Raw genomic sequence first — 54,442 nt, 5'->3', positions numbered from 1 at the left:
AAGCCTTCGGCATGGCGAAGGCGCCGCGCCGCGTCGAGGTCTACGACAACTCGCACATCATGGGTACCAACGCCGTCGGCGGCATGGTCGTTGCCGGGCGGGACGGCTTCATGAAGAGCCATTACCGCACCTTCAACATCTCGTCCGACACCATCGCCGGCGACGATTTCGGCATGATGCGCGAGGTGCTGAAGCGCAGGTTCGCGCGACTCGCGAAGGAGAGTGGAACCACCGCTGAAGCGGCCGAGCTTACCCAGGCGGACACAACTGGGCAGCCTGACGCAGTTGTCGACGAAGTCGGGGGCTCGAGTCCCTCTCCCGCTACCATTCCTCCCGAAGAGTTGGCGGGGCCGGCTCCTGAGTTGCCCGACGGCGACGCCTTCCCCTCCCGCCCCGACCTCGTCATCGTCGACGGCGGCAAGGGTCAGTTCGAGGCGGCGCGCAAGATCATGGCCGAATGCGGCGTGACCGACATCGCGCTCGTCGCCATCGCCAAGGGCGAGGACCGCAATGCCATGCGCGAGACCTTCTTCATGGTGGGCAAGGAGCCGTTCAAGCTGCCGCCGCGCGATCCCGCCCTGTTCTTCATCCAGCGCCTGCGCGACGAGGCCCACCGCTTCGCCATCGGCACGCACCGCGCCAAACGCAAGCGCGACATCAAGACCAACCCGCTCGACGAGATCCCAGGCATCGGCCCCTCGCGCAAGCGCGCGCTGCTGCTGCATTTCGGCACGGTGAAGGCGATCCAGCGCGCCAAGCTCGACGACCTGATGCGCACCCCAGGCGTCAACGCCGCCACCGCCAAGGCGGTTCATGCCCATTTCCATGAGCATTAGCGCGCGTTCCATCCGCTCGGCATCAGCCGGGAAAAGAAAACGCGCCAGCTCAGGAATTTGAGCATGTTCTCGCCGCGAAGCTGCTGTCCTTGGTGCGGGGCGTGGTTGGCGAATGGCCGGGTCACACTCTTGCGTGTTGACGCTGTCATGAAGGGGCTGCTTTGGTGAGCGTCGTGACGAGTCTGAACGAAGCCATCCGCCGGCGCGGCCCCTGGTCGCTGCCCAACCTTCTCACCTACGGCCGGATCCTTGCGATTCCGGCGCTGGTCGCGCTGCTGTTCTGGCCCTGGGATGCCTGGGCGCGCTGGACGGCGCTCGGGATTTATGTCGCGGCCGCCGTCACAGACTATCTCGACGGCTGGATCGCCCGTGCCTGGAGCCAGCAATCGGCCATCGGCCGCATGCTCGATCCGATCGCCGACAAACTCCTCGTCTGCGCCCTGCTGCTAATGCTCGTCCACACCGAGACGATCAAGGGCTGGGCGATCTGGGCGGCGATCGTCATCCTCTGCCGCGAGATCCTGGTCTCGGGCCTGCGCGAATTCCTGGCCGAGCTCAAGGTCAGCGTCCCCGTCAGCAAGGTCGCGAAATACAAGACCACCGCGCAATTGTTCGCCCTCGGCTTCCTCGTTGCCGGCCCTGCTGGCGACAAGGTCCTGCCTCACAACACCCAGATCGGGATCGTGATGCTGTGGATCGCGGCGCTGCTGACGATCTACACCGGCTGGGATTACCTGAATTCCGGCATCCGCCACCTCGTCCAGGAGGACGAGCGCACGTCATGAACACAGCCACCACCGAGCCCGCCGGCTTGCGCCTGGTCTATTTCGCCTGGGTACGCGAGCGCATCGGCCTCACCGACGAGACCGTCACACCGCCCGCCGGCACCACGACCATCGCCGACCTCGTGCGCTGGCTGAAGACGCGTGGCGAAGGCTATGAGCTCGCCTTCGAGAACGAGGCGATCGTGCGCGCGGCGATCGACCAGACCCATGCCAAGCCCGCCACCGTGATTACCGGCGCGCGCGAGATCGCCTTCTTCCCGCCGATGACCGGCGGCTGAGCCGGCGCCATGACGCCGCTCGTCCGCATCCAGCGCGAAGATTTCGACATCGGCGCCGAAATCGCGGCGCTGACCACCGGCAACCCCAATATCGGCGCCGTCGTCAGCTTCTCCGGATTGTGTCGAGATGAGAGTGGCCGCCTCGCCGCGCTCGAACTCGAGCACTATCCTGGCATGGCTGAAGCCGAAATTGAGCGCGTCGCGGCAGAGGCAGCCGCGCGCTGGCCGCTTTCTGGCCTCGTCGCCATCCACCGCTTCGGCTTGATCAAGCCGGGCGAGCAGATCGTGCTGGTGATCGCAACCTCGAGCCATCGCCGCGAGGCCTTCGAGGCCGCCGACTTCCTGATGGACTATCTCAAGACCCGCGCCCCGTTCTGGAAGCGCGAGCATCTCGCCGACGGCACGCTCGGCGGCTGGGTCGAGGCCAAGGCGGATGACGACGATTCGGCGAGGCGCTGGGAGACGAACCGATGACATCGCCTCGCAGTCTCGCCGGCCTTTGCCTCGCACTCACTGCGAGCCTCGTTGCGGGTCAAGCGGGCGCGGGCGAGAGCAAGGTCTTTCGGGATTGGGTCGCCGGCTGCGACAATCTCCGCAAATGCACCGCCTTGTCTCTGCCCGGCGAAGCGGCCGACACAATCTCCTATGTCAGGGTGGAGCGCGGTGGTGGTCCCGGCGACGCCGCGACGCTGTCCCTGCAGATCCGCGACATCAAGCTGAAAAAGTCCTTCGAGGCCCGGCTGACGATCGACGGAGCCGCGTTCCCAACAGCGGGGCGGACATTCGGCGGCACCTCGAGTGATGGCGAGGTCGGCGAAATCGATCTGCCGCAGCAGGATGGCGAGGCGCTGATCGCAGCCGCGCGCAAGGGCACGAAACTCGAAATCGCCTTCGACGACAAAGCTTTCTCTCTCTCGCTCGCTGGCGCGGTTGCCGCATTGCTCTGGGTCGATGAGCAACAAGGCCGCCTCGGCATGGTGACGGCGCTGATCCGAAAAGGCGATAAGCCGGCGGCATCGCTGCCGGCTGCACCTTCCCTGCCCGTCGTGACGTCACAGGCGACGGCCGGCCTGCCCAAGCTGAGCGAGAAGGACGCCAAGGCGCTGCCCCGCGCGCTGCGCGCCCACCTCAAGCGCGCCGCACCGGAAAGTTGCGACGATGCGGAGGAGGGTTCCGAAAGCTATGACAGCGTCTGGACGATGGGCCCGCGCAGCCACCTCGTCGGTCTCGTCTGCTATCGTGGCGCCTACAATGTCGGAACCGGCTACTGGCTGGTCGAGCAGGGCAAGGTGGCGAGCTCGCGCCGCATCGCCTTCCCGACACCGTCAGGCAAGCCGCAGGACGATCTGGTCAACAGCAGCTATGATCCCGCCTCGGGCCTGTTGGATTTCTTCAGCAAGGGCCGCGGTCCCGCCGATTGCGGTTCTTCCGGCATCTATGCCTGGACCGGCCGCACCTTCGTCCTGGCGAGCTGGAACGAGATGAGCGTCTGCCGCGGCCTGCCGCCTGACGAATGGCTCAACCTGTTCCGCAGCGAGCACAAAGCGGTGAAATGAAAAATCCCGGGCGGCCAGGGCCGCCCGGGACAGGTTTGGTCAGGACGACGCTGAGGTTCAGGCCGCGACCTTGGACTTCTGCCGGACTTCGTCCGAATAGTCCTCCATGATCACCTTGCCCATATTGCCGGTGATGAACTTGTAGGGTCCGATCTCGGAGACCAGCGTCACCTCGGCGGCCGAGCCGGTGATGAAGCATTCGCTGAAGCCTTCAAGCTCTTCCGGCCGGATGCGGCGCTCGACGACCTCGAAGCCGCGCTTCCGGCAGAGGTCGACCACCGACTGACGGGTGATGCCGTTGAGGAAGCGGTCGGCCTGCGGGGTGTGGACCACGCCGTCCTTGATGAAGAAGATGTTGGCGCCGGTACACTCGGCGACGTTGCCTTCCCAGTCGAGCATCATCGCGTCGGCATAGCCGCCGCGCTCGGCCTTGTGCTTGGACAGCGAGCAGATCATGTAGAGCCCCGCCGCCTTGGCATGGACCGGCGCGCAGGCCGGGTCAGGCCGGCGATATTCCGCGAGGTCGAGGCGCACGCCCTTCAGCTTCTGCGCCATGTCGAACATGCTCGGCCACTCCCACACCGCGATCGCCGTGTGGATGGTGTTGTTCATGCCGGAGACCGCCATCATCTCCGAGCCGCGCCAGGCGACCGGACGCAGATAAGCGTCCTTGAGGCCGTTCTCCTTCAGGCAGAGATACTTGGCGGCATCGAGCTCGGCGACCGAATACGGGATCGTGAAATCCATGATCTCGGCCGACTTGTGGAAGCGCTGCGAATGCTCGGTGCACTTGTAGATCACGCCGTCATAGGAACGCTCGCCCTCGAAGACGCAGGAACCATAGTGCAGACCGTGGGTAAGTACGTGCACCTTAGCCTCCTTCCACGGCACGAGCTTGCCGTCGAACCAGATGACGCCGTCGCGCTGGTCGAAAGGAATGACAGACATGATACAGTCCTCCAGGTGCTTTTCTTGCAGGCACTCCGCCACAGGCCGGAAGGGCGTGCAAGCGCGGTATCTATGCTGCGCCGGAACCGGCACTTGCGACATAATCGGTCGCCCCGCGTGCTTGACCGGTAATCTTACGTCTGAGATATGTCAACAAGGCTGACATAAAAATGAGCGTGACGTTGAGCACACCCGTATTGCATCCAGCTCCTGCCGCGCCTCCGGAGGCGCCGCACACCGCCGTGCCCTACGACCTGATCGAGCTCTTCTTCTTCGCCTATCGCGACTTCGTCGGCGATCCAGACCGTATCCTCGCCGATTACGGCTTCGGCCGCGCCCATCACCGTGTATTGCATTTCGTCCAGCGCCGGCCGGGACTGACCATCGCCGAGTTGCTCGACATCTTGCAGATCACCAAGCAGAGCCTGAACCGGGTGCTGAAGGAGCTGGTCGAAACCGGCTTCGTTGAGTCGCGCACGGGGACGCAGGACAAGCGACAGCGCAATCTCCACGCCACCACCGCCGGCCACGAGCTCGCCGTCAGGCTGGCGCAGCTGCAGGCCAAGCGCATCAACGGCGCGCTCACTCTCGTCGGGCCCGAGGCGAGTGAGATCATTGCGCGTTATCTGGCGGCCTTGATCGACCCCGCCGAACGCACGAAGGTGCAGGATCTGCTTGCCGGCCCGCGCTGAGAACATTGCGCCCAGCAGCAGGCGTTGCAGAACGTTAGACAATGTTATCCCGGAGGCAGCGAGGCGCCGGCCTGCGCCTGGGCCGCCTGTGCTATCCTGAAGGAAAGGAACGGTGCACACAGCCGGCGCCGGAGACGAAAAAGGAGTCCAGATGGCGGCCAGCGTGCTCAAGCCAGTGCCTGACGATGCCCCGCATGTTCTGGTGGTCGACGATGACCGCCGCCTGCGCGATCTTCTGGCGCGCTTTCTCGGCGATCACGGCTACCGCGTCACCACCGCCGCCAGCGCAGCCGACGCCGATTCCCGGCTGGGCCGTCTCGTCTTCGACGCCATGGTGCTCGATGTCATGATGCCGGGCGAGAACGGTTTCGACTTCGCTCGCCGCCTGCGCCAGAGTTCGCAGGTGCCTATCCTGATGCTGACCGCCCGTGCCGACTCCAACGACCGGATCAACGGCCTGGAAATCGGCGTCGACGACTACCTCGCCAAGCCCTTCGAGCCACGCGAACTGATCCTGCGCCTCGGCAACGTTCTGAAGCGCAACGCCCAGCCCGAGGCACCCACTGCGCCGCCGCGGCCCGACTACGTCCGCTTCGGCCCCTTCATCTTCGGCCTTGCACGCGGCGAATTGCGCCAGGGCGAAGAATCGATCCGCCTGACCGAACGCGAGCGCGAGATCCTGACCGCCTTGGCCGAGCGCGCCGGCGAGCATGTCCCGCGCGAGCAGCTCGCCAACCAGGGCTCCGCCGCCAACGACCGCACCATCGACGTGCAGATCAACCGGCTGCGTCGCAAGATCGAGCGCGATCCGGCCGATCCGCTCTATCTCCAAACCGTGCGCGGCATCGGCTACCGCCTCGTCGTCGACAGGTCCTGATCGGCATGGCGGACGCTTCGCTCAGGCGTCGTCTCGTCCCGCTCGCTGCGAGGACGGTAGCGAAGCTGCGCACAGGCTGGACGAAGGCTGCATCGGCGTTCTTGACCGCGCTCAGCCCGCTGCGACGCCTGCCGGACCGGTCGCTGCGCCCGATCGCACGCATCATGCCGAAGGGGCTCTATCCGCGCGCCCTCGTCATCGTCATCGCGCCGGTCGTGCTGCTTCAGTCAGTCGTTGCCTATGTCTTCATGGAGCGGCATTGGCAGACCGTGACGCAGCGTCTGTCGTCGGCGGTCGCCTCCGAAATCTCAACCCTCATCGACGTCTATGAGAGCTATCCGCAGGATAGCCAGGCAACCATTCTTGGCCGTATCGCCGAGGATCGGCTCGGCATGGATGTCGAGATCCTGCCCGACACCGATCTGCCGGCGCCCGGCCCCCGCCCCTTCTTCTCGCTGCTCGACAGCGCGCTCTCGGCCGAGCTCGCCCAGCAGGTCAAGCGCCCGTTCTGGCTCGATACAGTCGGCCGCTCCAGCCTGATCGAGATCCGCATCAAGCTCGGCAAGGATGTGATGCGGGTGCTGACCCGGCGCAGCCAGGCCTATGCCTCGAACAGCCATATCTTCCTGCTCTGGATGATCGGCACCTCGCTGATCCTGCTCACCATCGCAGTGCTGTTCCTGCGCAACCAGATCAGGCCGATCCTGCGCCTCGCCGACGCTGCCGAAGCCTTCGGCAAGGGCCGCGACGCCGATTTCCGGCCACGCGGCGCGAGCGAGGTCCGCCGCGCCGGCAACGCCTTCATCGAGATGAAGCGCCGTGTCGAGCGCTCGATCGGCGAGCGCACCATGATGCTGAACGGCGTCAGCCACGACCTGCGCACCATCCTGACCCGCTTCAAGCTCTCCCTTGCCCTGCTCGAACGCTCGCCCGATCTCGAAGCGCTCGAGAAGGATGTCGACGAGATGAGCCGGATGCTCGAGGACTATCTCGCCTTCGCCCGTGGCGATGCCGGCGAGGCGCCGGTCGAGACCGACATCCGCGCTCTGCTCGAGACGCTCAAGGCCGATGCCGAGCGCCAGGATCACCAGACCGAGCTCACCGTCATCGGCGACCCGCTGGTCGTGGTCCGGCCCGACGCGATCCGGCGCCTGCTCACCAATCTGGTCTCGAATGCCGCGCGCTTCGGCGACCGCATCGCCATCCGCGCCACCCATGACGCGCGCTATCTGATCGTCATGGTCGATGATGACGGGCCAGGCATCGCGCCGGAGCTGCGCGAGGACGTGTTCAAGCCGTTCTTCCGGATCGACGAGGCGCGCAATGTCGATGGCGGCGGCACCGGGCTTGGCCTTGCCATCGCCCGCAACATCGCCCGTTCGCATGGCGGCGACATCATTCTTAGCGAGTCACCGCTGGGCGGCTTGCGCGCGACCGTCAGGCTGCCGGTCTGATCGAGGCTCAGTTCCGCACGCTGAACCGCCCCGGCCGCAACACTGCGATCGGGACGGCTTGGCCGTTATCGATGACGGGAGGACTTAGTGGCGCCACAGAGTCTTGCGAGCCGTGTCGTTCACCCGCTCGACGTCGCTCCGCGACAAGCCGATATCGGAGAGGGCCTGATCGTCCATGCTGTAAAGCGTGCGCGCGCTGGCCCGCTGCGTGAGCCAGTCCTCAAAGCGGAGGAACAGGCCGGTAAGCCCGTGCGCAGCGTGCTGCGTCGCGGAGAACGAAAGATTTTCTGTGGCGGTCCTGGCCGACATGGCGGCCTCCTTTGACAAGTTCTATGCCTGAGAATTTGGGGGTTGCAGCGCTCTGAAGCAAATGAGAAGTTCTTTGCCTCAGCCCAAGCAGAACTTGGCCACGTCATGATCCGCCGCCACCTGCCGCCCCTGACCTCGCTGCGTGCCTTCGAGGCTGCGGCACGGCATCTCAACTACGAGCGGGCGGGCGACGAGCTCGCCGTCACCGCCAGCGCGGTCGGCCAGCAGATCAAGACCCTCGAAGCCTGGCTTCGCCGTCCGCTCTTCACGCGCTTGCCGAGCAAGGGTGTCGCGCTGACCGCGCTCGGCCAGCGCTACGCCACCGCAATCTCGCAACTGCTCGACCAGCTCGACGAAGCCACGGCCAGGGCGCTGCGGCCTGACGCGGCCAATGTGATCACGGTCAGCACCATGCCGAGCTTCGCCTTGAGCTGGTTGATCCCGCGACTCGGCTCGCTCAAGCAGAGCCATCCTGAGCTGGAGGTGCGCATCTCGGTCTCGCTCCACCTCACCGATTTCGCCCGCGAGGATGTCGATGTTGCGGTCCGCTATGGCCAGGGCGCCTATACCGGCCTGCGCTCGGAACTCCTGATGACGGAGACGTTCTTCCCCGTCTGTAACGCGTCGCTTCTCAACGATCCCGCGCGCCCGCTGCGCCAGCCCGCGGACCTGCGCCACCACACTCTGCTGCACGAACTCGCCGAAGGCATTCCGGAATACGTGACCTGGCGGCAATGGCTCGCCTTCGCCGGCGTCGACGATATCGACGCGACGCACGGTCCGCGCTTCTCGCACACCTTCCTCGCCTTGCAGGCCGCATCCTCGGGCCAGGGCATAGCGCTCGCGACAAGCGCCCTGATCGGCGATTCTCTCGAAGCCGGGCGCCTGGTCCGACCGTTCCCACAGCAGCTGCCCGGCGCCTACCAATACTATGTCGTCTGCCCCGAAGCCGTCGCGGAGCGGCCGGCAATCGCGGCCTTCCGCAGCTGGATCCATGAAGAGGCAGCCAAGCACCTGACTTTGCGCTGACCCCGGCGCGCTTGCCCTCAAATGGGGCTGGCGTGCAGGCACCCGATTTTTCATGATCCGGGCGGGACGCGTGATCCGGCTCGAGGCCGCAGGGGATGATCGCCATGATGAGACAATTGCTGCTCGCGACGCTGTTGGCGCTGGTCCCTGGCCTTGCTTCAGCGGAGGAAGTCGTCGATCTCGGCGGCTTCTTCGGTGGCGGCAAGGCGTTGCTCAACAAGCCGGCCGGCAAGGCCCGCGCCGGAGTCGTGCTGCTGACCGGCGGCGACGGCTATATCGGCATCGGCGGCGATGGCAGCGTCGAGCGCAGCGGCAACTGGATCGTCCGGACGCGCGCCGCCTATGCCAGGAGCGGCATCGCCAGCATCACGCTCGACGGCGGCGCCGATCCGAATAAGGCGATCGAGCTGATGCGCACCATCGCGCCGCGTGTCGTTGTCGTCGCCATGAGCCGCGGCGCGCTGAAGGTGCCGGGCACGCTCTCGGCCCGGCCTGACGGCATCGTCTTCGCCTCAGCCATGCTCGATGCCACCAAGCCCTCGCTCGGCGATCCAGCCGGACTGCCCCCGACGCTGATCATCCAGCATCGCCAGGACAGCTGCCGCGTGACGCTGCCCGAATCGGCGGTCGCCTTCCAGCAATGGACCGGCAATCGCGCTCGCCTGCTCTGGATCGACGGCGGCACCTCATCCGGCGATCCCTGTCAGGCGCGCGCCTATCACGGCTTCATCGGCCGCGAGGGCGCCGTCGTTTCGGCGATCACCGGCTTCGTCGGTTCGCTGCGTTGACCTTTATCGCTCCGGTCTGATCACCGGCAGCTGCTGCAACTGCGCAGCGGCAAAATCGAGGAAGGCACGCACCTTCGGCTGGAGGTGCTGCCCGCTCGGCACGACGAGCTGGACCGGCGCTGCCGGCGGCTCCCACTCCCGCATCACCCGCACCAGCGTGCCGGCCTCGAGATCCGGCGCGACCTGGTAGGACAAGGCGCGTGCGATCCCGCGCCCGGAGCGCGCCGCGATCAACGCCGACTCGACCTCGTTGACGATCAGGCGCGGCGTCACTGTCACAGTTGCGCTGCGAGCCCCGCCGGCAAAGCGCCAGAGCATCGTCTGGCCGGCAGCGATGCTGGCGATGGTGTCGTGGTCCACCAGATCGGCCGGCCGACCCGGCGTGCCGCGGCGCTCGAGGTAGGCCGGTGCCGCGACCAGCACGCGCTTGACCTCGCCGACCTTGCGCGCGACTAATCGCGAGCTCGGCAGCGGCCCGATCCGGACCGCCAGATGCAGGCCTTCCTCGATCAGGTCGAGGTTGCGGTCGGCCAGCACCAGTTCGATCTGGATCTCAGGGTGCAGGTCGAGGAACTCGGCGACGACCGGCGTGACATGGCGCCGACCGAAGGCGAGCGGCGCGGTGACCCGGATCAGGCCGCGCATCGGCGCCGCGGTCACGCCGGAGAGCGAGGCGTCATATTCGGCAAGGATGTTGCGGGCCGACGCCGCGAGTTCCCGCCCCGCCTCGGTCGCCATCAATTGCCGGGTGGTGCGCGCGATCAACCTGACGCCGGCGCGCTCCTCAAGCGCGGCCAGCGCCCGCGTCACCGCCGGCCGCGAGCGCCTGAGCTGTCGCGCCGCGCCGGCAAGACTGCCGGTGTCGATGATCGCCACGAAGATGGCGAGTTCGTCGAGCCGATCCATGATCATTCCATCAGAGGGAATTCTGATTTGCCAACCTATCAGCTATCGCTCAATTTCTGAAACAATCACAGTCCGCCTTGCACAATCGCGAGGCCCGGATGACCCAAGCCAAGATCACGCTGCACGGCACCGCCCTGTCGGGCCACACCCACCGCGTCGAGCTCTTGCTGCGCGCGCTCGGGCTTGATTTCGACTTCGTTCCGGCCCCGGCAGATGTGCGCCGCAGCGAGGCGTTCCGAACCAATCTCAACCCGCTCGGCCAGATCCCGGTGCTGCAGGACGGCGATCTCACCCTCGCCGACAGCAATGCGATCCTGGTCTACCTGGCGAAGCGCTACGCACCGCAGAGCGACTGGTTTCCGGCCGAGCCGGTCGCAGCCGCGCAGGTGCAGCGCTGGCTCTCGATCGCCGCCGGCGAGGTCATGCACGGCCCGTCGATCGCCCGGATGATCGCGCAGTTCGGCTTCCCCGACGATCCGGTACGGGCCGAGCGTATCGCTGTCCGGCTGCTCGCCTTCATGGAAGGGCATCTCGCTGGTCGCAGCTATCTCGCCGCCGAACACCCGACCCTCGCCGACCTCGCTTGTTATTCCTATGTGGCGCACGCACCGGAAGGCGGCATTCCGCTCGATCCCTATCCAGCAGTGCGGGCCTGGATCGCACGTATCGAGGCCCTGCCCTTCTTCAAGCCGATCCCGCCATCACCCATCCCTGTGAAAGGCTGACGCCATGGACGCCTCTCCGTTCCACGAAGGCGAGCTGGAGGCACAGGTGCGTGCCGGCGAGAGTTCGCGCGGGGCTGGCATTCGCGAGTTCATGCCGGACCAGCACCGCGATTTCTTCGCGCTGCTGCCCTACCTTTTTGCTGCCGGCCGCGATGCGCGGGGCAAGCCGATCGCGACGATTCTCACCGGGCCGGAAGGCTTCGTCTCTAGCCCGGCGCCGGATGCGCTCGCTATCGCTGCCCTGCCCGGCCCCGACGATCCGGCCAATGCTGCGCTGAGCGCAGGCGCGCCGATCGGCCTGCTCGGGCTCGATCTGCGCACCCGCCGTCGCAACCGCGCCAACGGCATCATCAGCGAGCGTGATGGCAGCGGGCTCAAGGTGGCGGTAAGCCAGAGTTTCGGGAACTGCGCCAAGTACATCCAGGTCCGGCAGCACGAATTCGCTCCGACGTCTGCGCCTACGACCGAAGAACTCGGCGGTCTCGACGCGGCAGCCAGCGCCCTGATCGCGCAGTCGGACACGCTCTTCATCGCCAGCGGCTCGGACAGCGGACTCGACGTCTCGCATCGCGGTGGCAGGCCGGGCTTCGTCCGGATCGAGGGCGGACGGCTGACGGTGCCGGATTTCGCCGGCAACAGCTACTTCAACACCTTCGGCAATCTGCTGCGCGAGCCCGCGACGTCCCTGCTCTTCATCGACTTCGCGAAGGGCGACGTGTTGCAGCTGCAGGGGATGGCGGAGATCGTCTGGGACGGACCGGAGTTGGCCGGGCTCGACGGCGCCAAGCGGCTCATGCATGTCGAGATGACGCGCGCCTGGCGGCGCAAGGCGGCGCTGCCCTTGCGCTGGACCGAGCCCGAGCTGGCGCCGACCACGCTGGCGACCGGGACCTGGCGGCACTACGAGGCCGCCTGACGGGCGGCCTCAGAAGAGGCGCCCGCCCTTGGGCACGTCGAGCGACGGGCCGATCAGCACGACCTCGCCGTCGCTATCCGGCACGCCCAATGTCAGCACCTCCGACATGAACTTGCCGATCTGGCGCGGCGGGAAGTTCACCACCGCCAGCACCTGCCGGCCCGGGAGGTCCTCGGGCCGGTAGTGCCTGGTGATCTGCGCCGATGATTTCTTGCGGCCGATCGTGCCGCCGAAATCGATCACCAGCTTGATCGCCGGCTTGCGCGCTTCGGGAAAGGGAGCGGCCTCGACGATGGTGCCGACACGGATGTCGACCTTGAGGAAATCATCGAAGCCGATCTCCGCGGCGATCTCGGCAGGCTCGCTCAAAATTCCTCCCAGCCGCGATCGCCGCCATTGGCGACCTTGCGCGCGGCGCTGCCATGAGACTGGACGGGCGCGGCGGCGCGCGCCAGGCGCGGCGCAGGCGCCGCAGCCTTGGCCATCTTGCCCGCCATCGTCTTCAAGGCAACCACGTCGCCGCCGAGCCGGAAGCGCCCGACCAGCGCCGCAAGCCTGTCGGCCTCCTGGGCGAGCGCCTGCGAGGCTGCGGTCGACTGCTCGGCCATGGCGGCGTTCTGCTGCGTCGCCTGGTCCATCTCGTTGACCGCAGTGTTGACCTCCTGCAGCCCGGTCGCCTGCTCCTGGGCGGCCGAGGCGATCTCGGCGACCAGCGAGGTGACGCGGGTGATCTCACCCGACATGCGGCCGAGCGCGCTGCCGGTCTGGCCGACGAGGGCGACGCCCTTCTCGACCTCGATGGATGAGGCGGTGATCAGGCCCTTGATCTCCTTGGCCGCTTCCGCCGAGCGCTGCGCCAGCGCCCGGACCTCGGAGGCGACGACGGCGAAGCCCTTGCCGGCATCGCCCGCACGTGCCGCCTCGACCGAGGCGTTGAGCGCAAGCAGGTTGGTCTGGAAGGCGATCTCATCGATCACGCCGACGATCTGCGAGATCTCCTCAGCCGATTTCTCGATGCCGCCCATCGCCGCGACCGCATCGCGGACGATCTCGCCCGACTGCTCGGCCTCACCCTTGACCTGGCTGGTGGCGAGGCTCGCCTGACGCGCGCCCTCGGCGGTCTGGCGCACCGTCGCGGTCAGCTGGTCGAGCGCGGTCGCGGTCTCCTCGACCGAGGAGGCCTGCTGCTCGGTGCGGCTGGCAAGGTCGTCAGCGGCCTGGCTGATTTCACCGGCGCCCGCCTTCATGCTCTCGGTGTTCGTCGCGATCTGGCGCATCGTCTCTTCCAGATGCGCCATCGCCGCGTTGAAGTCGTTCTTGAGCTTGGCGTATTCAGCGCTGAAGGACGCCTCGATGCGATAGGTCAGGTCACCCTCGGTCAGGCGCTCCAGCCCCGCGCCGAGCGCGTCGACGACAACGGCTTGCTTCTTGGCCTCCTCGCCGCGCTGCGCCTCGTTGAGGCTGCGCTGCGTATCGGCTGCCCGGCGCTGCTCGCCGGCATCGGCTTCAGCCTGGGTCTTCTCGGCTTCAACCTGCTGCTTCATCAGCGCCGCATCGCGGAAGATGACGAGGGCACGCGCCATGCTGCCGACCTCGTCCTGGCGCTCCTGATAGGCGATCGGCGCCTTGAGATCGCCAGCAGCCAGCGCGCTCATATTGCCGGCGACCGCACGCAACATCCCGGAAGCGCGGCGGCTCAGCATGATGACGAGACCGAGCAGCAGCAGCGCCAGCGGCACCAGCACCACAGCGACGTCCTTGATCATGCCGTAGAAGGCCACGTCGACGGCATGGACATGCATGCCGGTGCCGATCGCCCACTGCCATTTCGGCACGCCGGCCACATACGAGATCTTCGGCGAGGGATCCTTGTCGCCGCCCTTCACCCACATATAGTCGGCGAAACCGGCGCCCTTCAGCCGCGCCGTATCGGTCAGTTCCTTGACGAAGAGCTTGCCGGTCGGGTCCTTGAGCGCCGACATGTCGGTGCCGACCAGCTTCGGGTTCGCATGGGCGATGTTCGTGCCGTCATAGCGGATCACGAAGAAGTAGTTGCCGTCATCGAAGCGGGCATTGGCGATGGCGTCGAGCGCAAGCTTCTGCGCGTCGGCGTCCTTGAGCTCACCCTTCTCCACCTTCGCCACATAGGCGTTCACCGTGGAGGCAGCGGCCTCGACCGCGTTCTTCACTTCGGCCCGCTTCAGATCGAGCATGTCGATCCGGGCCTGGCGCAAGGTGATGGCGACGCTCGCGACGGCGACGACAGCGGCCAGAATTGCAATCAGCCCAAATGACCGGCCGATCGACAGCGCAGTAAGCTTCTTCAGCAGTGACATGGTCGCCCCTCGCGAACGTGATTCTTCACATTCGCAAGGCTTGGCTAATACCTGCTTAACACTGTCACTTTTTTGCCACAATCGGTGGTTGCCGACCGCAACCGCCGATTGTGATCAGATCGCCGGAGCGTAATCGTCGCCTTCCTCGCCGCGCATGCGCTCGCGCCGCGGCGTGCGCCGGACGCCGGAGCAGAGCGAACGCGCCAGGCCGCGCAGCGGTGCCGTCAACCGGTGGACATCCTCGACGCGCGCCATAATCTGACCTGCCGTCTTCAGCTCGCGGTCGAGCTTCGCCATGGTGCGCGACAGCTCCGGCTCGTCATCCTCCAGCCAGGTGTCGAGCACGCGCGCCATCAGCAGCGTCGCCCCCCTGACCCGGACGGAGCCGAGATCGTCCTCGGTCGGGATTCCGGCCGAAGCGAGCAGATAGCGCCAAGAGTTCACGGAGTTGCGCCCAAGTGCAGCGAGCGCCAAGGGCTGGCGCCGCAGATGCGGCATCAGCGCCTTCAGCCCGGACTTATAGGGTGCAAGTGCATCGAGCCGGCGCATCACCAAGTCGAAGACGCGCTCCTTGTAGGATTCCTCCGCCAGATCGTCGGAACTGCCAGCGAGGACCGCATCGTCGAGGATGCGACCGAGGCCGCCGAGGATCGCGAGCTTGGAGGGGAAGAGGCCGCGCAGTTCACCGAGGCTGACCCCAGCTTCGCGAGCGATCGCTGGCAGTTCGATCTCGTCCCAGCTCTGCGTCGCCGCCAACCGGAACAGAGCATCGACCACGGCGCGCCGCGGATCGGGTTTCGCGGCGGGTTTCTCAGTCTCAGGGGAAACGGGTTTGCGCGCCATCGGCTTCTCTCCTGTCGCGAACTGATGGAGAGAAGCTAGGCCTTGCGCGGGCTGGTTGAAAGGCCGCCTCAGCCGGAAAGCTCCTCGGCGCGGCGTTTGGCGGCAGCGACCGCGCGTCGCATCAGCGGCGCGAGGCCATTATCGGCCATCAACACTTCGAGCGCGGCAGCGGTCGTGCCCCCAGGCGAGGTCACGTTCTGGCGCAATGTCGCCGGCGGCAAGGGCGACTGGAACAGCATCTCGCCCGCGCCTTCGACGGTGGCGCGCGCCAGCCGCTCGGCGAGGTCGGCCGGCAGCCCCGCCGCGGTGCCTGCCGCCGCCAGGCACTCGACCATGTTGAAGACATAGGCCGGGCCCGAGCCCGAGACGGCAGTGACGGCATCGATCAGCCCTTCATCCGAGAGCCACTCGACCTTGCCCACTCCCGCGAGCAGTGCATCAGCCAGTTGTTGCTGTGCCTCACTCACGCCCTTGCCCGCAGCTGCAGCAGTGACACCGCGCTTGACCGAGGCCGGCAGGTTCGGCATGGCGCGGATGACCGCACCGGCATTGGGGAGGCGAGCCGCGAGGTCTCCGAGCGTCTTGCCGGCAAGGATCGAGATCAGCAGCGTCTTCGGGCCGATCAGCGCCTGGACGGCGGGCGCGGCCGTGTCGAGCATCTGCGGCTTGGTCGCCAGCACCACCACCTCGGCGGCCGCTGGCGCAGGCGGGTTGACGCTCATGCCCTCGGCGGCGGCGAGAGCTTGCATGTCATCCGAGATATGCGGGTCGATCAGCGTGATCCCCGCCCCTTTCACGCCGATGCGCAGCCAACCCTCGAGCATGGCGCCGCCCATCTTGCCGGCACCGACGAGGGTGAGGGTTTGCGGAAGCGGGCTGGGCATGGCGTCTCTCCGGTCGATGCGCGTTACGCACGGACCTGAACCGCCAAGCGCGGCCCGGGTCAAGCCCGGGCCCGGCCGGACTTCACGCTTCGCCGACCGTCTCCAGCAGCGCGCCTTCGAGCGCCTCGCGCGCGCTCTTGCCGGCCCAGACCACGAACTGGAAGGCCTGGTAATAGCGCTCGCAGGCGTCGATCGCCGCCTTGATCAGCCCGGCGGCTTGCTCCTCGGTCGGCTCGGCCCCGCCCGAGAGCAGAAGTGCGTGGCGATACATCACCACGTTCTCGCGGCTCCAGAGGTCGAAATGCCCGAGCCAGAGCTGCTCGTTGACGAGGCTGACGAGGTTCATCACCTCGTTGCGGCGCCGGTCCGGCACCTTGAGGTCGAAGGCGCAGGCGATGTGAAGGGATTCCACCTCGGAGAGCCAGGTGATCGCAACATGGTAGTCGGCCCAGCCACCGGTCACGGAAACGGAGAGCTCGTCGTCGCTGTCGCGATCGAAGCTCCAATCGTTCAGCGCGGCCAGGCGTTCGACGAGATCGAGGGGGTTAGAGGGGCGTTCGGTATCGGCGTCCAGGTCAAGGTCCATCATGCCCAAGGTCCAACAGCCGGCATCCAAACCTTCAAGGCAGGCGCGGCTTGTCTGAGAACGGGTACACGGCGACTGGAAAAGCGTAAGGCACACAACCCGACAAGAAAGCCGCTGGGCGGCCCTCACTCCGTCGAACCACCCGTCGAGGCAGGGCCGAACGACGAATCACCTCTCTTCATCGACGATAGCGCAGGCCGGTTAACCCGCCCACAACGCGATGCAGGCTCTGCGGATTCGGACGTGGGCTCAATCCCTTCACGCGACTGTCCACAGCGCGCACCGGAATGCGCTCACTCCTTTGCCGCGCGCCCCTCCAGCGCCGCAAGCCGGGCCGCGAGCTTGTCGTTCTCTTCGCGCGCCAGCAGCGCCATCTCGCGCACCGCCTCGAATTCCTCGCGCGTCACGACATCGAGATCGCGCAGCAGTCGCTCGATCTGCGTCTTGACCACGGTCTCGACCTCGCGGCGCACGCCCTGCGCTGCGCCGGCGGCATCGGTCGCCAGCCGCGCGATGTCGTCGAGGATACGGTTGGACGTGCTGACCATCGAAGCTCTCCGGCGGGCGCCCCATGCGCCTGCCGGGAGATATGGCGAAGGAGCGTCCACAGCGCAATCATTGCGGTGCAACCGGCTCACCTTTGCCCTCGCCTGCCCTATCTGGACCTGACCGGTCGTTGCGCCTACAACGAGCGCCACAGGGAAGACCAGCAATCCGAGCCCAAACAATGGGCGGGAGGCGTCACAATGTCGGTTCGTTCTTACGGCCTCGTTCTGGGGCCGCTCGCCGCGCTTGCGCTCGCAGGCTGCCAGGAAACCACCACGACCGCGGCACGGCCGCGCGTCGATGCGCCGGGCGTTCCGGTCTCGGTTCAGAGCATCTCCGGTGCACCCGACCAGGTGACGGCGCATTTCGCCGGCCTGCTCGGTGAAGCCGCGGCCGAGCGCAAGATGGAGATCGTCCCCGGCGACAAGCCCGCCCGCTTCCGGGTGCGCGGTTATCTCACCGCGCAGCCGACCGAGGATGGGCAGACCGCTCTCGCCTTCGTCTGGGACGTCTATGACGAGAGCAAGAAGCGGGCACAACGCGTCCAGGGCGAGAGTCTTGGCCGGCGCGGCGGCGGCTCCGACCCCTGGGCCGGCATCGACCAGACCATCGTCGCCAAGGCCGCGTCCGAATCGGCCGACGCGATCGCGAGCTTCCTGACGACGGCGCCGGTGCCCGAGCCGAAGGAAGACGCAAAGAGCAAGACACGCACCGCCCAGGCAGCTCCCGACAAGAAGCGCTAGAGGTCAGGCTCCCGGCGTAGGCGCGCTTTCAGGTCGCCCAGATCAAGGATATCCCGCGCAAGATGCATCGCTGCCGGGTGCGGTGCAGCATTTGCATGGGGACGCTGCGCCTCTTTGGTCGACTCGGCGTCATCACGCTGTTATGAGCCCTTCGAAACTGAGCCGCCCCCCGCTCGGACGGCTCGCCTTACCCGCGTTTCTGGTGCGCCCCGGCATGCCCTCTTCCTTCAAAGTCGTCGCCGGCAATTCCAACCGCGCCCTCGCCGAAGCCATCTGCGGCCATCTCGATGTGCCACTCGCCCGGGCCCAGGTCCGGCGCTTCGCCGACATGGAAATCTTCGTCGAGATCCAGGAAAACGTCCGCGGCCAGGATGTCTTCATCATCCAGTCGACCTCGTTCCCGACCAATGACCATCTGATGGAGCTGCTGATCATCACCGATGCGCTACGCCGCTCCTCGGCGAGGCGCATCACAGCGGTGATCCCTTATTTTGGCTATGCGCGGCAGGACCGTCGCGCCTCGGGGCGCACCCCGATCTCGGCCAAGCTCGTCGCCAACCTGATCACCCATGCCGGCGTCGATCGCGTGCTGACGCTCGACCTGCATGCCGGCCAGATCCAAGGCTTCTTCGATATCCCGACCGACAACCTGTTCGGCGCACCGCTGATGGCGCGCGACATCAAGGACCGGCTCGACTGGAAGAACGCCATGGTTGTTTCGCCGGACGTCGGCGGCGTGGTGCGCGCCCGCGCCCTGGCCAAGCGCATCGACGCCCAACTCGCCATTGTCGATAAGCGCCGCGATCGGCCGGGCGAGTCGGAAGTGATGAACATCATCGGCTCGGTCGAGGGTCGCTCCTGCATCCTGCTCGACGACATCGTCGATTCCGGCGGCACGCTGGTGAACGCCGCCGAGGCCCTGCTCGATCAGGGTGCCAAGGAGGTCTACGCCTATATCACCCATGGCGTGCTCTCCGGCGGAGCCGTGGCGCGCATCGCCTCTTCCAAGCTGAAGGAGCTGGTGATCACCGACTCGATCATGCCGACCGAGGCGGTGAAGGTCGCACGCAATATCCGCGTCATCTCCATCGCCGGCCTGATGGGCGAGGCGATCGAGCGCACCGCCAGCGAGTCAAGCGTCTCCAGCCTCTTCGATTGACGGGAATGGGACGATGACGGTCGCAACGACCGGCGCGGACCGGGCCCTCATCCTCTTCTCCGGTGGCCAGGATTCCACCGTCGCGCTGGCCTGGGCACTTGCCCGTTTCGGAGCGGTCGAGACGGTCGGCTTCGACTACGGCCAGCGTCATCGCATCGAGCTTGCGTGCCGCGAAACGATCCGAGCCAAGTTCCCCGGACTGTCGCCGGCCTACGCCGAACGGCTTGGGCCGGATCATCTGCTCGATCTGAAGACGCTCGGCGCGATCTCGGACACGGCGCTGACCAGCGAAAGCGAGATCGCCTTCACTGATGCCGGCCTGCCGACGACCTTCGTCCCAGGCCGCAACCTGATCTTCCTGACCTTCGCAGCGGCGCTGGCCTATCGCCGCGATTGCAAGCACATCGTGCTCGGCGTCTGCGAGACCGACTATTCCGGCTATCCCGATTGCCGCGACGACACGATCAAGGCGATGCAGGTCGCGCTCGGCCTCGGGCTCGACCGCCGGCTCGTGCTGCACACGCCGCTGATGTGGCGCGACAAGGCCCAGACCTTTGCCTTGGCCAAGGAATTGGGCGGCGAGGCCTTGCTTGATCTGGTAGTCGAGGAGAGCCATAGCTGCTATCTCGGCGACCGAACGAAACGGCATGCTTGGGGCTATGGCTGCGGCCATTGCCCGGCCTGCGACTTGCGGGCCAGGGGTTTTACGGCCTATGAGGCCGCGCCGAACGACAGCGGACTGAACCATGACGATTGACCGGCAGCGCCGTACCGAGGGCCTGATTGCGCTGGCCCTCTTCACCCTGACCATCCCGCTCGCCAACTGGCTGATCGGCAATGCCGGCACGGTCTGCGTGCCGGATGGCCCTTGCCTCGTCCCCGTCGCCCCCGGGATCAAGGCGCCGAGCGGCGTGCTGATGGTCGGCCTCGCGCTCGTGCTGCGCGACATCGTCCAGCGGCGCCTCGGCCCTCTCGCCGGCCTCGGCGCGATTGCGATCGGCACGCTGATTTCCGGCATGCTGGCGCCCCCGGCCATCGTCCTGGCCTCGACCGTGGCCTTCCTGCTCTCCGAGCTAGCGGATTTCGCGGTCTATACCCCGCTGCAGAAGCGCAATTTCGTCGCCGCCGTCGCCGCCTCGAGCGTCTTCGGCCTTGTGGTCGACAGCTTCGTCTTCCTCTGGCTCGCCTTCGGCAGCCTCGATTTCCTCACCGGCCAGATCATCGGCAAGGCCTGGATGGTGCTGCTCGCACTGCCGCTGATGCATCTGTTGCGCCGGCGCGACGAGCGGATCGGGCTCGCTCCCGCCTGAAGACCGCGAAAGCCGACAATTCGATTTAAGGGTGAAACCGCGGTTTCACCCCCCCTGCGGCATGATGGCGCCTCCCGTCCGCCGAGTGCCACGATGCGCCGTCACGATTCCGTAGAGCGTCTGCAATCCCTGCAAAACGCCATTCTGGAATCGATCGCGCGCGGTGAGGAACTGGCGGCGATCATGACAACGCTGTGCGAGCGGGTCGAAGCGCTTGCGCCTAGCGTGGTCTGCTCCGTCGTGACCATCGACGACGCGTTCAGGCTGCGCCCTCTCGCCGCGCCCAGCCTGCCGCTCTCCTATGGCGAGGCGGTCAACGGCATACCGATCGGCCCGCGCGTCGGCTCCTGTGGCACGGCAATTTATCGCAAGCATCCGGTCGAAGTGACCGACATCGCCATCGACCCGCATTGGGAGGGTTATCGCGAGCTCGTATTGCCGCTCGGCCTGCGCGCCTGCTGGTCGAGCCCGATAGCGGCGCGTGACGGCCGGGTCGTCGGCAGCTTCGCATTTTACTATCGCGAGCCGCGCGGCGCGACGCCCTTCGAGCGTCGGATCGTCGAGACCTGCGTCCATCTCTGCGCCATCGCGATCGAGCATGAGGAGGTCACCGCCCGCAATCACCGCCTCGCCTATTTCGATACGCTGACCAGGCTGCCGAACCGAGCCCGCTTCAATGAGGCCATCGCCCAGACAACAAGCCGGTCTGGGTCCGGCTTCGGGCTGATGTTGATCGACATCGATCACCTCAAGGCGATCAACGATACGATGGGTCATGCCGTCGGTGACTTGCTGATCGAGGCCGTTGGCTCGCGGCTTGCTGCGGTGGCACCGAATGGAGCGGCATTCAGGATCGGCGGCGACGAATTCGCCGTCCTCCTGCCCGGCTGCGACAAGGCCGGGCAATTGCGCGGCGTGGCCAGCGCTATCCTCGCCACAATGCAGGGGCCGCTCGACTGCGAGGGGACGACCATCGTCCCCAGCGTCACAATCGGCGGGGCCATCGCCGGAGAAGACGGCACCGACAGTGTCACCTTGCGGCAGAATGCCGACTTCGCGCTCTACCATGCCAAGGAAACCCGGCGCGGCGGCTATGTCCGTTTCAAGGGCGGCCTGCGCACCGCGATGACCCGCCGCATCCAGACGATCCGAACCGTGGACGAGGCGTTGAGCGCGGGGCGCCTCGTTCCCTACTATCAGCCGGTCATCCAGCTCGACACCGGCCAGATCGCCGGCATGGAGGCTTTGGCGCGGCTGCGTCTCGACGACGGTCGCATAGTAGCGGCCGGCGAATTCCAGGATGCCCTGCTCGACCCCAAGCTCGCCTATCGCATTTCGGGCCAGATGCTGGCGGCGATTACGGCCGACATGGCGCAGTGGCTGCGCGAGGGCCTGCCCATCCGCTATATCGGCATCAACGTTACCTCCGCCGACTTTCAGAAGGGCGACCTTGTTCAACGCATCGTCAGGGCCTTCGAGCGGGTGCAGGTTCCACTGGAGCATCTGGTCGTCGAGATCACCGAGCAGGTGATCATGGGCGGACGCCGCGACGGCGTCGCGCGCACCATGGCGGCCTTACGCGAACGCGGCATCATGGTCGCGCTCGACGACTTCGGCACAGGTTTCGCCTCGCTCACGCATCTGCTCGACTTCCCGGTCGACGCGATCAAGATCGACCGATCTTTCGTCGGCAGCATCGATGGCGGAAAGAGAAGCGGCGCGATCATCGAGGCGCTGATCGGCATCGCGGGCCGGCTCGGCATGCGGCTCGTGGCTGAGGGCATCGAGAGTGAGAGCCAGGCGCGGCGCCTGGTCGCGATGGGTTGCCCGCTCGGCCAAGGCTACCACTATTCGCGGCCGATGCCGGCCGAAGCGGTCGCCGCCTTCGTTCGCAGCTTCGCCCGGCCGGTGCCAGTCGCCATCTCGCATTCGGCTGCCACGGCGGCCTGAATCGGCCTGCGGGCTTGAGATTGTCCGCAGTTTCGCCTATGAGCCTGCTCGCGTCCCACTGACACCCTTGGAGGCAGGGACGCGAACCGCAATGGCCGCCCGCTGGCGGCCATGTCTTTTAAAAAGCTAAGGATCAAACACATGACCGCCGTGAAGCAGATTCAGGCTTCGGCGCGCGCCCAGGTCGGCAAGGGGGCCGCCCGGGAAGTTCGTCGCCAGGGCCTCACTCCCGCCGTGATCTACGGTGCGGGCGAAACGCCTGTGGCCATCGCGCTCGATGCCAACAAGACCCGCCAGATGATCTATGCTGGTCACTTCCTGACCACGCTGTTCGAGATCGACGTCGACGGCAAGAAGACGCGCGTCATCCCGCGCGACTACCAGCTCGACCCGGTCAAGGATTTCCCGATCCATGTCGACTTCCTGCGGATCGCTGCCGGCCAGACCATCAAGGTCGAGGTTCCCGTGCACGTCGTCGACCAGGACCAGTCGCCCGGCCTGAAGAGCGGCGGCGCCCTTCAGATCGTCGAGCACTCGCTCGAGATCGAAGTCGCCCCCGAGAGCATTCCTGAGTTCATCGAGGTCTCGGTTGCCGGCCTCGAGGTTGGCGATACGCTCCACAGCAACGCGCTCAAGCTGCCGGCGGGCGTCAGCCTGACCTCGACGAAGGATCGGACCCTGGTCACGATCATTCCGCCGACGGTCGAGGCCGACGAGCCTGCTGCCGCCGAGGGCGAAGCCGAAGCCGCCAAGGCCTGAGCCTTACGTTCCCTGCGGAACGAAATGCTTGCGGACGGCCGGGCATGCCCGGCCGTTTTGCTATGACAACCGGTGCGGAACCGAACGATGCTGATCTTCGCCGGCCTCGGCAATCCCGGCCAACGCTACGCCCGCAACCGCCACAATATCGGCTTCATGGCGGTCGAGGCGATCGCTCGCGCCGCCCGTGCCGCGCCCTGGCGCAGCCGCTTCCAGGGTTACGCCTGCGAGGCCCTGATCGGCGGCAAGAAAGCCCTGTTGCTTCTGCCGCAGACTTATATGAACGAATCCGGCCGCGCGATCGGCGAAGCGGCGCGCTTCTTCAAGGTCGAGCCGGCCGACATCATCGTCTTCCATGACGAGCTCGATCTGCCGCCGGCCAAGCTGCGCGTGAAGCTCGGTGGCGGCAATGCCGGCCATAACGGCCTGCGCTCGACCACGGCTGCTATCGGCAACGAGTATCGCCGCGTGCGGATGGGCATCGGCCATCCCGGCGACAAGGCGCTGGTCCATCCCTATGTGCTCAACGACTTCGGCAAGGCCGAAGAGCCTTGGGTCGAAGATTTGTGCACCGCCTGCGCCGACAATGCCGCCCTGCTCGCTGCCCGTGACGATGCCGGTTTCCAGAACAAGGTCCATCTCTTCATGGAGGCGCGCGGCCATGGCGCCGTGAAGCGTCTCGGCGAGAAGGCGACGGATTAGGGCTCGCTCTCAGAGCGGGAGCTGAGCGCCCGCCTTGGCTATCGTCACCCGGCCGCTCGACAAGCTCCCATCTGCCTGCCGGCTAGCGGTCATCGCCACCTGCGCTCCGGCGACAAGGTCGCCGGTCTGCGCCGGCGCCGCCATGATGATGTTGGCCTCCGGCGGGATCGCGATCTTCTGCTCGCCGCCGGGATAGGTCAGCGTGACGCTGCCGCCTTCGACCTGCGAGACCGTCTCGGCCACCGTCGCGTTGGTCATCGTCGAATCCGGCAGGACGCCCCAGGGCTTGTGGCCCTCGCCCGTACCGCGCATCGCCTCGGGAAAGATGAAGACCTGCACGGCCGCCAACCCGCCCCCAGTCTGCGGACGGGCACCGACGCCGATGAAGCTTCCCTTCTTGATCTCGGCCATCGAGGCTTTGACCACGGCTCCGATTGAATAATTGGGCGCAAGGGCGACCGTCGTCATCGCCCCGTCCTGGGTCTTGACCGTCAGGGACTGGCCTTCGAGACGCTCCACCGTGCCGCGGATACGGGTCTGCGGTGTCTGCGCCTGTGCACCGGCTGCGAGGACCATGACGAAGCCGATCAGGGCGAGCGAGGTGATGCGCATGGAGCAGCTCCAGTTGCCGATCTTTCTGTCGCGGTTTACTCGTGCCCGCGGACGAATCACGCCGCCATGCACTTTCGCGTGATCCACGCTCGCGCCCGCCATCTTGTCTTTTGCTGCTCCGCACCCAATAAGGCCGGGGAGAACTGAGAGATCTTTCCGCGATGGCCGCAGCCGGCCCGCGATGCACTGGACGAGCAAGCATGGGCTTCAAATGCGGTATCGTCGGCCTGCCGAATGTCGGCAAGTCGACCCTCTTCAACGCGCTGACGCAGACAGCGGCCGCTCAGGCGGCAAACTATCCGTTCTGCACGATCGAGCCGAATGTCGGCGACGTCGCCGTGCCCGACGAGCGGCTGGAGAAGCTCGCCGCGATCGCGGGCTCGAAGGAGATAATCCCGACGCGGCTGACCTTCGTCGACATCGCCGGGCTGGTGCGCGGCGCATCCAAGGGTGAGGGCCTCGGCAACCAGTTCCTCGCCAATATCCGCGAATGCGACGCCATCGCCCATGTCGTGCGCTGCTTCGAGGATGGCGACATCACCCATGTCGAGGGCAAGGTCTCGCCCGTCAACGACATCGAGATCATCGAGACCGAGCTGATGCTGGCCGATCTTGAGAGCCTCGAGAAGCGCGTCCTGCCGCTGGAGAAGAAGGCGAAGTCCGGCGACAAGGAAGCCAAGGAAGCCGCCGACCTGATGAACCGCTGCCTCGTGCTGCTGCGCGAGGGCAAGCCGGCCCGCCTCGTCCAGGTCGCGACCGAGGAGCGCAAGGCGTTCGAGATGCTGGGCCTGCTCTCGTCCAAGCCGGTGCTCTATGTCTGCAATGTCGAGGAGGCCAGCGCTGACAAGGGCAACGCCTTCTCCGAGCAGGTCAAGGCCCGCGCTGCCGAGGAAGGTGCGGTCGCCGTCGTCGTCTCGGCCAAGATCGAGAGCGAGATCGCGGTGCTGCCGCAGGCTGATCAGAAGGACTATCTCGATGCCGTCGGCCTCGAAGAGCCCGGCCTCAACCGGGTGATCCGCGCCGGCTACGCGCTGCTCAATCTCGTCACCTACTTCACCGTCGGCCCCAAGGAAGCCCGCGCCTGGACGATCGAGAACGGCACCAAGGGCCCGGCAGCGGCCGGTGTGATCCATACCGATTTCGAGAAGGGCTATATCCGCGCCGAGACCATCGCTTACCCGGACTACATCGCCAACAAGGGCGAAGCCGGAGCGCGCGAGGCCGGCAAGTTCCGGCTCGAAGGCAAGGAGTATGTCGTCGCCGACGGCGACGTGCTGCATTTCCGCTTCGCCAACTGAGCCTGCGCCGCTGGAGCGTAATCTGCTCCGGCGTTATGCGCGGAGGGCTTTCGGAGTTTGCGCGTTTTCCGCTCGATCATCAGCGATCCCGCACGCAGGATACGCGCCTGATCAATGAGATAGGCTGCCGATGCTCTATTTCGAGGACTTCGTCGCCGGGTCCGTGACCGAATACGGCGCGCTTCCCGTCTCGCAGGGCGATATCGTCGCCTACGCCAGCCGCTTTGACGCGCAGGATTTCCACATCGATCCGGACAAGGCGAAGGCGAGCTTCGTCGGGTCGCTCATCGGCTCCGGCTGGCACAGCTGCGCGCTGTTGATGCGGCTGGCGGCCGAGGCCTTCTTCCTCGACTCGACCTCGATGGGCTCACCCGGCGTCGAGGAGGTCAAATGGCTGCGGCCAGTGAAGCCCGGCGATGTGTTGAAGCTGCGCTGGACTGTCTCGGAAACCAAGGAATCACGCTCGCGCCCCGAAATGGGGCTCGTGAAATTCCGCTTCGAGCTGCTGAACCAGCGCAATGAGCCGGTGGTCGAACAGAACAACTGGGTGATGTTCGGCCGGCGTGGCTCCGGCTTCGAGGCGGCAGGCGGTGACTGGCTCGAGCATTCGGTGAGTTACGAGCCGCCACACGCAACCGTCGCTGTCGAGCCGCCGGTTCGGCCGACCGCCCCTCCCGGCTTCTTCGACGAACTCGTGATCGGTGAGACCTACGAGCTCGGCAGCCTCGTCTTCACGCCCGACGAGATCGTCGCCTTCGCCCGCTCCTTCGATCCACAGCCCTTCCACATGGATGAGGAGGCGGCGCGCAAGAGCTCGTTCGGCAGCCTCTGCGCCTCCGGCTGGCATACCGCGGCCGGCTGGATGGCGGCGATGGTCAGCCACCGCCGTCGGCAGGAGGCTGCGCTCGCGCCGGCTGCGGCGCCCAGACTCGGCCCCTCGCCCGGCTTCAAGAACCTGCGCTGGCTGAAGCCGGTCTATGCCGGCGACCGTATCACCTATCACTCGGCCGTGGCGGACAAGCGCCCGAGCCTGTCACGTCCAGACTGGGGCCTGTTCTTCCGCCGCAACACAGGCGTCAACCAGAACGGCGAGACGGTCTTCAGCTTCGACGGCTGCGTCTTCATCGAGCGCAAACCGGCCTGACACCCATCGCCAGCGCATGGCTGCCGGCGCCGGGGCCCGTTGCCGCCGCTGCGACCTTACGTGATGCTCACTGTCCAAAATGCGGGGACGGGAGCAGGCGATGGCCAAGGCAAGACAGCTCGGCTGGAAATCGAGGCTGGTTCACTCGGCTGCCAAGACTCCCGACGGCTTCAGCTCGCTGATCACGCCGGTCTATCGCGGCTCGACGACGCTGTTCAGGGACGCAGCCTCGGTCGGCGATACCTGGCGGCAAGACGAGGCGCCCTACACCTACGGGCTCTACGGAACCCCAACGACGCTGGAGCTCGCGGCGCGGATCGCCGAACTGGAGGGCGCGACGCATACCTTTCTGGCTCCCGGCGGCCAGGCCGCACTCGCGCTGGTCAATCTCGCTTTCCTCGGCCCCGGCGACCATGTCCTGACACCGGAGTCGATCTATGGCCCCCACCGCCTCGTCGGGGAAGGCTTGCTGCGCAAGGTCGGGGTTGAGGTCGAGTATTATGACCCGCTGATCGGCGAAGACATCGCCGGGCTGCTGCGTGACAACACCCGGCTGATCTGGTGCGAGAGCCCGGGCTCGGTGACGATGGAGGTGCAGGATCTGCCGGCGATCGCGCGCGCCGCAAGCGGGCGCGACATCACCATCGCGATCGACAACACCTATTCCGCCGGCGTGATGTTCGATGCGTTCGGCCACGGTGCTCATATCACTCTGCAGGCGCTGACCAAATACCTCGGCGGCCATAGCGACATTCTGATGGGCTCGATCTCGGTCAGGGACGAGGCGCGCTATGCCAGGATCGGCGAGATGCACCAGATGCTCGGCATGGCGGTCTCGCCCGACGATTGCAGTCTCGTGCTGCGCGGGCTGCAGACATTGGGCGTTCGACTGGAGAGGCTCGAAGCATCCTGCCTCACCATCGCCAAATGGCTGGAGCAGCGCTCCGAGATCGAGCGCGTGCTGCATCCGGCCCTCCCTTCCTCGCCCGGGCACGCGATCTGGAAGCGCGATTTTACCGGCTCGGCCAGCGTCTTCTCGATCGTCTTCAAGGACGGCTATGCAGAGAAGGACCTGCTCGGCTTCATCGACGCGCTGACGCTCTTCAAGATCGGCTATAGCTGGGGCGGCATAACCAGCTTGGCGGTGCCGTATTTCCATGTCCGGCGCCAGCATCGCGCCTACGGCTCGCGCCTCGTGCGGCTGAACATCGGGCTCGAAGACGTCGAGGACCTCCTCGCCGATCTGGAGGATGCGTTCGCGACCCTGCCGAAAGGGCTCTAGCTCGGCTCTACCCGGCGATGCGCCGCGAAGCCACCGCAGGGCTCGCCATCTCGATGCGGTCGCGGCCATTGCGCTTGGCTGCATAGAGCGCCTCGTCGGCACGGGCGTGGAGGCTCGTGCCGTCCAGCGGTCCTTCTCCCGCGCAAAGTCCGATCGAGACAGTCACCCCTGTCAGTTCGCCATGAAGCAGGCGCCACGGCACGCGCCGCAAGGCACGGCGGATGGCTGTCGCAGCCTCCTCGGCCGCTTCGATCGGCGTGTCGCCGAGCAGGACACCGAACTCCTCGCCGCCAACCCGGGCCACCAGCGCCGAAGCCGACGTGACCTGTGCCGCGATGACCCCGGCAATGGCCTTGAGGCAGGCGTCGCCGACGAGATGGCCGAAACGGTCGTTGATCGTCTTGAAGTGATCGACGTCGATCATCAGCAGCGAGAGCGGCTCCGGTCGGGCTGACGCATCGGCGAGACGGGCGACAAAGCGACGGTGATTGGCAAGGCCGGTCAGCCCGTCCGTCTCGGCGAGTTCGGCCAGCGCCACATTGGCCCGGCGCAAGGCCTCCTGCGCTTCCAGCAGCTCCATCTGCTGGCGCTTGGTGGCCGTGATGTCGGCATGGGTGAAGAAGCTGACGCCGCCGGTGCTGTGCCGTGCGATCAGCCGGAGCCAGCGCTGGCCGGGCAACTCGATCTCGAAGGGCACGCCGTCATAGCGCAGGCCGTTGCTGATCGCCGCCCGCCAGGCGCCGGCCGGCGAGGCCTCGCGCCAGCACCAGGCGATGATCTCGTCCAATGTGCGGCCGACCACCGGCGTGCCTTTTGGCAGATCATAGAGCCGCCGGAACGCGTTGTTGGCGGCGATCACCCGCTCCTTCGCATCCAGAATGCTGGCGCCGTCCGGGATGAAGCGGAGCGCATCCATCACCGGCAGCACCAGTTCGGGGGCCGTTTCGGCATGGCTCTCGACATCCAGCCGTTGCCACAGCCGCACGCGGCCGCCATCCGGCGCCCGCAGTGATGATGCACGCAGCTTACGGCCGTTATGGATGAATTCGAAGGGTTGGGTCTGGTTCTCGTGGCGCGTCACGCCTTCTGCGACATGTCGCGCAATCTCCGGCATTTCCTCCGGCGAGAGGCGGCGCTGATAGAACCGCACCAGATTGTCCCCATAGGGCTCGCCGACGTAGATCTCGCCTTCGTCCTCGGGGAAGAATTGCAGGAAGGTCTGGTTCCAGCACAGAGCCCTCATCTGCGCATCGTATTCGCAAACGCCTATACCAAGGGCGTCGAGCGAATCGAGCAGATAGCGCGAGAGCTTCATCCCGCCGTCATTAGACGAGAGCCGTTAACAACCGGTGAGATCGGCGTTTAAGATCAACCGACCTTTCCGTAACCCGCGAACCTGGCCGAAACGCGCTCCATCTCGGCCGCATCGAGGATGACCGGCTCGAGCCCCGACGCCAGCAGGTCGAGATACTGCCCGGCGAGATTCTCGACCTCGGCGACGATGGTGTGCGCGCCCGCCAGGCTCGCGCCGAGCGCAATCACGCCGTGATTGGCGAGCAGCACGGCCTTGCGACCTTCCAGCGCTCGAACCGCGTTGGCAGCGAGCTCCGGCGAGCCGAAGGTCGCATAGTCGGCACAGCGCACATCAGCGCCGCCGCATAGGGCGATCATGTAGTGGAAGGCTGGAATGCCGCGGCGCGCGCTAGACAGTGCCGTCGCCCGCGGCGAGTGCGTGTGGACGATCGCCTGCGCATCCGGGCGCGCCTTGTAGATTTCGACGTGGAACGGCCATTCCGACGAGGGCTTGCGCCCGCCCGACACGACCGTGCCATCGAGCGAGAGATGGATCAGGTCCTCCGGCTTCGTCCTTGCATAGGGCAGGCCCGACGGGGTGATCAGCAACCCGCCTTCGAAGCGGGCCGAGACATTGCCCGATTTCGACGGGCAGAAGCCGGCGCGGTCGATCGCCTGCGCGACCTCGACGATCTCCTGCCGCAACGCCTGCTCGTTCATGCCGCCTGTCCCTGCGCGAGATCCGGAAAGAGGCGGCGCAATCCCTCGGCGCTCGCCGGCGCGATGCCGCGCTCGGTGATGAGACCGGTGACGAGCCGGGCCGGCGTGACGTCGAAAGCCGGATTGCGGGCCGGGCTGCCGGGCGCCGCGACCTGGAAGAAGCCGGTGCGGCCATCCTCGCTCTGGCCGAACAGATGCGTGACCTCGCGCTCGCTGCGCTCCTCGATCGGGATCTCCCTCAGCCCGTCCTGCAAGGTCCAGTCGATCGTCGGCGACGGCAGCGCGACGTAGAAGGGCACCCCATTGTCCCTGGCCGCCAGCGCCTTGAGATAGGTGCCGATCTTGTTGGCGACATCGCCGGTCGCCGTCGTGCGGTCGGTGCCGACAATCACCATGTCGACAAGGCCGTGCTGCATCAGGTGGCCGCCGGCATTGTCAACGATCACCGCATGCGGCACGCCGTGACTGCCGAGCTCATATGCCGTCAGCGCCGCGCCCTGGTTGCGCGGCCGGGTTTCATCGACCCAGACATGGACGGGGATGCCGGCGTCATGAGCGAGATAAATCGGCGCCAGCGCCGTGCCCCAGTCGACTGTGGCGAGCCAGCCGGCGTTGCAGTGGGTCAGGATATTGACCGACTCGCCCGCCGGCTTCTTCGACGTGATCTCGCGGATGACGCCGAGCCCGTGCTCGCCGATAGCGCGGCAAAGTGCGACATCCTCGTCGCAGATCGCCGCCGCCTCGGCATAGGCCGCCGCGACCCGCTCGGACGTCGGAAGATCGACCAGGCGCCTGCGCATCCTCGCCAGCGCCCAGTGCAGATTGACTGCGGTCGGCCGGGTCGCGCTGAGCAGTGTCAGCGCCTGCTCCAGAGCGGTGTTGGAGGCATCGACGCGCAGCGCCAGTGCGACGCCATAGGCCGCCGTCGCGCCGATCAGCGGCGCGCCACGGACCGTCATGTGGCGGATGGCATGCGCCGCCTCCTCGGCGGTCGAAAGCCTCACCGTCTCGAAATGGAAGGGTAGCCGCGTCTGGTCGATGACGCGCACGCCCCAGCCGTCCTCGTCGAGCCAGATGGTGCGGTAGTGCTTCCCGTGGATGTTCATGGCGTCAATGCCCGGCGAATGAGACCAGCGTGCGCACCGGCACGCCGAGCCGCCTGATCTTATCGGCCCCGCCGAGGTCCGGCAGGTCGATGATGAAGCAGGCGGCAACCACCTCGGCGCCGAGCGAGGAGAGCAGCTTCACCGCCGCTTCCGCCGTGCCGCCAGTGGCGACGAGGTCGTCGACCAGCAGGACGCGCTCGCCGCGCGAGACCGCATCCTTGTGCACCTCGATCTCGTCGGCGCCGTATTCGAGCGAATAGGGCATGCCGACCGTCTCATGCGGCAGCTTGCCCTTCTTGCGCACCGGCACGAAGCCCGCCGAGAGCTGATGCGCCACCGCGCCGCCGAGAATGAAGCCGCGCGCCTCGATGCCGGCGATCTTGGCGATCTTCAGGCCGGCAAAAGGCTGTACCAGCTCGTCGACCGCACGGCGGAAGGCGCGGGCATCGCCGAGCAGCGTGGTGATGTCGCGGAACTGGATCCCGGGCGCCGGATAGTCGGGAATCGTCCGGATCGCGTTCTTCAAATCGGCGAGGGCGCTACGGTCCATCATCTCGTCCATCGGCTGCGGCGCCCCCTCTTAGCGCATGGCGCAGCCGGCGGGAACGGCGCTGCGGACCGGGCAGCGCCGCCGGTTTCGCAGCTCAGTCTCGCCAGTAGCGGCGCTGCGCCCGCCACGCGCGTTCGTCGCGATAGATCCGGCGCTCATAGATGCGCCGGCGGCCGCGATCATCGTCGCGGATGATGGTGTCGACACGGGTGTGAACGCCGTTGGACGAATTCGAGCTGGAGTTCGACGAGGTATTGCCGGCGAAGGCCGGGCTGGCGGCGCAAAGGGCGATGAAAGCCAGGACGAGCGGTCGCATCGATCAGCTCCGTGGTTGGCATCGAGAGGCGCCATATGCCGCCCCTGAGCCTGAACGCCGGCTGACTGCCTCCGTTCCTTTGAGCGCATCAGGCTTTCAGCACCCGCCCAGCCACTGCATCGAGCTTGGCCATGAGCTTGGGATCGCGGAACTCCGGCGCGGTGACGATCGCGAAGTCGAGAGCATTGTGCGAGCCGGCCGGGCAAAGCTCACGCTCGCGCGGAAAATCGGCCGCCAGCCGCGCCACCAGCTGACGCGCCCTGTCGGCATTGGCATGCAGCACGGCGATGACAGAGGCGACGTCGACCGCACCATGCTCCTCGTGCCAGCAATCATAGTCGGTCACCATGGCGACGGTGGCGTAGGTGATCTCGGCCTCGCGCGCGAGCTTGGCCTCGGGCATCGCCGTCATGCCGATCAGATCGTAGCCGAGGCCTTTGTAGGTCAGCGATTCGGCCAGCGTCGAGAATTGCGGGCCTTCCATGGTGACGAGCGTGCCGCCTCTGACGAAGGGCAGCTCTTCCGCCGTCGCTGCTGCGGCGATCCGGTCCTGCAGCGCCGGCCCGACCGGGTGCGCCACCGAGACATGCGCGACGCAGCCACGGCCGAAGAAAGAGCTGGCGCGGCCGGCGGTGCGGTCGACGAACTGGTCGACCAGCACGAACAGGCCGGGGTAGAGTTCGGCCTTGTAGGAACCGCAGGCCGAGAGCGAGACGAGGTCGGTGACGCCCGCCCGCTTCAGCACGTCGATATTGGCACGATAGTTGATCTCCGAGGGCGGGATCGCATGGCCGCGGCCATGGCGCGGCAGGAAGACGATCTTCGTCTCCCCCATCCGTCCGATCCGGAGCAGGTCGGAGGGCTCGCCCCAGGGGCTCTCGATCCGCTCCTCGCGCAGGTCGCTGAGCCCCGGCAGATCGTAGATGCCGGAGCCGCCGATGATGCCCAGAACCGCTTCAGCCATGTCGCCTGCCCTCGAAAGCTTTCCCGGCCAAGGATCAGAAGTTTGTGACGCCCGCGCAACCATGCACGGGCTGGCAACCCACCGATTCACAGCCTTGCCGCAAACGAAAAGGGCCCCGTCTCCGGGGCCCTTTCCAACTCAAAGTCTCGCTCAGTGCGCCGAGGCGTGGTCGGGCAGGCGCGACCAGATCTTCTTCTTGGTGAAGTAGAGCAGGCCGGCAAAGAGCGCGAGGAAGAGCATCACCTGCAGGCCCATGCGCTTGCGCGCCTCGAGATGCGGCTCCGCCATCCACATCATGAAGGCGGTGACGTCCTTGGAGTACTGATCGACCGTCTCAGGCACCTGCGGCTTGCCGTCCGCGCCCTTCGGATACTCGACCTGGCCGTCATTGAGCGGCTTCGGCATCGCGATCAGGTGGCCGGACATGTATTCGTTGTAGTTCTGGCCGGGCAGCAGCGCCGGGAACCCCTGCGGCGGGTCCTTGTAGCCGGTCAGGAGCGCATGGATATAGTCCGGCCCATTCTCCTGATACTGGCTGAAGATGTCGATGATGAACCAGGGGAAACCGCGCTCATAGGTGCGCGCCTTGGCCAGCACCGACATATCGACCGGATAGGCCCCGCCATTGGCCGCGCGGGCCGCCAGCTCATTCGGGAAGGGCGACGGGAAACGATCGGCCGGGCGGCCGGGACGCTCGAACATCTCGCCCGCTTCGTTGGGGCCGTCCTTGATCTGATAGGTCGCGGCCAGCGCAGCCACCTGGCCGCGCGAGAACTCCGGCCCACCGGGCTCGGCAAGATTGCGGAACGAGACCAGACTGGCGCCATGGCAGGAGGCACAGACCTCCTTGTAGATCTTGAAGCCGCGTTGCAATTGCGCACGGTCGAACGTGCCGAACGGGCCGGAAAACGACCAGCTCACGCGCGGCGGCTTCGGCGCGCCTTCGGCGGCCAGGACCGGCGAGGCTGCAGCGATGACGAGGCCGGTGACGAGGCCCGTCAGGGCGCGGCGAAACGAGGCGGTCTTCATCTCGTCAACCCTTGACGTTCGGTTCGGAAGCGGTGGCGTGGGCCAGGCGCGCGCCCGAGCCGCCGAGCACCGAGTCGGCAATGGAGGTCGGCAGCTGCGTCGGCTTTTCGAAGATGCCGATCAGCGCCAGCGCCGCGAAGAAGCCGAAATACAGCACGGTCAGGATACGCGAGATGGTCACGTAGGGCTCGTCGGCCGGCATGGCGCCGAGATAGCCGAGCCCGATGCAGACCAGCACGAACATCCAGAAGAACTGGCGCGCGATCGGCCGATAGGTCATCGACTTGACCTTGGACGTGTCGATCCAGGGCAGGAAGGCGAGGATCACGATCGCGCCGCCCATGGCGAGCACGCCGCCGAGCTTGTCGGGGATGGCGCGCAGGATCGCGTAGAACGGCAGGAAGTACCATTCAGGCACGATGTGAGCAGGCGTCGCCGCCGGGTTGGCCGGGATATAGTTGTCGGCATGCCCCATGAAATTCGGCTGGTAGAATACGAACCAGGCGAAGACCAGCATGAAGCAGACCATGCCGAACAGGTCCTTGATGGTCGCATAGGGGGTGAACGGCACGGTGTCCTTGCGGACGTCCTTTACCTCGACGCCGGTCGGGTTGTTCTGGCCGACATGGTGCAGCGCCCAGATGTGCAGCCCGACGACGCCGGCGATCATGAACGGCAGCAGGAAGTGCAGCGAGAAGAAGCGGTTCAGCGTCGGGTTGTCGACCGAATAACCGCCCCACAGGAAGGTGACGATCGTCTCGCCGATCACCGGCAGCGCCGAGAACAGGTTGGTGATGACGGTCGCGCCCCAGAACGACATCTGGCCCCAGGGCAGCACGTAGCCCATGAACGCCGTGGCCATCATCAAGAGGAAGATGATCACGCCGAGTATCCACAGCACCTCGCGCGGCGCCTTGTACGAGCCGTAATAGAGGCCGCGGAAGATGTGGATGTAGACGGCGACGAAGAACATCGAGGCGCCGTTGGAGTGCAGATAGCGCAGCAGCCAGCCGAAGTTCACGTCGCGCATGATGTGCTCGACGGAGTTGAAGGCGAGTGCGGCGTTCGGCGTGTAGTGCATCGCCAGGATCACGCCGGTGATGATCTGCGCCACCAGCATGAATGCGAGGATGCCGCCGAAGGTCCAGAGATAGTTGAGGTTGCGCGGCACGGGATAGGAGATCGCCGAATCGTGCACCAGCCGCACGATCGGCAGGCGCGCATCGAGCCAGCGCTCGATTCCCGTCTTCGGTTGGTAGGTGCTGTGCCCGCTCATGCTGCTCGCCTCAAGCTCTCTCAAATCCGCCCGATGCCGTCCTCGCCTTCAGGAGGCTCAGCCGATCTTGATCTTGGTGTCCGCGGTGAACGCATAAGGCGGCACCGGCAGGTTCAGCGGCGCGGGACCCTTGCGGATGCGGCCGGAGGAATCGTAGTGCGAGCCGTGGCAGGGGCAGAACCAGCCGTCGAACTCGCCTTTCGGCTCGCCCGGGGAGCTGCCCAGCGGCACGCAGCCGAGATGGGTGCAGCTGCCGTAGACGACGAGATATTTCTCGTGGCCGGCCTTGGTGCGCTGCTGGTCGGTCTGCGGATCACGCAGCGTCGCGATGTTGACGGCGAGCGCCTCGTCGATCTCCTTCTTGGTGCGGTTGCGCACGAAGATCAGCTTGCCGCGCCAGAACAGCTTGATTGCCTGGCCTTCCGCGATCGGGGCGAGATCGAGATCGATCGGCGCGCCGGCGGCGACGACCTGCGCGTCGGGCGCCAGCTGGCCGACCAACGGCAGCAGCAGCGAACCGGCACCGACCACGCCGACCGCGGCAGTGGTCAGGAACAGAAAATCGCGGCGGGTGGGTTCGGTGCCAGTCGTCTCTGTCGCGTGCGCCACGATCCAGTTCCCTGCTCGGCTGCCGGCCTGGCCGGCTCAATCAAAATCACGCGCCCTCATAGGAGCGCGGGCGCTGAGCCGCCGTTTGGCGGCGCGTCGCCTGCCGCGCTCTTTGGCATGCAGTTTTGATGAAGTCTACTGTCGCACGTGCCGCACCTGTGGCATCGCCGCAACGCTGCTCTGCAGTCGGCTCAGGCCGGCATCCTGTCGCCGTCGGCGAGCGCCAGGAAGCCGCCCGACTGTCGCGCCCACAGCCTTGCGTAGAGGCCTCCACGCCGCACCAGCTCGTCATGACTGCCCATGTCGACGATCCGGCCCTTGTCGAGGACGATCAGCCGGTCGAGCGCAGCGATGGTCGAGAGCCGGTGCGCGATCGCGATCACAGTTTTACCTTCCATCAATGTGGAAAGCTGCGCCTGGATCTCGGCCTCCACCTCCGAATCGAGCGCCGAGGTCGCCTCGTCGAGGATCAGGATCGGCGCATCCTTGAGCAGCACGCGCGCGATCGCGATGCGCTGGCGCTGGCCGCCGGAAAGCTTGACACCGCGCTCGCCGACGCGCGAGTCGAAGCCCTGGCGCCCGTCCTGGTCGCTGAGGCCGAGAACGAAATCATGCGCAGCGGCACGCCTCGCCGCAGCCGCGATATCCTCCTGGGTCGCGCCGATGCGGCCATAAGCGATATTGTCGCCGATCGAGCGGTGCAGCAGCGAATTGTCCTGCGTCACCATGCCGATCTGGCTGCGCAGCGATTCCTGCGTCACTCGGGCGATGTCCTGGCCATCGATCAGGATGCGGCCCGCATCCAGCGGATAGAGCCGCAGCAACAGGTTGACCAGCGTCGATTTGCCCGCCCCCGAGGGGCCGACCAGCCCGATCTTCTCGCCCGGCTTGATCTCCAGGTTGAGGTCGTCGAACAGACCCAGCGGCTTGCCGTAGTTGAAGCGGACATGCTCGAAGCGCACGCCGCCCTGAGCGACCTTGAGCGGTACCGCGTCGGCTGCGTCCGGCAGGTCATGCGGCTTGGCGATCGTCTCCATGCTCTCCTGCACCGAGCCGATATTCTCGAAGACGCCGCGCACCAGATGGATCAGCCAGCTCGACATCTGCACGAGGCGCAGCACGAGCCCGATCGCAGCCGCGACCGCACCGGGTGTCATCTCGCCCTGGCTCCATAGATGCAGGCAGAGCCAGGCCGTCGCCACCACGAGCAGACTGTTCATCGTCTGCAGGATGACGCTGACCCCGGTGATCAATCGCGACAGGTTGAGGAAGGAGGCGTTCCAGCGCGTCAGCGCATCGCGCACGGCCGAGCGCTCGGCATCGGCGCGGGCGAAGAGCTTGACCGTCAGGATATTGGTGTAGGCGTCGACGATCCGGCCTGTCGTGCTTGAGCGGCCGAGCGAGTTCGCTTCGGAACGCTTCTTGGCGCGCGGCACGAAATAGATCAGCAGCACGACATAGGCGGCAAGCCAGACGAGCACCGGCATGGCGAGCCAGATGCTGGTCGAGCCGAAAAAGCCGAGCGCGACCGAGGCGAAGATCAGTGCGTACCAGAGATCGTCAATCACCTCGATCGTCGCGCCGCGGATCGCCTGCCCGGCCTGGATCACCCGCGAGGAGAGCCGGCCGGCGAAGTCGTTCTGGAAATAGGAGAGCGCGTGGCCGAGCGTGTAGACATGGTTGCGCCAGCGGATCTGGTTGGTGATCTGCGGCACCACGACCTGGTCGACGATGGCGTGATTGGCGAAATAGATCAGCGGCCTGAACACCGTGACGAGGATGGCCGCACCGATCAGCAGCCCGCCATGCTCGCTGAAGACCTGCTCCGGCGAGTTCTTCGCCAGCAAGTCAACGAACCAGCCGACCATCAGGTACATCGCCGCTTCGATGCCGGAAAAGCCTAGGCCCGTCAGCATGATCAGGGCCATCCAGCCCTTCACGCCCTTGATGTGATGCCACATGAAGCGGAACACGCCTGTCGGCGGCGTTTTGCGCTCGTCGAACGGCGCGAAGACGTCGATACGGCTTTCAAGGAAACGGAAGAGCGGGGCGAACATGAAGGGGCCGCCCTCCTCGGATCGGTCGATACCGATATGGGGCGCATTGCGCGCTGTGGCCAGAGCTTGTGACGCGCCCCAGCCAGGGCATGACAGCAACGCATGGCAAATTGAAAATTGGCTGTCGGAAGGCTGCGGAGCGCGGATCGTTCAGGCGCCTGCACAGGCAATGCGGGAACGTAGAATAAAATTCCACCTGAACGCGCATTATTGGAAGAATATTACCGGCAGTCGTACGACAAAGGAACCACTACTTCGGCATGGCGGGGTGCGTGTCTGCATCCTTGCCTGCGTCCTCCGGACACGCCGAGCATGCCCCTGTGCCGCGCGTGACAGCGGCGATTTGGAGGCGACAATGACCAAGATGCTTTGCGGGCTCGCTCTGGCGGGCGCGCTTGTCCTGCCGGTTTCCGTGCAGGCGCAGACCGCCGGCAAGACGGTGATCTCGACGCCGAACGCACCGGAGGCGATCGGCCCCTATTCGCAGGCGATCAGGGCCGGAAACACGGTCTTCCTGGCCGGGCAGATCCCGATCGATCCCAAGACCAAGCAGCTGATGAAGGACGCCAGCATCGAGGATCAGACCAAGCTCGTCCTCGACAATCTCAAGGCCGTACTCGAGGCCGACGGACTGACGATGGACAACGTCGTCTCGACCAGCGTTTTCATGAAAGACCTCAACGAGTTCGGCAAGATGAACGAAGTCTATGCGACCTATTTCAAGACGGCTCCACCGGCGCGCGCGACCGTCGAGGTCGCCCGTCTCCCCAGAGATGTGAAGGTCGAGATCGGCGCCATCGCCGTCCGCCCCTGAGCTGCCGAGCCGGTAGCTCACCGCCCGACAACAGGATCCATCGCAACCATGGAGTAGGCCCATGCAAGCCTCGGAAGAGAAGACGCTCGCTTTCGACCCGAACCGCCGCGCCTTTATCGGCGCCCTCGCTTCCTCCGCCGCCTTTGCCGGCTCGCTGGCGGGCTTCGTGCCGACCGGCGCCAGCGCTCAAGCGCCGGCGGCCGCGGCCCTCGCCAATGACGCCGCCTTCTGGGCGGATGTCCGCAAGCTCTTCGACCAGAAATCCGGCGTCCGCTACATGAACATCGGCACCGCCGGCTCCCTGCCGATCGAGACCCAAGCCTTCCTCGATGCCGAGACCCGCCGGCACGCCCGCGAGTCGATGAGCGGCTATGGCAACTATCTGCCGCAGCGCCAGGCATTGGCAAAAAGCTTCGGCTGCGATGCCGACGAGATCGTCATGTCGGGTAACACCTCGGACGGCATGTGCCATGCCTTGCTCGGCATGGTCTGGCGCCCGGGCGACGAGATCGTCACCACCAACCACGAGCATTCCGGTGGCAACGCGCCGATGGCGCTGTTGCAGGATCGCTACGGCGTGGTGATCAAGCGCGTCATCCTGCCGGTCGGCAACAAGCAGAAGGCGGAGGACTATGTCGAGCTGTTCTCGGCCGCGATCGGCCCTCGGACCAAGGCGATGGTCTTCTCCGCACCGACTTACAAGACCGGCACCCTGCTACCGGTCAAGATGCTGGCCAAGCTCGCCCAGGACAAAGGCATCGTCAGCATCTGCGACGCCGCGCACCTGCCGGGGATGATCAACATCGACATGCGTGACCTCGGCGTCGATTTCCTGGCCGGCGCCGGCCACAAATGGCAGTGCGGGCCGCTCGGAACCGGCATCCTCTATGTCCGCAACAAGGTGCTGCCACAATATAATCCGCTGCCCTTGCCGGACTACTTCCCCGTCGTGACCAGCAGCTATCCAGCCTCGGGCGGCCTGCCGCCGCGCAGCAAGGGAGCCAAGGAAAGCGAGGACCTCGCCGCGCGCATCCAGAGCACCGGGAGCCGTAACGCACCAGTCTACCTCGCGCTCGGCAAGTCGATCGAGATCTGGGACCGGATCGGGCGCGACAAGATCGCGACCTACACGGTCGGCATGGCGCAGCACCTCAAGGAGAAGATCGCGGCGAAATGGGGTGTCGATTCCCTGTACTCGCCGAAGGACGATCCGCGTCTGGTCTGTGCGCTGACCGCCTTCAACCCGTTCCGCAATCCCGAGCACATCAAGGACAAGGCCAAGTCCGACGCCTTCGTGAAACGGGCGCTGGACGAATACGGCTTCGTCATCCGCAACTCGAACTTCCCGGTCGCAGGCCAGAAGGACGAGCACTACGGGGTGCGCGTCTCGACGCATCTGTGGAGCAACATGGGCGATGTCGACCAGTTGGTCGACGCCATGTGGGAACTCTCCGGCAAGATGCACTCGGTCTGACATAGCCTTCCCCCGCCGCCGGCCGGGCAACCCGGCCGGCGGCGAAGCTTGACGATGGCAAGCGCAGCGCGGATGACGCTCGCCATGCTGCGCCTCGCCCTCTATCAGCCCGATATCCCGCAGAACGCCGGCACGATGATTCGTCTGGCGGCCTGCCTCGACGTCGCCGTCGACATCGTCGAGCCGGCCGCCTTCGACGTCTCCGACCGCAATTTCCGCCGCTCCGGCATGGACTATCTCGAGCGGGCCGCCGTGACTCGCCATGATAGCTTCCGCGCCTTCGAAGCCTGGCGGCGTGAGGCCGGGCATCGCCTCGTCCTGGCCGAGACCGATGGCACCTGTGCCCACACGGATTTCGTCTTCCAACCCGGCGATATCGTCATGGTCGGCCGGGAGTCGGCCGGCGTGCCACAGGAGGTTTACGCCGCGGCCGAGGCCAGCGTGCACATCCCGATGCGTCGCGATTTGCGTTCGCTCAATGTCGCCATGGCCGCGGCGATGGTCATGGGCGAGGCGCTGCGTCAGCTTGGCGCCTATCCCGGGCCGGCCGGTATCTGACAAAGAGATCGCCCATGACCGGACAAGCCATCGAGACCGCCGCCTTTGACCCCGCCATCGTCGAGGCGCTGAAGCCGCGTGCCAGCACCTGGTTCGAGAGCCTGCGCGACCGCATCTGCGCTTCCTTCGAACAGATCGAGGATGAGGCTGCCGGCCCCTTCCCGCCCGAGACGAACAAGCCCGGCCGTTTCGTCCGCACGCCCTGGCAGCGCACCAACCATGACGGCGCTCCGGGCGGCGGCGGCGTGATGTCACTGATGTCGGGGCGCGTCTTCGAGAAGGTCGGCGTCCACGTCTCGACCGTGCATGGCAGCTTCGCGCCGGAATTTGCCGCCCAGATTCCCGGTGCGGCGGAAGACCCGCGCTTCCACGCCACCGGCATCTCGCTGATCGCCCATCCCTGGAACCCGCACGCGCCGACCGTGCACATGAACACCCGCTTCGTGGTGACGACGAAGCCCTGGTTCGGCGGCGGCGCCGACCTGACCCCGGTCCTCGACCGCCGGCGCCGCCAGGACGATCCCGACGCGCTCGCCTTCCACGCCGCGATGCGTGCGCCCTGCGAGGCCCATGCCGGCGTCGCCGACTACGATCGCTTCAAGAGCTGGTGCGACGAGTACTTCCACCTGAAGCACCGCAATGAGCCACGCGGCATTGGCGGCATCTTCTACGACTACCTCTGGTCGGGCGATCCGGAAGCCGATCTCGCCTTCACCAAGGCAGTGGGCGAGGCCTTCCTCGACATCTACCCGCACATCCTGCGCGGCAATCTGACGACGCCGTGGACGGAGGCCGAGCGCCACGAGCAGCAGGTGCGCCGCGGCCGCTATGTCGAGTTCAACCTGCTCTACGATCGCGGTACGATCTTCGGACTCAAGACCGGCGGCAATGTCGCCTCGATCCTGTCGTCCATGCCGCCGACGGTGCGCTGGCCGTGACGCCATGGGTTCGCATGCGACGCGACCTAACGATACCTGCCCCCGCCCCGGTCTGGCCTGCGGGATATCGCCTCGTGCCGTTCGCGACCGCCGACCTGCCGGCGCTTCATGACTTACTGACCCTTGGCTACAGCCTCGGCGGCGGCCGCGTCGCCACGTTCGAGGAGTGGAAGGCTGCTCTCCTCGGCGACAGCGATTTCGACCCGGCCCTGGTCTTTGTCGTCAGCGATGCGCAGGGCGCCATCGTCGCGGTTTGTCAGTGCTGGGCTTCGGCCTTCGTCAAAGACCTCGTGGTGCACCCTTCGGCGCGACGGCAGGGGCTCGGCGAGGCCCTCCTGCACCATGTCTTCGCCGCGTTCACCGCGCGCGGCGCCGATATCGTGGATCTCAAGGTCGAGATCGACAATCCGACCGGTGCGCGGCGCCTCTATGAGCGCGTGGGCATGAAAGAGGTTGCCTGACCGCGACGTTGCTCGAAGGCCTGTGGGTCAGCGATCCGACCTGTTCGCGGCTTCAGCCAGCATCTGGAATTGCGCCTCCCGCCCGGCCGGGCAGCCGGCCTCGATCCAGGCTTCCCTTGCAGAATCGAGTACCTGCCCGACCCTTGGACCAGCACTGACGCCAAGCGCCAGCACATCCTTGCCCGTCGGCAGGAACGGCGGCGTGAGTGCCATCTCGGCGATCAGCGCGTGAACGTCGGCCGATCTTCCGGCTGTCGCCGACAGCACCAATCCACCCGCAACAGGATCCATTCCGATGCGATGGGCCATTCGACGCAGCGTCGCGATCTGCGGTAGCGCTCCGTTTCCGAACAACGCTTCCAGCGCCGCAGCGATACCGGAAATCCTCTCGAACTCGGCGTTCGACAGCCGCAGCCGCTCGCGCAGCCTGAATGTGTCCTCGCTAGTCATGACCGCTAGCGCCGCGAGGCGAAAGGCCGGGTAGACACCATCTCCCGGCGCCTCGGCGATCACAGCGAAACGCGAGAGATGGGGCACGCCGCCGATCACCGGCATCAGCAGCCCAGCCCCCGCCATGGCCTGCAGGGTCTCGGCAGCGCGCGGCGCGGCGAGCAGTTTGCGCAATTCCGCCCAAACCCGCTCGCGCGACAATCCATCGAGCCCTGCACGTGCCGCGATGCAGGCATCGAGCGCAACCCGATCCGGCTCGCCTACGCCATAACGGGCGTGGAAGCGGAAGAAGCGCAGGATGCGCAGGTAATCCTCGGCGATTCGTTCGCTGGCCGCGCCGATGAAACGCACCCGCCGCGCTTCGAGATCGGCGAGCCCGTCGGCATAATCGTGCAGGACGCCCGCGGCATCGAGCCCGAGCGCATTGAAGGTGAAGTCGCGCCGCAGCGCGTCCTCGCGGAAGTCGCGGCCGAAGGCGACGACGGCGTGGCGGCCATCGGTCTCTACATCGCGGCGCAGCGTCGTGACCTCGAAGGGCGCGCCATCGATCACGGCGGTGACCGTGCCATGCTCGACCCCGGTCGGCACCGCCTTGAACCCGGCGACGCGCGCGCGCCGCATCGTCTCTGCCGGGAGGCAGGTCGTCGCGATGTCGATATCCGCCACCGGTTCGCCGAGCAGCGCGTTGCGCACCGCCCCCCCGACAATGCGGGCTTCCTCCCCATCACGGTTCAGCGCCGGAAGAAGCGCTGCGACATCGGCCCGCGCCAGCAATGCAGCGAGGCGCTGCCGCTCGCTTTCGATCATGGCTTCGGTCGGTCTTCGAAATAGCCGGGGATCAGGCGGCCGTTTTCGACATGGGGCGGCACAAAGGCGCCGGTATGCCGCTGCGCCACCGAGCCGGCATAGATGAAGGAAGCGATGCCGAAGACCAGCCCGGTCACCGAAAGCCAGAAGACATGCCCACTCCAGTGATCGACATCGAACGGATTGCGCCGCCGGATCACGAGATAGCCCGCGAACAGGCAGAACGGCAGGACGAAGAGCAGGAACTCCTCGATCAGCGAGCGCAGCATCGGGTAACTTGTCCTGACCTCTCGTTTCAGCCAGCGAGCCGCTCATAGAGATTGCGGATCATGCCGGCCGTCGCTCCCCAGATATAGCGATCGCCGTGCGGCATCGCATAGTAGGTGCGATAGCGTCCCCTGAATTCGCGGCCATGGCGCTGATGGTTGGCCGGATCGAGCAGGAAGGCGAGCGGCGTCTCAAAGGCCTCGTCGACCTCGTGCGGGTTGATCGTCAGCGCCAGCGGCGGCTCGACCAGCCCGACGACCGGCGTGACGCGATAGCCGGTGCCGGTGAGATAGGCGTCGAGATAGCCGACCGTGCGGACCTTGCCCGGGGCAAGCCCGATCTCTTCTTCCGCCTCACGCAGGGCCGCAATCAATGGCGAGCCGTCGGTGGCGTCGATGCGCCCGCCCGGGAAGGCGATCTGCGCGGAATGGCTGCGCAGCGCCGCGGCGCGCTGGGTCAGCAGCACGGTCGGCTCGCCTGGATGCAGCACGATCGGGATCAGGACTGCCGCCTCGATCGCGCTCGCCTCGTCCGGGATGTCGATCGGCTCGGACTGCAGGTCGTGGTCGCCGCGCGGCCGCGCAATCAGGTCGCCGAGCGCCGGCGGCTCAGCCCGCAGGCTACGGACCAGCAGCGCCTCAAGGTCGTCGCCATCCCAGAACGCGGTCTCGACAAGCCGTTTCGCCGGATGCTGCATCACAGTCCCTCGATCTCGCTGGCCGGCGCGACGATGTGGAAGGCGCCGCCGGCCGCGATGCCGAACTGCGCCTCCCCCTCAATCTCACTGACCTCACCGAGCGCCAGGAGATCATAGGTCAGCGCCCGTGTGAGCCGGGCCCAGAGCCCACTTCGGACATGCACATAAGGCTTCACGCCCTCGTTTGCAGCCCTGGCGAAGCGCAGTGCGTTGTCCGGCCCAACCGTCACGAGATCGTCGGTCCGAGTCCGGAAGGCGATGCTGCGGGCATCGCCCTCGCCTTCCACCGCCATCTCGACCGCCTGGAGCGGCGCGTCCTCGACCTTGATCCCAACCTTCTCGACCGGGGTCACGAGAAAGTAATCGTCGCCCTCGCGCTTCAGCACCGAGGAGAACAGCTTGACCAGCGCCGGCCGCCCGATCGGCGTGCCCAAATAAAACCAGGTGCCGTCGCCAGCGATACGCATGTCGAGATCGCCGCAAAATGGCGGATTCCAGCGCTCGACCGGTGGCAGCCCGCGCGAAGGACCGCTCCCGAGTGCGCCCAGCAGGCGGTTCATCGCGCCAGCGGCCTCAGCAGTCACGTCACCTCGCGCTTTCGTCATCGGCATGCCGGTTGCATCGCTCTCTCGCCTTGAACTCTACATAATCGTGAAGCGGACTGTTGTGCACCGCCGCCCTCTGCCCCTTGAGCATGTTCCCCGCGAGGGTCAGAGTTTGGAATCGGACAGGAAGGCCGCGCGACGGCGAGGCTGAAGGAGATCGACATGGTGGCGCAAGCCCGTGATGCCAATGCCCCGATCAACCTCGACACCGGCGTGGTCGAGGCGGCCGAGGCGGCGCTCGCCGCCATCGGCGCCGCCCGCACCGAGATCGGCCAGGTCATCTTCGGCCAGCAGAAGGTCGTCGATCTCTCGCTGATCACCCTGCTCGCCGGCGGCCACGGCCTGCTCGTCGGCGTGCCCGGCCTCGCCAAGACCAAGCTGGTCGAGGCGATGGGAACGGTGCTCGGCCTCTCGGCCCGGCGCGTCCAGTTCACGCCAGACCTGATGCCCTCCGACATCCTCGGTTCCGAAGTGCTCGACGAGAGCCCGGACGGCAAGCGCCATTTCCGCTTCATCAAAGGCCCGGTCTTCGCCCAGTTGCTGATGGCGGACGAAATCAACCGCGCTTCGCCCCGCACCCAGTCTGCCTTGCTGCAGGCGATGCAGGAGCACCACGTCACCGTCGCCGGCGAACGCCACGACCTGCCGGCGCCCTTTCACGTCCTCGCCACCCAGAACCCGATCGAGCAGGAAGGCACCTATCCGCTGCCGGAAGCGCAGCTGGACCGCTTCCTGCTCGAAATCGACGTCGGCTATCCCGATCGTGAGGCCGAGCGCCGCATCCTGCTGGAAACCACGGGCGCCGCCGAGCACAAGCCGGTGCAGGCGCTGACCGCCGAGACCCTGATGTCGACCCAGCGCCTGGTCCGCCGCCTCCCGGTCGGCGAGGCTGTGGTCGATTCGATCCTCGATCTCGTCCGCTCGGCCCGTCCTGGCGACGGCGAGAAGGCGATCACCGACAAGCTCGCCTGGGGCCCCGGCCCGCGCGCCAGCCAGGCGCTGACGCTCGCCGCCCGCGCCCGCGCACTGGTCGAAGGTCGGCTTGCCCCCTCGATCGACGATGTCGCGGCGCTCGCTGCGCCTGTTCTGAAGCATCGTATCGCACTGACTTTTGCCGCCCGCGCCGATGGCGAGACGGTCGAGGGTATCGTCGCCAAGCTGGTGGAGCGTCTGGGTTGAGGAAAAGCTGATGCTGCGCACGCGCGTCCTCGGCCAAACCGAGCGCCAGCCGGGCCAGCCGGTTCTCAAGGCATCGCTTGATCTCGCCGCCCGCCTGCCCCGACTGGTGCTGGAGGCGCGGCGGGTCTCGGCCAGCGTGCATGGCATCCATGGCCGTCGGCGCTCCGGGCCCGGCGAGACCTTCTGGCAATACCGGCCACTGGTCACCGGCGAGGCCGCCTCGCGCATCGACTGGCGCCGCTCGGCTAGAGACGGCCACCTCTTCGTCAGAGAGCGCGAATGGGAGGCCTCGCACGCGATCTGGCTCTGGATCGATCGCTCGCCCTCCATGGGCTTTGCCTCCTCGCTCGCCCAGGCCAGCAAGGTCGACCGCGCCCTGGTCGCCGGCTTCTCCCTTGCTGAGGCCTTGGTCGAAGCGGGTGAGCGCGTCGGTCATCTTGGCTTGACCCGGCCGATGGCCTCGCGCCGCATCGTCGAAATGCTGGCACAGGCGATCCTGGCCGATCGTCGCAATGGCGAGGCCGACCTGCCGCCGGAAGAGCCGCTTCCGCGCCTCGCCGACGCGATCCTGATCACCGACGGTTTGACGCCGGCCGCGGCTCTGACCAAGCGCATCGCCACGCTGGCGAGCAGCGGCGCCAAGGGCCATATCCTCCTGATCGCCGACCCGATCGAGGAGACCTTTCCCTTCTCCGGCCAAGCCGAATTGTTCGACCTGGAGGACGGGCTCACGCTGCGAGTCGGTGATGCCGGTAAATGGGGTGAGGATTATCGCGAACGGCTGCAAGCCCATCGCGACGCCATCCGCGAGGCCTGCCGCCATGCCGGCTGGACGATGACCCTGCACCGCACCGACCGCCCGGCGAGCGAGGGGGTCCTGCGCATCGCTAGCCTGATCGCCGCCTCGCGCGGCGGCCCGGCAGGTTGAGGGGAGAACGGACGATGCTCTCATCGCTGCCGATCGCCTTCTCCGCACCGCTGGCCCTGATCGCGCTGGCCGTCCTGCCCGTGCTCTGGCTGATCCTGCGGGTGACGCCGCCGCGGCCGAAGCGGATCGATTTCCCGCCGCTGAAGATCATGCGCGACCTGATCCCGCAGCGCGAGACGCCGGCCCATACGCCCTGGTGGCTGCTGGCGCTGCGCATGGCGGTGGCCGCGCTGGCGATCCTCGCCGTCGCCGGCCCGGTCTGGAACCCAGTGCGCGACGCCGCCGCCCTGCGCGGCCCGCTGCTTCTCCTGGTCGACAATGGCTTCGGCGCCGCGACCGACTGGACCGAGCGCCAGGCCATCGCCGAGAGCCGCATCGCCGCGGCCACCCGCGAGGGCCGGCCTGTCGCCGTCGTCGGCCTCGCCGAGGCGCCGGCCGAGATCGCCCTCTCGCAGCCGCAGGGCGCGCTCGAACGCCTGCGTGCGCTTAGCCTTCAGCCGCATGCCCCTGATCGCAGCGCTCACCTTCAGCGGCTCGAAGCCTTCTGGCGCGCCCAGCCCCAGGCCGAGACCGTCTGGGTCGCCGACGGGCTCGGCATCGGCGGCGGTGACGCCGATTTCCTCGCCCGGCTGAAACAGGAAGCCGGCGCTGGCCGGCTCTCGATCCATGCCGGCCCGGCTGACCAGCGCGCCCTCGCCGCGCCCGAGAACCTCGCCGGCGCGCTGACCGTCAAGGTGCTGCGCCCGACCACGAGCGCCGCGGCGAGCGGCCAGGTCCGCGCCCTCGACCTCAAGGGCCTGCCGCTCGGCGATGCCCCCTTCGTCTTCGGCAGCAACGAGCTCGCCACCACCGCGCGGCTGACCTTGCCGATCGAAGTCCGCAACGCCGTCTCCCGGCTGGAGATCACCGGCGAGCGCAGCGCCGGCGCCGTCGCTTTGCTCGACGATCGTGCCAAACGCCGGCGCATCGGCATCGTCTCCGGTGCCACCGCCGACACCGCCCAGCCGCTGCTGTCGCCGACCTACTACGTCTCGCGTGCGCTCTCGCCCTTCGCCGAGATCCGGGAGCCCCGCTCCGGCTCGACCGATCCCGTCGGCGAGCTTCTGGCGCAGAATCTTTCCGTCCTCGTCCTCGCCGATATCGGCGCGCTCGACAGTGACACCGCGGCTAAGGTCTCGGCTTTCGTCGAGCGCGGCGGCGTGCTGCTGCGCTTTGCCGGGGCGCGGCTCGCCGCCTCCTCGGACGAGCTGACACCGGTACGCCTGCGCCGCGGCGGCCGCACGCTCGGCGGTGGCCTCTCCTGGGAGACGCCGCGCAAGCTCGCCCCCTTCACCCGCGAGAGCCCGTTCTTCGGCTCGTCCCTGGCCGAGGATGTCCGTGTCACCCGTCAGATCCTGGCCGAGCCCGAGCCGGACCTTGCCCGCAAGACCTGGGCGGCGCTGGAGGACGGCACGCCGGTCGTCACCGGCGAGCGCCGCGGCGACGGCGTGCTCGCCATGGTCCATGTCACCGCCGACACCACCTGGTCGAACCTGCCGCTCTCTGGCCTCTTCGTCGAAATGCTGCGCAAGGTCGTCGCCATGTCCGGCACCAGCGCGACCGAGGGACAAGGCGGCGAGATCAAAGTCGAGACCCTCTCGCCGACGCGCGTGCTCGACGGTCAGGGCGCCTTCCGCAGCCCGCCGGCAACCGCACAGCCTGTGGCCCGCAACTTCGCCGGCCGTGCCACGCTCGCCCACCCGCCAGGCATCTATGGCCCGACCGACGGCGCCATGGCGGTGAACACGCTGGCACCCGCCGACACGCTGACCGCGCTCGATCTCGCCGCGCTCGGCGCAACCGTGCTGCCGATCGACCAGCCGGTCGCCCGCGATATCCGCCCGCAACTTCTGGTGCTGGCGCTGATCCTGCTCGTCGCCGACACGCTGGCGACGCTCTGGCTCGGCGGCCGGATGAATCTCGCCCGCTTCCGCCGCGCCGCACCGGCAGCGCTGCTCTTCGCCTGCGCTCTCGGAACTCTCTCTATTCCAGACGCAGCGCGCGCCCAGCAGCAGCCCGCGCCCCCTGCCCCGCCGGCCGAGCAACGTCCGCCGGTGACCCGCGACATCGTCACGGCCGCGAGCGCGACCCGGCTCGCTTATGTCGTCACCGGCGACAGGGCGGTCGACGACATGTCCAAGGCCGGGATGGCCGGCCTCAACATCGTGCTCGGCGCCCGCACCGCGCTGGAGCCGGGCGAGGCGGCTGGAGTCGACGTCGCCCGCGACGAGCTCGCCACGTATCCGATCCTCTATTGGCCGGTGGTCGCCGGCCGGCCGATCCCGGCAGCTGAGACGCTGCGCAAGCTCGAAGCCTATATGAAGGGCGGCGGGCTGGTGATCTTCGACACCCGCGACGCGATGAGCACAAGGCCCGGCGGCGGTACCACGCCGGAGGGCGACCAGCTTCGCCGCATGCTGCAGACGCTCGACATTCCCGAGCTGGAGCCGATTCCGCGCGACCACGTCCTGACCAAGACCTTCTACATCCTCGACGGCTTCATCGGCCGCTATGACACCGGCACGACCTGGGTCGAGGTGCTGCCGCCCGCCAGCGAGGACGGCCGCCGCCCGGCCCGCGCCGGCGACAACGTCTCGCCGATCGTGATCACCTCGAACGACCTCGCCGCCGCCTGGGCCGTCGGGCGGCGAGGCGAAGCGCTCGTGCCGATGTCCGGCTCCGATCCGCGCCAGCGCGAGATGGCGCTGCGCGCCGGCGTCAACCTCGTGATGTACGCGCTGACCGGCAACTACAAGGCCGATCAGGTCCATGTCCCGGCTTTGCTCGAACGCCTCGGTCAGTAGCGAAGGAAATCCCGCCCGATGTGGAGCCTGACCTTCGCCCCGCTCGTCCCGCTGCCGCTGCTGATCGGTCTTGCCGTTCTCGCCGCGGCAGCCGCCGGCATGGCGCTGGTGCTGGCCGGGCGTAGCGCGATTCTTCGGGCTCTGGCCCTCACCGTGCTCGCGGTCGCTCTGGCCGACCCCTCGCTCGTCTTCGAGGATCGCGAGCCGGTCAAGGACGTCGTCGCCGTCGTCGTCGACAAGTCCGCCTCGAACCGCCTCGCCGATCGCACGCAGCAGACGCAAGCCGCCCAGGCCGAAGTCGAGCGCCAATTGCGCGGCATTTCCGGCGTTGAGACACGCACCATCGAAGTCACCGATCAGCAGGGCGCCGGCGACGGCACCCGCCTGTTCGAGGCGCTCGCCTCGGGTCTCGCCGATGTGCCGTCCGAACGCGTCGCCGGAGCGATCGTGCTCAGCGATGGGCTCGCCCATGACGCCCCCGCCACGGCAGAGGCGCTCGGCTTGCGTGCGCCGCTGCATGTGCTGACCACTGGCCGCGAGCGCGAGATCGATCGACGGATCGTGCTGGTCGATTCGCCGCGCTTCGGCATCGTCGGCAAGGAGCAGAACGTCCGCCTGCGCGTCGTCGACAAGGGCGGTCCCGGCCGCGCCGCGATCACGGTGCGCCGCGACGGCGAGATCATCGCCCGGCGCGAGGCGATCACCGGCGAGACGATCCAGGTTCCGGTCCGCATCGATCGCGGCGGCCCCAACGTGATTGAGATCGAGGCAGCCCCGCTCGCCGACGAACTGACGCTCGCCAACAACCGCGCCGTCATCACTATCGAAGGCGTCCGCGACAAATTGCGTGTGCTGCTGGTCTCCGGCGAGCCGCATCCGGGCGAGCGCACCTGGCGCAACCTCCTCAAGGCCGACGCCAATGTCGACCTCGTCCACTTCACCATCCTGCGCCCGCCGGAGAAGCAGGACGGCACGCCGATCAACGAGCTCTCGCTGATCGCCTTCCCGACGCGCGAGCTGTTCCAGGTCAAGATCAAGGATTTCGACCTGATCATCTTTGACCGCTATGCCAACCAGTCGATCCTGCCGCTGGTCTATTTCGACAACATCGTCCGCTATGTCCGCGACGGCGGCGCACTGCTGATTGCGGCCGGGCCGGAATACTCAGGCGCACAGTCGCTGGCGCGCACCCCGCTCGGCCAGATCCTGCCGGCGCAGCCCGATGGCAGCGTCATCGACGAGGCCTATCGCGCCAGGGTCAGCGAGCCGGGCAAGCGCCATCCCGTCACCCGCGACCTGCCGGGCTCCGAGACTGAACCGCCGCGCTGGGGCGAATGGCTGCGCATGATCGGCGCCCGCACCCGCTCGGGCTCGGCGGTGATGACCGGGCCGGGTGAGCGCCCACTGCTCCTGCTGGCGCGCGAGCAGAAGGGCCGTGTCGCGCTCTTCCTCTCTGATCATGCCTGGCTCTGGGCTCGCGGCTTCCGCGATGGCGGCCCGCATCTCGATTTGCTGCGCCGCCTCGGCCACTGGCTGATGAAGGAGCCGGACCTCGAGGAGGAGGCGCTGCGCGCCTCGGCACGGGGCCGCAACATCGAGATCGAGCGCCAGACGCTGGGCGACAATCCGGCGCCAGCGGTCATCACTGCACCCGACGGCTCGGTCCGCACCGTGCCATTCGAGGCCGGCCGCCCCGGCCTCTTCGTCGCCCGTACCGCGGCGAGCGAGTTCGGCCTGCACAAGATCACCACCGAGAACCTCACCGCCTTCGCCAGCATCGGCCCGGAAAACCCGCGCGAGCTGATGGAGGTCGTCAGCGACCCCAGCAAGCTCCAGGCGCTGGCAGAAGCGACCGGCGGCTCCTCGCGCCGGATCGGCCAGGAGAACGGCTCGGGCGTCACCATCCCGCGCATCGTGCCGGTCCGCTCCGGGCGGCAGTTCGCCGGCGCCGACTGGATCGGCCTGCGCATCAGCGATTCCGGCATCGTCCGCGGCGTCTCGATCTCGCCGCTCTTCGTCGGGCTGATCGGGCTCGCCATACTGTTCGGAGCGCTTGTCGCCGGCTGGATCGGCGAGAGCGGGCGGCGGTTCAAGCGCGAGGTGTAAGCACCGCCGTCATGCTCGGGCCTGACCCGAGCATCTCAGGCCGGAAGAGATTCCGGTCGGTGCCTTCTCGTCCGGAGATTCTCGGGTCTGCGCTTCGCTTTGCCCGAGAATGGCGCCCTTCCCTATCGCAACGCCGCAACCGAGCCGCTGCGCTGCGCCAGCACGCCCTCGCTGAGCTCCAGCGCCAGGAAACGCCCCGGATCAGCCGGGCCCGGCAGGACAAGCTGGCCCGGTCTTATCGGCTTGAAGCCGAAGCGGGCGTAATAGGGCGCGTCACCGACCAGCAGGATCAGCTCGTGGCCGTGCTCGCGCGCCGCCTCGATAGCAGCGTTCATCAGCGCTGCCCCGATCCCCCGGCCTTCGAAGGCGGGATCGACGGTGAGCGGGCCGAGCATCAACGCCGGGGCGCCACCGGCCACGACCGGTGTCACCCGGACTGCGCCGACCAGGAAAGTGCCGACATGGCTGGCAAAGGAGAGTGCCGGATCAGGCGGCGCGCCCTCGCGCAGGCGAAAGGCCGTGCGCGCGAAGCGTCCCGGTCCGAAGGCGCGCTCGTGCAGGCGCTCGATCGCCGCGGCGTCGCCCGGCAGTTCCTGGCGGATGGTGAGGGGAAGCGAGGTCATGATCGGGATCGCGGCATGGCCGAATTCGGCACGGTTGGCAATGCGTTCACACCGGCCGCGCCCACAGATCCTGATGGCCGATGCTCACCGACGCACCGCGCTTGGCTTCCAGCCAGCCAGCAATCGCCTCCGGTGAGACATGGCCCGTCTCGCTCACAGCAGCGGCGATCCCAGCAGCCAGTTCGCGGATCAGGTCGGACTGGTCTGGCCCAAGTTGCCACGGACTCTCGCCGACCGTGACCGCCGTGCCTGCCTTGCGGAAGGCCTGGGCCAGCGCTTCGGTGGCATCGGGTCCGGTCGCCGGGCCGAAGCCCTTGTCGCTGCGCTGGTGATGGTGGAAGGCGGCGAGCATGCGCTGGTCTTCCGGATGCGCTGGCTCCCAGTTCTCGCGGCCGTCATAGGTCAGCACGGTATAGAGCGGCAGCCGCATGCTGACGAGCGAGGCCGCGAAACGTTCGAGCCAGCGCGCCGAGGCGAGATCGAACAGCGCCGCGGCAGTGACCAGGTCCGGCTGCCAGCCCAGCACCCATTCGAGCTCTTTGGTCAGGTCCGCCTGCCGGAAATCCACCGTCAGCGTCTTGTCGTCCTTGCGCAGGACGAGCTCCTCGCCCTGTTCCTGCGCCTCGTCGGCCCATTCGGCGAGCTTGCGCCGTGCCACCGAAAGCAAGCGACTATCGGCATCGACCAGTGTCCAGTGCTGGCGCACAGGCAGCGCACTGTAGCTGCCGCGCAGATTCGAGCCGGCGCCGCAACCGAGATCGACGACCGAGAGCGACTGCCGCCCGGCGAAGGTCGAGCCGACCGCGGCGAGCACTTGCGGGTTGCGGGCGGCATGGTCGGCCGGTTCGCGCAGAGCGAGCCAATCGGGGGAAAATCCGCTCATGGGGAAACCTTCGCACACACTTCGGCGACGATCGTCGCAGTCCGCCGCCAGCGCGGCAATGCGCCGGCCGCATGCCAGGCTGCGTCGGCGCGCTGTCGACGCTCCTTTGGATCATCCAACAACCGTGCCAGCCCGGCGCGCAAGGCTCCGACATCGCCCGGCGGCACCTTCAGCGCCGCGTCGTCGGGAGCCGTCTCAGTAGCGGCTCCGCCGGTCGTGCACAGGATTGGCAGGCCGCGCGCCAGCGCCTCGGTCAGCACCATGCCATAGCCTTCGAACAGCGAAGGCATGACGAAGAGATCGGCATTCGCATAGGCGGCGTCGAGCTCGGCCTGCCCGAGCGCACCGGCAAGCCTGACCCGCCCGGACAGCCCGGTGGCGGCGATCTGCGCCATCAGGGCAGCCGTGGTGGCAGGAGCGCGATCATCCGCGCCAACGATGGTGAGCCGCCACGGCTTGTCGGCCAGTCCCTCCAGCGCCGCGATGAGAACATCATAGCCCTTGCGCGGCACGAGCGAGCCCACCGCCAGCAGCTCGACCGTCTTGCCGCCGGAGCCTGCCGCACGCTCCGCCGGATCGACGCCCGGCTCCGCCACGGTGACCCGCTCCGCCGGCACGGCGAAATCGGCGGCGAGC

At 67.0% G+C, this 54,442-nt stretch carries 58 protein-coding genes (2 of these 58 only partly in view); 31 read left to right on the top strand and 27 right to left on the bottom strand.

Annotated features, from left to right (window positions below; translation table 11 throughout):
- From uvrC to BLM15_RS00545, 5 genes are all read left to right on the top strand, one after another.
- Positions 1-836: the 3' portion of an excinuclease ABC subunit UvrC gene (uvrC, locus tag BLM15_RS00565; protein WP_126116000.1), read on the top strand. Its footprint begins 1,270 nt before the window's first position; only the last 836 of its 2,106 coding nucleotides appear in the window; its start codon lies off the left edge, out of view; its stop codon occupies positions 834-836.
- 173 nt (positions 837-1,009) lie between these two features.
- Positions 1,010-1,621, top strand: a complete 612-nt coding sequence (pgsA, locus tag BLM15_RS00560) for a CDP-diacylglycerol--glycerol-3-phosphate 3-phosphatidyltransferase (protein ID WP_335904814.1) — start codon at positions 1,010-1,012, stop codon at positions 1,619-1,621.
- Between the two features lie 26 nt (positions 1,622-1,647).
- Positions 1,648-1,899, top strand: coding sequence for a molybdopterin converting factor subunit 1 (gene moaD, locus BLM15_RS00555; RefSeq protein WP_126115998.1), 252 nt, complete (start codon positions 1,648-1,650; stop codon positions 1,897-1,899).
- 9 nt (positions 1,900-1,908) lie between these two features.
- Positions 1,909-2,373, top strand: coding sequence for a molybdenum cofactor biosynthesis protein MoaE (locus BLM15_RS00550; protein WP_126109366.1), 465 nt, complete (start codon positions 1,909-1,911; stop codon positions 2,371-2,373).
- Positions 2,370-3,455: a DUF1176 domain-containing protein gene (locus tag BLM15_RS00545; protein ID WP_126109364.1), complete on the top strand. Its 1,086-nt coding sequence runs from the start codon at positions 2,370-2,372 to the stop codon at positions 3,453-3,455. Before BLM15_RS00550 ends, BLM15_RS00545 begins: the two co-directional genes overlap by 4 nt.
- A 57-nt stretch (positions 3,456-3,512) precedes the next feature.
- On the opposite strand, the gene BLM15_RS00540 is transcribed toward BLM15_RS00545, so the two are convergent.
- Positions 3,513-4,403 carry a branched-chain amino acid aminotransferase gene (locus BLM15_RS00540; RefSeq protein WP_126109362.1) on the bottom strand — a complete coding sequence of 297 codons (891 nt, stop codon included), beginning with the start codon at positions 4,401-4,403 and terminating at the stop codon, positions 3,513-3,515.
- 170 nt (positions 4,404-4,573) lie between these two features.
- Between BLM15_RS00540 and BLM15_RS00535 the strand changes: the two genes are divergently transcribed.
- The 3 genes from BLM15_RS00535 (at position 4,574) to BLM15_RS00525 (ending at position 7,426) form a co-directional block, all read left to right on the top strand.
- Positions 4,574-5,095: a MarR family winged helix-turn-helix transcriptional regulator gene (locus BLM15_RS00535; RefSeq protein ID WP_126109360.1), complete on the top strand. Its 522-nt coding sequence runs from the start codon at positions 4,574-4,576 to the stop codon at positions 5,093-5,095.
- A 151-nt stretch (positions 5,096-5,246) separates the two neighbouring features.
- The gene (locus BLM15_RS00530; RefSeq protein ID WP_126109358.1) at positions 5,247-5,972 is read left to right on the top strand and encodes a response regulator; all 726 of its coding nucleotides are present in this window, start codon (positions 5,247-5,249) and stop codon (positions 5,970-5,972) included.
- 101 nt (positions 5,973-6,073) lie between these two features.
- Positions 6,074-7,426 carry an ATP-binding protein gene (locus tag BLM15_RS00525; RefSeq protein WP_442859409.1) on the top strand — a complete coding sequence of 451 codons (1,353 nt, stop codon included), beginning with the start codon at positions 6,074-6,076 and terminating at the stop codon, positions 7,424-7,426.
- 84 nt (positions 7,427-7,510) lie between these two features.
- Here BLM15_RS00525 and BLM15_RS00520 read toward each other — a convergent pair whose 3' ends face one another.
- Positions 7,511-7,735, bottom strand: a complete 225-nt coding sequence (locus tag BLM15_RS00520; protein WP_126109354.1) for a DUF1127 domain-containing protein — start codon at positions 7,733-7,735, stop codon at positions 7,511-7,513.
- A 105-nt stretch (positions 7,736-7,840) separates the two neighbouring features.
- On the opposite strand from BLM15_RS00520, the gene BLM15_RS00515 reads away from it, so the two are divergent.
- A complete protein-coding gene (locus BLM15_RS00515; protein ID WP_206438586.1) occupies positions 7,841-8,764 on the top strand; it encodes a transcriptional regulator GcvA in 924 nt (307 codons plus the stop codon).
- Positions 8,765-8,868: 104 nt separating this feature from the next.
- Positions 8,869-9,552 (top strand): alpha/beta hydrolase, encoded by a 684-nt coding sequence (locus tag BLM15_RS00510; protein WP_126109352.1) that lies wholly within the window; start codon positions 8,869-8,871, stop codon positions 9,550-9,552.
- Positions 9,553-9,555: 3 nt separating this feature from the next.
- Here the strand turns inward: BLM15_RS00510 and BLM15_RS00505 are convergent, their stop codons facing one another.
- Positions 9,556-10,458 carry a LysR family transcriptional regulator gene (locus tag BLM15_RS00505; RefSeq protein ID WP_126109350.1) on the bottom strand — a complete coding sequence of 301 codons (903 nt, stop codon included), beginning with the start codon at positions 10,456-10,458 and terminating at the stop codon, positions 9,556-9,558.
- 98 nt (positions 10,459-10,556) lie between these two features.
- Between BLM15_RS00505 and BLM15_RS00500 the strand changes: the two genes are divergently transcribed.
- Positions 10,557-11,183, top strand: a complete 627-nt coding sequence (locus BLM15_RS00500; protein ID WP_126109348.1) for a glutathione S-transferase — start codon at positions 10,557-10,559, stop codon at positions 11,181-11,183.
- A 4-nt stretch (positions 11,184-11,187) separates the two neighbouring features.
- Positions 11,188-12,099, top strand: a complete 912-nt coding sequence (locus BLM15_RS00495) for a pyridoxamine 5'-phosphate oxidase family protein (RefSeq protein ID WP_126109346.1) — start codon at positions 11,188-11,190, stop codon at positions 12,097-12,099.
- A 9-nt stretch (positions 12,100-12,108) separates the two neighbouring features.
- On the opposite strand, the gene BLM15_RS00490 is transcribed toward BLM15_RS00495, so the two are convergent.
- The 6 genes from BLM15_RS00490 to BLM15_RS00465 form a co-directional block, all read right to left on the bottom strand.
- Positions 12,109-12,468 (bottom strand): tRNA-binding protein, encoded by a 360-nt coding sequence (locus tag BLM15_RS00490; protein ID WP_126109344.1) that lies wholly within the window; start codon positions 12,466-12,468, stop codon positions 12,109-12,111.
- Complete coding sequence (locus BLM15_RS00485) at positions 12,465-14,435, bottom strand: methyl-accepting chemotaxis protein (RefSeq protein ID WP_126109343.1); 1,971 nt, start codon at positions 14,433-14,435, stop codon at positions 12,465-12,467. Before BLM15_RS00485 ends, BLM15_RS00490 begins: the two co-directional genes overlap by 4 nt.
- 114 nt (positions 14,436-14,549) lie before the next feature.
- Positions 14,550-15,278 carry a TetR/AcrR family transcriptional regulator gene (locus BLM15_RS00480; protein ID WP_126109341.1) on the bottom strand — a complete coding sequence of 243 codons (729 nt, stop codon included), beginning with the start codon at positions 15,276-15,278 and terminating at the stop codon, positions 14,550-14,552.
- A 68-nt stretch (positions 15,279-15,346) separates the two neighbouring features.
- The gene (gene proC, locus BLM15_RS00475; protein ID WP_126109339.1) at positions 15,347-16,162 is read right to left on the bottom strand and encodes a pyrroline-5-carboxylate reductase; all 816 of its coding nucleotides are present in this window, start codon (positions 16,160-16,162) and stop codon (positions 15,347-15,349) included.
- A gap of 82 nt (positions 16,163-16,244) precedes the next feature.
- On the bottom strand, positions 16,245-16,751 hold the full coding sequence (locus tag BLM15_RS00470) for a type III secretion system chaperone family protein (protein ID WP_126109337.1): 507 nt from the start codon (positions 16,749-16,751) through the stop codon (positions 16,245-16,247).
- Positions 16,752-17,041: 290 nt separating this feature from the next.
- Positions 17,042-17,296 (bottom strand): accessory factor UbiK family protein, encoded by a 255-nt coding sequence (locus tag BLM15_RS00465; protein ID WP_126109335.1) that lies wholly within the window; start codon positions 17,294-17,296, stop codon positions 17,042-17,044.
- A gap of 198 nt (positions 17,297-17,494) precedes the next feature.
- Between BLM15_RS00465 and BLM15_RS00460 the strand changes: the two genes are divergently transcribed.
- The 7 genes from BLM15_RS00460 (at position 17,495) to pth (ending at position 23,917) form a co-directional block, all read left to right on the top strand.
- Positions 17,495-18,037 carry a hypothetical protein gene (locus BLM15_RS00460; RefSeq protein WP_126109333.1) on the top strand — a complete coding sequence of 181 codons (543 nt, stop codon included), beginning with the start codon at positions 17,495-17,497 and terminating at the stop codon, positions 18,035-18,037.
- Between the two features lie 214 nt (positions 18,038-18,251).
- Entirely contained in the window at positions 18,252-19,196 is a 945-nt protein-coding gene (locus BLM15_RS00455) for a ribose-phosphate pyrophosphokinase (protein ID WP_126109331.1), read from the top strand.
- 13 nt (positions 19,197-19,209) lie between these two features.
- Entirely contained in the window at positions 19,210-19,953 is a 744-nt protein-coding gene (gene queC, locus BLM15_RS00450) for a 7-cyano-7-deazaguanine synthase QueC (RefSeq protein ID WP_126109329.1), read from the top strand.
- Positions 19,943-20,506: a VUT family protein gene (locus tag BLM15_RS00445; RefSeq protein ID WP_126109327.1), complete on the top strand. Its 564-nt coding sequence runs from the start codon at positions 19,943-19,945 to the stop codon at positions 20,504-20,506. The genes queC and BLM15_RS00445 overlap by 11 nt, the downstream gene beginning before the upstream one ends.
- A 93-nt stretch (positions 20,507-20,599) precedes the next feature.
- The gene (locus tag BLM15_RS00440) at positions 20,600-22,456 is read left to right on the top strand and encodes a putative bifunctional diguanylate cyclase/phosphodiesterase (RefSeq protein WP_126109325.1); all 1,857 of its coding nucleotides are present in this window, start codon (positions 20,600-20,602) and stop codon (positions 22,454-22,456) included.
- Between the two features lie 141 nt (positions 22,457-22,597).
- Complete coding sequence (locus BLM15_RS00435; RefSeq protein WP_126109323.1) at positions 22,598-23,215, top strand: 50S ribosomal protein L25/general stress protein Ctc; 618 nt, start codon at positions 22,598-22,600, stop codon at positions 23,213-23,215.
- An 87-nt stretch (positions 23,216-23,302) separates the two neighbouring features.
- Positions 23,303-23,917 (top strand): aminoacyl-tRNA hydrolase, encoded by a 615-nt coding sequence (gene pth / locus BLM15_RS00430; protein WP_126109321.1) that lies wholly within the window; start codon positions 23,303-23,305, stop codon positions 23,915-23,917.
- Positions 23,918-23,926: 9 nt separating this feature from the next.
- On the opposite strand, the gene BLM15_RS00425 is transcribed toward pth, so the two are convergent.
- Positions 23,927-24,529 (bottom strand): hypothetical protein, encoded by a 603-nt coding sequence (locus BLM15_RS00425; protein WP_126109320.1) that lies wholly within the window; start codon positions 24,527-24,529, stop codon positions 23,927-23,929.
- A 200-nt stretch (positions 24,530-24,729) separates the two neighbouring features.
- Between BLM15_RS00425 and ychF the strand changes: the two genes are divergently transcribed.
- The 3 genes from ychF to BLM15_RS00410 all read left to right on the top strand — a co-directional run bounded on the left by ychF (position 24,730) and on the right by BLM15_RS00410 (position 28,253).
- On the top strand, positions 24,730-25,827 hold the full coding sequence (gene ychF, locus BLM15_RS00420) for a redox-regulated ATPase YchF (protein WP_126109318.1): 1,098 nt from the start codon (positions 24,730-24,732) through the stop codon (positions 25,825-25,827).
- Positions 25,828-25,957: 130 nt separating this feature from the next.
- Positions 25,958-26,971 carry a MaoC family dehydratase gene (locus BLM15_RS00415; protein ID WP_126109316.1) on the top strand — a complete coding sequence of 338 codons (1,014 nt, stop codon included), beginning with the start codon at positions 25,958-25,960 and terminating at the stop codon, positions 26,969-26,971.
- A gap of 100 nt (positions 26,972-27,071) precedes the next feature.
- Entirely contained in the window at positions 27,072-28,253 is a 1,182-nt protein-coding gene (locus BLM15_RS00410; RefSeq protein WP_126109314.1) for a cystathionine beta-lyase, read from the top strand.
- Positions 28,254-28,260: 7 nt separating this feature from the next.
- Here the strand turns inward: BLM15_RS00410 and BLM15_RS00405 are convergent, their stop codons facing one another.
- The 10 genes from BLM15_RS00405 to BLM15_RS00360 form a co-directional block, all read right to left on the bottom strand.
- Positions 28,261-29,568 (bottom strand): sensor domain-containing diguanylate cyclase, encoded by a 1,308-nt coding sequence (locus BLM15_RS00405; RefSeq protein WP_126109312.1) that lies wholly within the window; start codon positions 29,566-29,568, stop codon positions 28,261-28,263.
- A 53-nt stretch (positions 29,569-29,621) separates the two neighbouring features.
- A complete protein-coding gene (locus tag BLM15_RS00400) occupies positions 29,622-30,266 on the bottom strand; it encodes a class II aldolase/adducin family protein (protein WP_126109310.1) in 645 nt (214 codons plus the stop codon).
- Positions 30,263-31,372, bottom strand: a complete 1,110-nt coding sequence (mtnA, locus tag BLM15_RS00395; protein WP_126109308.1) for an S-methyl-5-thioribose-1-phosphate isomerase — start codon at positions 31,370-31,372, stop codon at positions 30,263-30,265. Before mtnA ends, BLM15_RS00400 begins: the two co-directional genes overlap by 4 nt.
- 4 nt (positions 31,373-31,376) lie before the next feature.
- Positions 31,377-31,922 (bottom strand): adenine phosphoribosyltransferase, encoded by a 546-nt coding sequence (locus BLM15_RS00390; RefSeq protein ID WP_126109306.1) that lies wholly within the window; start codon positions 31,920-31,922, stop codon positions 31,377-31,379.
- Positions 31,923-32,016: 94 nt separating this feature from the next.
- Positions 32,017-32,238 (bottom strand): hypothetical protein, encoded by a 222-nt coding sequence (locus BLM15_RS00385; RefSeq protein WP_126109304.1) that lies wholly within the window; start codon positions 32,236-32,238, stop codon positions 32,017-32,019.
- Positions 32,239-32,326: 88 nt separating this feature from the next.
- Positions 32,327-33,202: an S-methyl-5'-thioadenosine phosphorylase gene (locus BLM15_RS00380; protein ID WP_126109302.1), complete on the bottom strand. Its 876-nt coding sequence runs from the start codon at positions 33,200-33,202 to the stop codon at positions 32,327-32,329.
- Positions 33,203-33,352: 150 nt separating this feature from the next.
- Positions 33,353-34,231, bottom strand: a complete 879-nt coding sequence (locus BLM15_RS00375) for a cytochrome c1 (protein WP_126109301.1) — start codon at positions 34,229-34,231, stop codon at positions 33,353-33,355.
- Positions 34,232-34,235: 4 nt separating this feature from the next.
- The gene (locus BLM15_RS00370; RefSeq protein WP_126109299.1) at positions 34,236-35,507 is read right to left on the bottom strand and encodes a cytochrome b; all 1,272 of its coding nucleotides are present in this window, start codon (positions 35,505-35,507) and stop codon (positions 34,236-34,238) included.
- A gap of 57 nt (positions 35,508-35,564) precedes the next feature.
- The gene (gene petA / locus BLM15_RS00365) at positions 35,565-36,116 is read right to left on the bottom strand and encodes a ubiquinol-cytochrome c reductase iron-sulfur subunit (RefSeq protein WP_164547345.1); all 552 of its coding nucleotides are present in this window, start codon (positions 36,114-36,116) and stop codon (positions 35,565-35,567) included.
- A gap of 191 nt (positions 36,117-36,307) precedes the next feature.
- Positions 36,308-38,173: an ABC transporter ATP-binding protein gene (locus tag BLM15_RS00360; protein WP_126109295.1), complete on the bottom strand. Its 1,866-nt coding sequence runs from the start codon at positions 38,171-38,173 to the stop codon at positions 36,308-36,310.
- A gap of 355 nt (positions 38,174-38,528) precedes the next feature.
- Here BLM15_RS00360 and BLM15_RS00355 point away from each other — a divergent pair, with 355 nt between their 5' ends.
- From BLM15_RS00355 to BLM15_RS00335, 5 genes are all read left to right on the top strand, one after another.
- Positions 38,529-38,987, top strand: coding sequence for a RidA family protein (locus BLM15_RS00355; RefSeq protein ID WP_236846472.1), 459 nt, complete (start codon positions 38,529-38,531; stop codon positions 38,985-38,987).
- A gap of 61 nt (positions 38,988-39,048) precedes the next feature.
- The gene (locus BLM15_RS00350; RefSeq protein WP_126109293.1) at positions 39,049-40,461 is read left to right on the top strand and encodes an aminotransferase class V-fold PLP-dependent enzyme; all 1,413 of its coding nucleotides are present in this window, start codon (positions 39,049-39,051) and stop codon (positions 40,459-40,461) included.
- Positions 40,462-40,545: 84 nt separating this feature from the next.
- A complete protein-coding gene (locus BLM15_RS00345) occupies positions 40,546-41,019 on the top strand; it encodes a tRNA (cytidine(34)-2'-O)-methyltransferase (protein ID WP_126115995.1) in 474 nt (157 codons plus the stop codon).
- Between the two features lie 14 nt (positions 41,020-41,033).
- Entirely contained in the window at positions 41,034-41,957 is a 924-nt protein-coding gene (gene hemF / locus BLM15_RS00340; protein ID WP_126109291.1) for an oxygen-dependent coproporphyrinogen oxidase, read from the top strand.
- A 74-nt stretch (positions 41,958-42,031) separates the two neighbouring features.
- Positions 42,032-42,418, top strand: coding sequence for a GNAT family N-acetyltransferase (locus BLM15_RS00335; RefSeq protein ID WP_236846471.1), 387 nt, complete (start codon positions 42,032-42,034; stop codon positions 42,416-42,418).
- 27 nt (positions 42,419-42,445) lie between these two features.
- Here BLM15_RS00335 and BLM15_RS00330 read toward each other — a convergent pair whose 3' ends face one another.
- From BLM15_RS00330 to BLM15_RS00315, 4 genes are read right to left on the bottom strand one after another with little or no spacing between them, the layout of a single operon-like run.
- Positions 42,446-43,675, bottom strand: a complete 1,230-nt coding sequence (locus BLM15_RS00330; RefSeq protein WP_126109287.1) for a CCA tRNA nucleotidyltransferase — start codon at positions 43,673-43,675, stop codon at positions 42,446-42,448.
- Positions 43,672-43,944, bottom strand: coding sequence for a DUF6111 family protein (locus BLM15_RS00325; protein ID WP_126109285.1), 273 nt, complete (start codon positions 43,942-43,944; stop codon positions 43,672-43,674). The genes BLM15_RS00330 and BLM15_RS00325 overlap by 4 nt, the downstream gene beginning before the upstream one ends.
- Before the next feature lie 26 nt (positions 43,945-43,970).
- A complete protein-coding gene (locus BLM15_RS00320) occupies positions 43,971-44,639 on the bottom strand; it encodes a CoA pyrophosphatase (RefSeq protein ID WP_126109283.1) in 669 nt (222 codons plus the stop codon).
- Positions 44,639-45,244, bottom strand: a complete 606-nt coding sequence (locus tag BLM15_RS00315) for a DUF1285 domain-containing protein (protein WP_126115994.1) — start codon at positions 45,242-45,244, stop codon at positions 44,639-44,641. The genes BLM15_RS00320 and BLM15_RS00315 overlap by 1 nt, the downstream gene beginning before the upstream one ends.
- A gap of 162 nt (positions 45,245-45,406) precedes the next feature.
- On the opposite strand from BLM15_RS00315, the gene BLM15_RS00310 reads away from it, so the two are divergent.
- Genes BLM15_RS00310 through BLM15_RS00295 form a run of 4 tightly spaced genes read left to right on the top strand, consistent with a single transcriptional unit; the run spans position 45,407 to position 52,300 of the window.
- Complete coding sequence (locus tag BLM15_RS00310) at positions 45,407-46,423, top strand: AAA family ATPase (RefSeq protein ID WP_126109281.1); 1,017 nt, start codon at positions 45,407-45,409, stop codon at positions 46,421-46,423.
- A gap of 10 nt (positions 46,424-46,433) precedes the next feature.
- Positions 46,434-47,351, top strand: coding sequence for a DUF58 domain-containing protein (locus BLM15_RS00305; RefSeq protein ID WP_126109279.1), 918 nt, complete (start codon positions 46,434-46,436; stop codon positions 47,349-47,351).
- Between the two features lie 14 nt (positions 47,352-47,365).
- Complete coding sequence (locus BLM15_RS00300; RefSeq protein ID WP_126109277.1) at positions 47,366-50,194, top strand: DUF4159 domain-containing protein; 2,829 nt, start codon at positions 47,366-47,368, stop codon at positions 50,192-50,194.
- An 18-nt stretch (positions 50,195-50,212) separates the two neighbouring features.
- A complete protein-coding gene (locus BLM15_RS00295) occupies positions 50,213-52,300 on the top strand; it encodes a hypothetical protein (protein WP_126109275.1) in 2,088 nt (695 codons plus the stop codon).
- Positions 52,301-52,422: 122 nt separating this feature from the next.
- On the opposite strand, the gene BLM15_RS00290 is transcribed toward BLM15_RS00295, so the two are convergent.
- The 3 genes in view from BLM15_RS00290 to BLM15_RS00280 are tightly spaced (at most 46 nt apart) and all read right to left on the bottom strand, a layout consistent with a single transcriptional unit that may run on beyond the window.
- The gene (locus BLM15_RS00290) at positions 52,423-52,923 is read right to left on the bottom strand and encodes a GNAT family N-acetyltransferase (protein WP_126109273.1); all 501 of its coding nucleotides are present in this window, start codon (positions 52,921-52,923) and stop codon (positions 52,423-52,425) included.
- A gap of 46 nt (positions 52,924-52,969) precedes the next feature.
- Positions 52,970-53,806, bottom strand: a complete 837-nt coding sequence (locus BLM15_RS00285; protein WP_126109272.1) for a class I SAM-dependent methyltransferase — start codon at positions 53,804-53,806, stop codon at positions 52,970-52,972.
- Positions 53,803-54,442: the 3' portion of a glycosyltransferase family 4 protein gene (locus tag BLM15_RS00280; RefSeq protein ID WP_126109270.1), read on the bottom strand. 410 nt of this gene lie beyond the right edge of the window; only the last 640 of its 1,050 coding nucleotides appear in the window; its start codon lies off the right edge, out of view — the gene reads right to left on this strand; the stop codon is at positions 53,803-53,805. The genes BLM15_RS00285 and BLM15_RS00280 overlap by 4 nt, the downstream gene beginning before the upstream one ends.

This window comes from Bosea sp. Tri-49, assembly GCF_003952665.1.
Taxonomy (GTDB): domain Bacteria; phylum Pseudomonadota; class Alphaproteobacteria; order Rhizobiales; family Beijerinckiaceae; genus Allobosea.
Note: the sequence above shows the minus strand (reverse complement) of the source record. Positions and strands in the feature narration are given on the sequence as shown.

Coding starts and splice junctions, on each gene's coding strand:
- BLM15_RS00550 (WP_126109366.1), top strand. CDS start 1,909: ATGACGCCGCTCGTCCGCATCCAGCGCGAAGATTTCGACATCGGCGCC.
- BLM15_RS00545 (WP_126109364.1), top strand. CDS start 2,370: ATGACATCGCCTCGCAGTCTCGCCGGCCTTTGCCTCGCACTCACTGCG.
- BLM15_RS00540 (WP_126109362.1), bottom strand. CDS start 4,403: ATGTCTGTCATTCCTTTCGACCAGCGCGACGGCGTCATCTGGTTCGAC.
- BLM15_RS00535 (WP_126109360.1), top strand. CDS start 4,574: ATGAGCGTGACGTTGAGCACACCCGTATTGCATCCAGCTCCTGCCGCG.
- BLM15_RS00530 (WP_126109358.1), top strand. CDS start 5,247: ATGGCGGCCAGCGTGCTCAAGCCAGTGCCTGACGATGCCCCGCATGTT.
- BLM15_RS00520 (WP_126109354.1), bottom strand. CDS start 7,735: ATGTCGGCCAGGACCGCCACAGAAAATCTTTCGTTCTCCGCGACGCAG.
- BLM15_RS00515 (WP_206438586.1), top strand. CDS start 7,841: ATGATCCGCCGCCACCTGCCGCCCCTGACCTCGCTGCGTGCCTTCGAG.
- BLM15_RS00510 (WP_126109352.1), top strand. CDS start 8,869: ATGATGAGACAATTGCTGCTCGCGACGCTGTTGGCGCTGGTCCCTGGC.
- BLM15_RS00505 (WP_126109350.1), bottom strand. CDS start 10,458: ATGGATCGGCTCGACGAACTCGCCATCTTCGTGGCGATCATCGACACC.
- BLM15_RS00500 (WP_126109348.1), top strand. CDS start 10,557: ATGACCCAAGCCAAGATCACGCTGCACGGCACCGCCCTGTCGGGCCAC.
- BLM15_RS00495 (WP_126109346.1), top strand. CDS start 11,188: ATGGACGCCTCTCCGTTCCACGAAGGCGAGCTGGAGGCACAGGTGCGT.
- BLM15_RS00485 (WP_126109343.1), bottom strand. CDS start 14,435: ATGTCACTGCTGAAGAAGCTTACTGCGCTGTCGATCGGCCGGTCATTT.
- BLM15_RS00480 (WP_126109341.1), bottom strand. CDS start 15,278: ATGGCGCGCAAACCCGTTTCCCCTGAGACTGAGAAACCCGCCGCGAAA.
- proC (WP_126109339.1), bottom strand. CDS start 16,162: ATGCCCAGCCCGCTTCCGCAAACCCTCACCCTCGTCGGTGCCGGCAAG.
- BLM15_RS00470 (WP_126109337.1), bottom strand. CDS start 16,751: ATGATGGACCTTGACCTGGACGCCGATACCGAACGCCCCTCTAACCCC.
- BLM15_RS00465 (WP_126109335.1), bottom strand. CDS start 17,296: ATGGTCAGCACGTCCAACCGTATCCTCGACGACATCGCGCGGCTGGCG.
- BLM15_RS00460 (WP_126109333.1), top strand. CDS start 17,495: ATGTCGGTTCGTTCTTACGGCCTCGTTCTGGGGCCGCTCGCCGCGCTT.
- BLM15_RS00455 (WP_126109331.1), top strand. CDS start 18,252: ATGCCCTCTTCCTTCAAAGTCGTCGCCGGCAATTCCAACCGCGCCCTC.
- queC (WP_126109329.1), top strand. CDS start 19,210: ATGACGGTCGCAACGACCGGCGCGGACCGGGCCCTCATCCTCTTCTCC.
- BLM15_RS00445 (WP_126109327.1), top strand. CDS start 19,943: ATGACGATTGACCGGCAGCGCCGTACCGAGGGCCTGATTGCGCTGGCC.
- BLM15_RS00440 (WP_126109325.1), top strand. CDS start 20,600: ATGCGCCGTCACGATTCCGTAGAGCGTCTGCAATCCCTGCAAAACGCC.
- BLM15_RS00435 (WP_126109323.1), top strand. CDS start 22,598: ATGACCGCCGTGAAGCAGATTCAGGCTTCGGCGCGCGCCCAGGTCGGC.
- pth (WP_126109321.1), top strand. CDS start 23,303: ATGCTGATCTTCGCCGGCCTCGGCAATCCCGGCCAACGCTACGCCCGC.
- BLM15_RS00425 (WP_126109320.1), bottom strand. CDS start 24,529: ATGCGCATCACCTCGCTCGCCCTGATCGGCTTCGTCATGGTCCTCGCA.
- ychF (WP_126109318.1), top strand. CDS start 24,730: ATGGGCTTCAAATGCGGTATCGTCGGCCTGCCGAATGTCGGCAAGTCG.
- BLM15_RS00415 (WP_126109316.1), top strand. CDS start 25,958: ATGCTCTATTTCGAGGACTTCGTCGCCGGGTCCGTGACCGAATACGGC.
- BLM15_RS00410 (WP_126109314.1), top strand. CDS start 27,072: ATGGCCAAGGCAAGACAGCTCGGCTGGAAATCGAGGCTGGTTCACTCG.
- BLM15_RS00405 (WP_126109312.1), bottom strand. CDS start 29,568: ATGAAGCTCTCGCGCTATCTGCTCGATTCGCTCGACGCCCTTGGTATA.
- BLM15_RS00400 (WP_126109310.1), bottom strand. CDS start 30,266: ATGAACGAGCAGGCGTTGCGGCAGGAGATCGTCGAGGTCGCGCAGGCG.
- mtnA (WP_126109308.1), bottom strand. CDS start 31,372: ATGAACATCCACGGGAAGCACTACCGCACCATCTGGCTCGACGAGGAC.
- BLM15_RS00390 (WP_126109306.1), bottom strand. CDS start 31,922: ATGGACCGTAGCGCCCTCGCCGATTTGAAGAACGCGATCCGGACGATT.
- BLM15_RS00385 (WP_126109304.1), bottom strand. CDS start 32,238: ATGCGACCGCTCGTCCTGGCTTTCATCGCCCTTTGCGCCGCCAGCCCG.
- BLM15_RS00380 (WP_126109302.1), bottom strand. CDS start 33,202: ATGGCTGAAGCGGTTCTGGGCATCATCGGCGGCTCCGGCATCTACGAT.
- BLM15_RS00375 (WP_126109301.1), bottom strand. CDS start 34,231: ATGAAGACCGCCTCGTTTCGCCGCGCCCTGACGGGCCTCGTCACCGGC.
- BLM15_RS00370 (WP_126109299.1), bottom strand. CDS start 35,507: ATGAGCGGGCACAGCACCTACCAACCGAAGACGGGAATCGAGCGCTGG.
- BLM15_RS00360 (WP_126109295.1), bottom strand. CDS start 38,173: ATGTTCGCCCCGCTCTTCCGTTTCCTTGAAAGCCGTATCGACGTCTTC.
- BLM15_RS00355 (WP_236846472.1), top strand. CDS start 38,529: ATGACCAAGATGCTTTGCGGGCTCGCTCTGGCGGGCGCGCTTGTCCTG.
- BLM15_RS00350 (WP_126109293.1), top strand. CDS start 39,049: ATGCAAGCCTCGGAAGAGAAGACGCTCGCTTTCGACCCGAACCGCCGC.
- BLM15_RS00345 (WP_126115995.1), top strand. CDS start 40,546: ATGCTGCGCCTCGCCCTCTATCAGCCCGATATCCCGCAGAACGCCGGC.
- hemF (WP_126109291.1), top strand. CDS start 41,034: ATGACCGGACAAGCCATCGAGACCGCCGCCTTTGACCCCGCCATCGTC.
- BLM15_RS00330 (WP_126109287.1), bottom strand. CDS start 43,675: ATGATCGAAAGCGAGCGGCAGCGCCTCGCTGCATTGCTGGCGCGGGCC.
- BLM15_RS00325 (WP_126109285.1), bottom strand. CDS start 43,944: ATGCTGCGCTCGCTGATCGAGGAGTTCCTGCTCTTCGTCCTGCCGTTC.
- BLM15_RS00320 (WP_126109283.1), bottom strand. CDS start 44,639: ATGCAGCATCCGGCGAAACGGCTTGTCGAGACCGCGTTCTGGGATGGC.
- BLM15_RS00315 (WP_126115994.1), bottom strand. CDS start 45,244: ATGACGAAAGCGCGAGGTGACGTGACTGCTGAGGCCGCTGGCGCGATG.
- BLM15_RS00310 (WP_126109281.1), top strand. CDS start 45,407: ATGGTGGCGCAAGCCCGTGATGCCAATGCCCCGATCAACCTCGACACC.
- BLM15_RS00305 (WP_126109279.1), top strand. CDS start 46,434: ATGCTGCGCACGCGCGTCCTCGGCCAAACCGAGCGCCAGCCGGGCCAG.
- BLM15_RS00300 (WP_126109277.1), top strand. CDS start 47,366: ATGCTCTCATCGCTGCCGATCGCCTTCTCCGCACCGCTGGCCCTGATC.
- BLM15_RS00295 (WP_126109275.1), top strand. CDS start 50,213: ATGTGGAGCCTGACCTTCGCCCCGCTCGTCCCGCTGCCGCTGCTGATC.
- BLM15_RS00290 (WP_126109273.1), bottom strand. CDS start 52,923: ATGACCTCGCTTCCCCTCACCATCCGCCAGGAACTGCCGGGCGACGCC.
- BLM15_RS00285 (WP_126109272.1), bottom strand. CDS start 53,806: ATGAGCGGATTTTCCCCCGATTGGCTCGCTCTGCGCGAACCGGCCGAC.